We start from the raw sequence: 57,671 nt of genomic DNA on the forward strand, positions 1-57,671 counted from the left end.
ATTGTTCAGATTGACGAATACTTATTTCCATACACCCACACTTTTTAATAAAATGATCAGTTAATATTTTTCAACTGTTTCAGCAACTGAAATAATCCAATTACTGTTGTCGTCTATGTAAATCAAAAACTCTGTCTTGTTCAATAGCCAAGACCTACAAATGTGTAAATTACATTAAAAAAAGTCTAATTTTCATCAATATGAATTAAAAAAACAGCATTTTTAACATCATGAATTTTATTCAACAAACTACAGCAATTCTGAGCATTGGTGTAAACTTAAACCTTTCATTTTTTTGATGTGACTGAAAGACATGGCAACGGTTGATCTTTTTGCAATTGGCAATGCGCTAATTGACCAGGAATTTAAAGTTTCTGATGATTTTCTTATTCAGCAAAATTTGCAAAAAGGCACAATGCAACTGACTGATGGTGATACGCAAGCAATTTTGTACAGTAATTTACAAGCTAGCCAAGTCTATAAAGGTCAAGCTTCAGGTGGTTCAGCTGCCAATACAACGGTTGCCTTTAGCGCATTGGGTGCTTCTGCATTTTATGGTTGCCGTGTCGGCAACGATGATTTAGGCAAAATCTATTTAGATGGCCTAAATGAAGCAGGTATTCAAACAGCTAAACAATCAATCAGTGAAGGTGTAACAGGCACGTGCATGGTCTTGGTCAGCCCAGACTCTGAACGCACTATGCATACATTTTTAGGTATTACTGCTGAACTCACTGACCAACAAATTGATTTTGCACCACTAGCCTCAGCGAAATGGCTCTATATTGAAGGTTATTTATCGACCAGTGATTCTGCACGTGTTGCGGTAAAACAAGCGCGTGAAATTGCCAAAGCCAATAATGTTCAAATTGCATTAACTTTATCTGACCCTGCTATGGTTCAGTATGCGCGCCAAGGTTTAGATGAACTATTAGATGACGGTGTAGATTTATTATTTTGTAATGAACAAGAAGCCCTCATGTATTCGGGCGCATCCACTTTGGATGAAGCATTAGTTAAATTGCAATCACTAAGTAAACATATTGTCATTACATTAGGTGAAAAAGGCGCATTAATACACAACAATGAACACACTTTCACTGTATTAGGTCGTAAAGTTACCGCAGTCGATGCCAATGGCGCTGGTGATGCATTTGCAGGTGCATTTCTTTACGCATTAAATGCTGGCTTCAACTATAAGACGGCTGCCGAACTCGCAATTCTTATTTCAAGTGAAGTTGTTTCTCAATTTGGCCCACGTTTAGCCAATGCAGACTACGCTCTTTTGTTACAAAACTTTCAGAAGGAATGTGCCTAATGCATAAAATCTGTATGACTGAAGATGTACCAGAACGCGAAGCTCGTTCTTTTGAAACATCAGAAGGAAACGCTATATTTGTTACCCAACGCGATGGTGTATTTTACGCTTATCAAAACCTTTGTCCGCACCTACAAGTTGAATTAGAGTTTTTAGAAAATCAATTTTTAGACCGCGAACAAGAATATATTGAATGCTCTACACATGGCGCATTATTTTTAGTTGAAACTGGTGAGTGTATTTCTGGCCCATGTCAGGGACAAGCACTTGAAAAAATAGATATTAACGTGCATTCTGATGGCGGAATCTATCTTCTAAACGAATAATATTACGGATACTGCCATGCCTGAGTTTCTTACAAACTCCCATTTAGTTCCTTTTCATTTGAGCCTAATGGCAGTCGTTTTTCTTGGCGTGGCAGAAACCATTGGCTATTATTTAAACTTACGCCCCAGTGTACTCTTCAAGCGCTTTTCACCTAAGCGCTTAGATGACTTAGCCCTACTGAATGTTAAGTTTTCTAAAACCCTGATTATATTTTTTTTATTAATGAATTTCAGCTTTGCAGGCTACTTTCTACAATTCTGCATTTATGCACGTGAATTAACGTTTTCCCCTGCCTATTATTTAATACTTCCCGCACTCATTATCGCGATTTTTTTTACCGTGTTTATGATCCATTGCCTTGATCAAGTCATCCCTCCTAGAAAACATAAGCAACATGTTAATTTACTGGGTCGGTTAGCTACAATTTCAAGTGGTAATGCTCGACCAGGCTTTTCAGCCCAAGCCCGTGTACGCGATGAATTTGGTCAACTACATTATGTTCAAGTAGAACCTGAATTTGGCGAATTAGAATTCCAATCACAAATTATTTTAATTCGTTTGAAAAAATCTCATTATGTCGCCAAAGCTATTTGTGCATCAAACAGACTTTTTAATTTAGATTTAAATACCTGAATCAAAAAACCGCATAACTCAAGATTTAAGTAAATTATGCGGTTAAGATTTAAGGCTTAAGAAAGCCCGAAACCAAATTCATCACTTGCTGGATATCATTATTGGCTTCGGTTTTACTGGTCTGATCACCCTGTGGTGTCAATGAATCAATAATTTGAGGTAAAACTGTAGAAATTGCATTATAGATATCTTGTTTTGGTGCGTGAACTTCTTGTGCAACCTGTTCAATTTCGGCATCATCAAATAAATTCTGCACTTGTTCGGTATTTACCGAAGCATTATCGCCTGACTCTGTAGACACCCAATCATCCACTTGACTGCTAAAACCTTGTGCTCTGAGTTTATCTAATGCACCCTGTAAGCCACCTTGTTTCTGCACCCATGCCAAAACCAATGGTAGTACCGCAAGCAATATAGCTGATGTATTTGAACCGCCCGCTGTATTGGGTTGTGACTGCTGTTGTCCACCACCTAACTGTCCAAATACTGAACCCAAAATATCGCCCAAACCGCCTTGCGAATTTGCTGAAGATGTCGTGTTACTCCCCTTTCCTAATTGACCTAAAACTGAACCTAAAATACCACCTAAACCACCTTGTTGATTTTGTTGGTTGGAATTGCCTAAAGCTTGCTTTGCCAAAATTTCAACAATATTACTTAAATTTGTCATTATATTTTCCTTATAAAATCCCTGTTATAGCATACGTATAATCTACAAATTTGTGAAAAGTGCTTTGTTAAATTTTGCATCTTATGCATAGTCACTCAAGCATTTACCAGCGAAATTTATTCCAATTTTCAGGATTCGCCCAGAACTTGGCATTCAACCAATCAGGCACATGTTTATAAGTCAAAATATTAAATTGCCACAATGCAAAATCACAGCCGTGTGTTGTTTTATCAACCAGCTGTGTAAACCCTAATGCACGTAAGAGTTTTTCATCTTGCAAGCGACTGACCACAACTATACGTTTTGCCATCAAATCACGTAATTTCACCAATAACTGCGACTTATCTTGATCAGAAATATTCATCATTTCGGCTGTATTAAATAAAACAAACCCTAAGTCATAACGTCGGTTAAAAGGCAGATTTAAAAACTCAGATACGTTAAAATAGTGCCATTGAATTGATTGATTTTTGCCGTATTGCTCAAGATTTTGACCAATACACAATGCAGTAAAAATGGGCTGTTCATTCGATAAATCGTCTAGCATTGAAGTGATGACATTTTGTTCAGCCATAACTGCATCCTTAATATTTAAGAGAGTATTTCTTTATGGAACTACAAGGCATTTGCCATAAAATGCGTGCAGGCCTCACTGACCTTAGTGTAACTGATCAACAGGCTCACAAGGCCAATGTAGAATACAAATTCATATTAGACCGCTCAGAAATTAATCCACCATTTCGCCTTGGTGAAGAAATTGAAATTGAGGCGACTGGCAATATTCATTGTGTATCGTGTGGTGTTAAAACCCCAAAATCATACTCACAAGGTCATTGCTTTAAATGTTTTAAAACCAAAGCTGCCTGTGATATGTGCATCATGAAGCCAGAAACCTGTCATTACCATCTCGGGACATGCCGTGAAGATAGTTTTGCGCATGAAGTCTGCTTTCAACCTCACATTGTCTATTTAGCCAACTCTAGTGCATTAAAGGTCGGCATAACTCGTCTTGGACAAATGCCAACGCGCTGGTTAGATCAAGGTGCAACTCAAGCCCTGCCTATTATGCAAGTCGGTTCACGACGTTTATCAGGCCAACTTGAAATTATGTTTGGCTCACAGGTTGCGGATAAAACCGATTGGCGTAAGTTATTAAAAGGTGAAGCTGAGCCACTGAATCTAATTGAAATTCGTGAACGCCTTATTGAAGAGTTCGCACCTAAAATTCAAAGTATCCGCGATGAATTTAGTCAAAATTTAGAGTTTAATGAAACTATTGAACTTCTAGAGAATGAATTACCACGCGAGTTTGTTTATCCAGTCGATCAATATCCTGAAAAAATCAAATCACATAATCTAGATAAAACCCCAATTATTCGGGGCAAATTACAAGGCATTAAAGGTCAATATCTTATTTTAGATACTGGCGTGATTAACATTCGCAAATACACAGGTTATGAAATTAAAATTCGTACTTGATAATCTTTATCCCAATTTTAAATGGCGGGAACAAGATTTCCGCTTTTTCTTTATCGAAATCTCGCACTTTAAACAGCCAAAGCATTTAATTTGCCTTATAGCTTTACTTTCTTTAAAAAATTCAAGTAAGGTTGTACGGTCAATTACTCTACATCCAAGATTGGCATATATCCCACCCTCTCTAAAATGATAGGCAATTCTGAATTTTTTAATAAATTTTTCAATTCCTCTCTCACCTCAACATTCATAATCTAACCTTGCTTCCCCCAAATAATCAGCACGGGTGTATCGATAAATTTTGCCATTAAAGCAAAAAATCTGGCGTATAAGGCTGAGACTATTGTATGACTCAGCAATACACTCATTACAATACAAAGAAAAACCCATCAACACCCTAAAATTTTAATCAAGCATTTGCACAGATCCTCTTGATTTTATTTCATATGTAATCCTATTTACGGTTAAATACATTTTCCAACTTTATAAAGTTCAATGAAAAACTGACACAAAAAAACCAGCCCCTAAGGCTGGTCTTTAAAACTTCCAAGAATTACTTAATTTTTGCTTGCTCTTTCAAGTAACGAGTATAGTCATCAAACTCTTGCTGACCACGAAGCTGTTGATACAACTTAGAAAGTTCAGCCAACTGATCATCTGTTAATGCACTCGAAGTGGTTTTATTCACATTCGTTACAGCTACAACCACCAATTCATTTGGTAAGTTAGCTGTTGTAACAGACCAGAAACCTTCTTTGGGAGCAACCAAACTAAACGCAGCACGTTGAATTTCACGCTTAAGCATTCCATCTGCACGTGTGAATGTACCCGCTGCCACAAAGTTTAGCCCGGTTTTATTCACAGATGCTGCTGGCTTCGACTTAAATTCATTCAATGTATTTTGAATCTTGGCTTTCGCTACTTCAACTGCTTTTTGCTCAATCAGTTTAGCTGTCACCTTCGCTTTTGCTTCTGCTAAAGTTTGCACGCCTGCTGGATGATAATTTCGAACTTTCACCCAAATAACATCACCATTTGCCAATTGAATGTTACTTGAAACGTTACGTTCACCGTTCTTAACATCATCATTAAATAGTTTCACTTTAACATTCGCATCACTTAACACAGGGTGTATAAAGGATAATGTTAAACCACTTACAGACTGAATCTTAGCATCTTTGACTTCTTGGCTAATGACATCTAACGCATCACTACTCACAACCATGTCATTAATACGATTGATCGTATCAGAGAAAACATTGGCATTTTTAGTTTTTAATATTTCCTCAGCCAAACGCGCTTTTTCAGTTTCTAATGAAGGAACTTGAATAGCCGTAGAAGCTGTTTCAATCAAGTGATAACCATAATCTGTTTTCACCGGTGCAGAAACTTGCCCTGCTTTCAAGCTTGCAACAGTCTGATCAAATGCATCACCAAAAACACCTTTTTGATAAACTGCAATTTCACCACCTTTCGCTTTCGATGCTGGATCTTCAGAATATTGTGTAGCAGCATCAGCAAAAGAAGTACCTGCTTTAATTTTTGCAGCAACTTCTTCTACCAATTTTTTCGCTTCAGCCTCTGTGCGACCATCGACTGTAATTAAAATATGTTTAACAGTAGGTTGAGCAGCTTGTTGTTCCTTTTGCACAAACTCATTATAAGCCTGTTGAATTTCAGCATCCGAAACTTCAGTTGAAGTACCTTTTACATTGGCTGGAGAAAGCACAACATAATCGACATCAACACTTGTAACCTGTTTAAACATAGATGAATGCTTTTTATAATAAGCTGCAACCTCAGCATCAGTCACTTTAATGCCACGTTTGTAGTCATCCAACTTAATGCTCGCCAGTTGAAGCGTGCGTTGTTCAGTTTGTAAATCTGCAATTTGCTTAATATCCATTTTACTGACCAATGCATAGTCCATAAATGTAGATGAAAGCATTTTTAACGCATGATCTTTACGTAAGTTTTCAATAAAATCACGATTGGTCATGCCAATAGATTTTAAATAATTTGAAAATAACGCTTCAGAAAACTGACCATTTTGCTGAAAACTGGGCTGCTGTTGAATCATGTGAACCAATTGTTGATCACTTAAGCTAATGCCCAATTTATCGGCTTGTTGTAGCAACAGTTGACGAGAAATTAATGTATCTAAGGCTTTATTATTAATGAAATTCTGATTCAGTAAAGTTTCATCACCATTGGCATATGCCAGATACTGTTCTTTTAATGAGCTGGTCAGCTGTTCAACTTCTTTTTTCGAAATATCTGTACCATTTACTGTCGTCGCAGTATCTTTTGACCCACCACTAAAATATCCTTCAATACCTACAAGCGCTAAAGGGGTTAAAAACAAAATGAGTAATACTTTACCCAGCCATCCCTTAATAACTTTACGAAAAGATTCCATAAGTAACCCAATATTTTATTTGTGGAGGATTTTAACTGAAAACCTGCAACGAATGAATGTGTTAAATCACTAAATCACATTTATCAATAAAAAACGCGCCAAAGAGGCGCGTTTTAAGCTCAATTAAAATTAAGCTACAGAATCTTTTAAGCCTTTACCAGCTTTAAAGCTAGGAACTTTGCTTGCTTTGATTTCTAAAGTTGCACCAGTTTGTGGGTTACGGCCAGTACGCGCAGCACGCTCTTTCACACTAAAAGTACCAAAACCCACTAAAGTTACAGTATCACCAGCTTTCAAAGCTTCTGTTACAGAAGCAATTGTCGCATCTAAAGCTTTACCTGCGTCCGCCTTAGATAATCCCCCATTTTCTGCAATAGCATCAATTAATTCTGATTTATTCATGAAAATTAATTCCTCTTAATATCGTTTATTTAAGGTTCAAGAAGTTGTTTAAATTGCCCTAGCGCCTTTATAGCAATGCTTTAGGGGGAAACGCAATACTCTTGAACCCCTTTTTTTGAAAAAAAATGACGAAAAAAACCTTGAAAAATGAATATTGGTGCACAAAAACTTATTTTTTGGATAATTGTGCCTGTATCTTCAACTGTTCTTCCGCTAAAAGGTCAATTTTAGCGTGAAGTTGCAGAATCATTTTTTCAATATGTTGTAAATCTTTCGCAGTCACCAATCCTAAACGATTTAAAGAATGGTTTACACCATTGTCTAAAATTTTTTCAACTTTTTCTTTGGTATCAGTAACAGATTCCTTTGCTTTTTCAGACACTTTCTCGACTGTCTCATCGGCGATGTCGATCGTTTTAGATTCGAGTTCTTCACCCACTTTCACCAAAGAGTCAAAAAGTTTATTACCTTCTTCCTCTGCACGTGAAAATGCACCTAATCCTGCCAACCAAATTTGCTGGGTATATTTACGAAAATCCAATACAGATTTTCGATCGGATGGATGCCGAAGCTTGGATTTAATATGTTTTTCTGGCAGTTCCTGTTCAATTTCTTCTGACTCAGTTGTATTTATTTTATCCATACAATGCACCGCTCCTCGTGATTTTATCTGCAAACTTATATGTCAATCTACAAATTAGCACTATAATAACAAACTTAAGACTTGATAGATTTGTAAAACTGTTCTACAAAGCAAGTTAATTCATCTGTTTTTGGTTTAATCCTGAAATCGCCCACGAGCAGGAAGCTCATTTTTTCAGGTAAGGATTGGTTTTTATGAGTGACACGCAACAAAGACAAAATCAAACTCATTTGTTGCTCACAATGACACTCATTGTTTTGGAAACAATATTTACTTTCATTTTAAAACATGACCGTGTTGTGGCTCTACAAGCGAAAAAATTTGTAGATGAAAAAATAGCAATAAAAATAAATAGCTACTTACCTTATTTCGACTTCTACATTCAATTTACTGATCATGGTATTTTGTTTGATAACAAGGCTCCAGAAACAGCGGTTGATTTAGATGTTCGCACCACTTTAATGGATTTAATTAAAATCTTTGTCTTCGGCAATCGTCGTAGCATTAAAAGTATGCGTATTGATGGCGATCTTGTTCTTAAAGATGAATTTCGAGATTTATTGTCGTTATTTAGCCTTCCAAAAGTACTCGCTGACTGGAAACAATGGTTAACAGAGCCTGAAAATGATCAGGACATCATTGCTTCAAAAAAACGTATTGCCCCACTTTTAGAAAAAATTGACCAACAACGATCAAAAATCAATACCTTACAAGTTGAAGTAAAACAATATAAAAACCGCATTAAGCGTATTGAACGCCGTCAAAAACGGATTAATGTCATATTTACAATAATCTCGGTGCTTTTAATCGCGTTATTAGTGTATAATTTTTGGCTTGCTTAAATACATAATTTTACTAAACAAATAAAACAAAGAAACACCATTAAAAATACTTGACTATTTTAGTCAGGATTCTTAAAATCGGCACATCTAGTCTAATCATGTGTATCGAATCATGCGCTTAACAACTCGCGGTCGCTACGCAGTGACTGCTCTACTTGATTTAGCTTTGCAGCCAACTGAACAAACGATCACACTTGCAGAAATTGCAGCACGTCAAACAATTTCAGTGGCTTATCTTGAGCAGTTATTTGCGAAATTAAAGCGTCACGGCTTAGTTTCCAGTATTCGCGGTGCAAACGGTGGTTACCATTTGGCACGTAGCGCTGACGAAATCACAGTATTAGAAATTATTGAAGCTGTAAATGAAACAGTTGATGCTACGCGTTGCGACCATAAAGGCAACTGCCAAAATGGTGCAATGTGCTTGACTCATGATTTATGGCAAGAACTCTCCCACCACATTGCCGATTATCTAGCAAAGATCTCACTTGCTGACCTTGTTGCTCGTGACAACGTACAAACTGTTGCCATTCGCCAGAATTCACCAACTTTTGATTCAGCCCTTTTATCGGTTACAGGTATTTGACATGAAACGTCCTATTTATCTTGATTATGCAGCAACTACTCCTGTAGATCCTCAAGTTGCAGAACGTATGATGGAGTGCCTAACATTTGACGGTACTTTTGGTAATGCAGCATCACGTTCACATGCTTATGGTTGGCAGGCAGAAGAAAAAATAGAATATGCCCGTGAACAAGTCGCAAATTTAATTAAAGCTGATCCGCGTGAAATCGTATGGACTTCGGGTGCAACTGAATCTGACAACCTTGCACTAAAAGGTGTAGCTCAGTTTTACGCATCAAAAGGCAAACACATCATTACCTCTAAAATTGAACATAAAGCAATTTTAGACACGTGTCGTGAACTCGAAGAAGAAGGTTTCGAAATCACGTATATTGAGCCTCAAGAAAAAACAGGCTTAATTACAGCTGAAATGGTTGAAGCAGCCATTCGCCCAGATACAATTCTTGTTTCCCTCATGATGGTTAACAACGAAACTGGGACGATAACTGATGTCGCAGCAATTGGTGAAATCACACGTGCGAAGAAAATCTTCTTCCATGTGGATGCAGCACAAGCCGCAGGTAAAGTTGAAATTGATCTTTCTACAATGAAAATTGATTTAATGAGTTTCTCTGCGCACAAAATTTATGGCCCTAAAGGTATGGGCGCGTTATTTGTCCGCCGTTCTCCACGTGTTCGTGTTAAAGCACAAATGCATGGTGGCGGTCATGAACGTGGTATGCGCTCTGGTACACTTCCAACGCACCAAATTGTGGGCATGGGCGAAGCATTTGAGCTTGCTGGCAAAAATCTTGAATCTGAACAAACCCGTATTCGCGTACTTCGCGATAAATTATGGAATGGTTTACAAGGTCTTGAGCAAGTGTTCTTAAACGGCCACCCAACTTATAACGTTGCCAACTATCTCAATATCAGCTTCAATTTTGTTGAAGGTGAATCATTGATGATGGCATTGAAAGATGCTGCTGTATCTTCAGGTTCTGCATGTACATCTGCAACACTTGAACCATCTTATGTACTTCGTGCACTTGGCTTAACTGACGAGCTTGCACATAGTTCAATCCGCTTCAGTTTTGGCAAATATACCACTGAGCAAGATATCGACCACGTTCTTGAAATTACTAAAGCTGCTGTTGAGAAATTGCGTGACCTTTCTCCGCTTTGGGACATGTACAAAGATGGTATCGACCTTTCTTCTGTTGAATGGGCTGAACACTGATTCAGACCTCAGGGATAGCTTTAGATTAAAGCTATCTCATTGAAAAACGTAATTTCACCCCCATATTAATATCCTAGGCTGACCCCGAGGTTTGGAGAAGCGTCATGGCTTATAGCGAAAAAGTAATTGATCATTACGAAAACCCTCGTAATGTTGGTATTTTAGACAAAAATGCTGAAAATGTTGGTACTGGCATGGTCGGTGCTCCTGCGTGTGGCGATGTAATGCGCCTTCAGATTCAAGTCGATGACAATGGCATCATTGAAGAAGCACGTTTTAAAACTTATGGTTGCGGTTCTGCAATTGCATCTAGCTCACTTGTAACCGAGTGGCTCAAAGGTAAAACACTTGATCAAGCGCAAGCCATCAAAAATATTGATATTGCGACTGAACTTGCTCTACCTCCTGTAAAAGTACACTGTTCTGTACTTGCAGAAGATGCCATTAAAGCCGCTGTCGAAGACTATCGCAGCAAAAAAGCTAAAGCTTAATTGTTCCCAGTTTTTGAAGTAAAAATAACGGAGTTTTCATGATCCACTTAACTGAAAATGCAGCATCTCATATCAGCAATTACCTAAAAAATCGCGGTAAGGGTGAAGGCATTCGCGTTGGCGTGAAAACTTCAGGCTGTTCTGGTTTGGCTTATGTGCTCGAATTTGTTGATGAAATTGATGCACATGATCAAACCTTCGAGCAGTTTGGTGTTAAAGTTTTTGTTGACCCAAAAAGCTTGGTTTATCTTGATGAACTTGAGATGGACTACGTCAAAAATGGTTTGAACGAAGGCTTCGAGTTCAATAACCCCAATAAAAAAGGCGAATGTGGTTGTGGTGAGTCTTTCACTATTTAACAACCTCCTTCTCTCTGCTTTGCATTAAAACAGTGTAAAATACGCTGTTTTAATTGCATTTAGAGCATACTTTTGTACATCAATCGCGGATTAATTCTCCCATGAATCATTTTGAGCTGTTCAACCTTCCTGTAGCACTCGATATTGATTTAGTGGCTTTAAAAACTGAATTTCTTAAGCTACAGCAACAATATCATCCTGATAAAGCTAAAAACAAAGATCAAGCTTTAATCAAATCAAGCGAAATCAATCAAGCCTTTAAAGCTTTATCTAATGTAGATAGTCGCGCTGCCTATTTATTGGGTTTAAAAAAGCAAGATTATCATCTGGATCAATCCATTAATGATTTTGAATTTTTACAGTCGGCTTTAGAAATTCGTGAACAATTAGACGAAGCTCATTCAGCTGATGATCTCACTTCGTTAAAAAATGAAGTAGAACAATGGATTATAAGCTTAATCCGTGAATTCAAAATTGACTATACAGATGAAGATTGGGCTGAAGCGCGGGACACCGTACGCAAATTACGTTTTTTTGTTAAAGTCATGGCTGATATTAACAAAGCTGAAGATCGTTTCTTAGATGATGATAGCTTTGATTTAGATGATGATTTTTAATTTCACCTGTTTATACGTATTTAAGTTCTAAGGATGTAACACAATGGCTCTCTTGCAAATTGCAGAACCAGGTCAATCAAGTGCACCGCATGAACATCGCATTGCGATTGGTATCGATTTAGGCACCACCCACTCTTTGGTCGCCACGGTTCTTTCAGGTAAAGCCAAAGTGCTTCAAGATCAACAAGGCCGAGTGTTACTTCCGTCTGTTGTTCATTATGCTGAAAACCGTACTGAATATGGTGACGATGCCAAACCCTTTATTACCACAGACCCTAAAAACACGATTATTTCTGTAAAACGATTTATGGGTCGCTCTAAAGCGGATATTAAATTTCAACACCCTTATGTTTTAGTCGGTGAAGACAATCAAATGCCTGCATTTGAAACTGCACAAGGTCGTAAAACTCCAGTTGAAATATCTGCTGAAATTTTAAAGCAATTAAAAGATCGTGCAGAAGATAGTCTAAAAAACCCTATTAATGGCGCAGTCATCACTGTTCCGGCTTATTTTGATGAAGCGCAGCGCCAAGCAACGCGCGATGCCGCGCAACTGGCTGGTTTAAATGTTCTTCGCTTGCTCAATGAACCAACAGCAGCAGCTGTAGCTTATGGTTTAGATCAAGACAGTAATTTGGCACATGACCGTAATTACGTCATTTATGACCTAGGCGGTGGAACATTTGACGTATCAATTCTACGTTTTTCGCAAGGTGTTTTTGAAGTACTGGCAACTGGTGGTCACACTGCACTCGGTGGCGACGACTTAGACCGACTAATTGTCAAATGGGCTAAAAAACAACTCAATATTGATAGCTTAAATGATAATGAATTTGCACATTGGCTCGTTTCCGCACGCCAAGCCAAAGAAGCGCTATCAAATACTGACTCTACTGAATTAAAACTACTAGATCAAACACTGACTTTAGATCGCACCACATTTGAAGACATTATTAAAATTGCTTTAGATAAAACGATTAGTGTGTGTAAGCGCGTAATGCGCGATGCTAAACTTGATTTAAATGACATCCAGAATGTCGTTTTAGTCGGTGGCTCAACACGCTCTTATGCTGTACAAAAAGCAGTTCGTGACGTATTTAATCAAGAGCCGTTGTGCACAATTAATCCCGATGAAGTGGTTGCTATTGGCGCATCTATCACTGCCAATCAATTAATTGGCAACACCAACGATGGTGCATTACTGTTAGATGTCACACCACTCTCTCTTGGTTTAGAAACCATGGGTGGATTAGTTGAGCGTTTAATTTCTCGTAATACCGCTATTCCAGTTGCACGTCGTCAAGAGTTTACCACTTATCAAGATGGTCAAACTGCCATGCTGATTCATGTCGTTCAAGGCGAACGTGATTTGGTTGAACATTGTCGTAGTTTAGGCCGTTTTGTTTTACGTGGCATTCCACCAATGACTGCCGGTCAAGCGCGTATTGAAGTTACCTATCAAGTCGATGCAGATGGCTTACTAACTGTTGCTGCTAAAGAAACCACGTCTGGTGTGCATGCTCAAATTGACATAAAACCATCTTATGGTCTATCCGATTCAGATACAGAACGACTTTTATTAGATGGCTTTAAGTTTGCTGAAGAAGATAAGTCATTACGCCATTTGCAAGAAACCAAAGTGGAAGCAAAGCGCGAATTGGAAGCTTTAGAACAAGCCTTAAAAGTAGATGCACAGCTTCTGACCGCAACTCAGCTGTCTAAACTCAATCTTGCAAAAGCAAATCTTGAAGCTCAACTTGAAAGTGCTGAAATTAAAGCAATTGAAGATGCAGTAGAACAGCTTAAAATCCACAGCGATGCTTTTGCAGCAGCACGTATGAATCAACACATTGATGCCGCACTAAAAGGCACTAAGCTTGACGACTGGTCAAACTCAAACTAATTTATAGGTAACGACTATGCCACGTATTAAAGTATTGCCTCACGCAACGATTTGTCCAAATGGCGCTGAGTTTGAAGTTGAGAAAAACGCCAATTTATGTCAAAGCCTATTGGACAATGGCATTAAAATTGAACATGCTTGTGACATGTCTAAAGCATGTACGACCTGTCATGTCGTTGTGCGTAAAGGTTTTGATGGTTTAGATGAAATGGATGATGTTGAAGCCGATTTACTTGACCGTGCTTGGGGTTTAGAACCAGACTCACGCCTATCTTGCCAAGTTAAAATTGAAGATGAAGATTTGGAAGTTGAAATTCCCAAATACACAATTAATCATGCTTCAGAAAACCACTAAGCTTCATGCAAATTTTCATATAAAAAAGACCGCTTTAATAGCGGTCTTTTTTATATACTTCATTTTTAGAATAGATAATGAGCATTAATGAAGCGAGCTTAATCCTCTACAATAACTTCATCTTCAAGATTTAATTTAACAATACCTTCCGAGTTGGTCATTTTTTGCTGAGTTTGTAAGCGCTTAATCATTTTTTCAAGCACTAAAATTAATTCAGGATATTCAAAGTTCTGTACTTCATCCATATTCAACAAGAGGTGAAAACCTTTATATTCGTAATCAAACCAGCGCTGATAATCGGCTTTCTTCGATGTATACTTTTCCATCACTTGCCATGTACGCACTGGGCCTTTAATCCCTTTCAGGTAAATAGGCGCTTTAGGTGCACAAAGATAATCATTTTTTATCAACTGATGTGTATCGTCAGAAATTAAAATTTCATCAACTTCAGCTGCACTTTGTAGCCGAGCAGCCAAGTTGGCATCACGACCAACAATGGTATAAGCCATACGATGCGTTGCACCATAGTTACCCACGTGACAATAACCTGTTGAAATCCCCATGCGAATATGTAATGGAGGATAGCCCATTTTAATCCAGCGTTCACGCAAGAGCTTCATTTGTTGACGCATTACCATTGCCATTTCTAAGCAAATTTTGGCATCCTGTTCCACACCTTGGCTATGTGGGTCGCCAAAAAAGATAAGGATTGCATCTCCCATAAACTTATCAACAGTTGCTTCATACTGTTTAGCAATTTCGGTCATATGACTTAAATAATCATTAAGTAGAAATGCCAAGTCATCTGGAATCAAAGTTTCTGAAAGTTCGGTAAAACCTTGAATATCTGAAAAGAAAATGGTGAGTTTTTTACGTTTATATTCAATTTTAGCTTCTGACTCACCTTTCATAATGGACTGCCAAAGTTGCACTGGTGCATAGCGACTCAGTTGATTGGCGAATTCCATATAGCGGTTCATTTGATCAAAATAATGATCTTTTTTCTTCATTAAAGAATGTGTATGGTTACGCTGATAGAAGCTACCCACCCCAAAATAGGTAATCAAACAAATAAAACCCAATACAGTTAATTCACTGCTGGTTTGTTCGAAATATTCATGGAAACCAAAGATAAAAATGGTGCAAAAATAAAAGACTACAAGGCCAATTAGACAGGCCAATGACACCATAAGGAAGGAAATTTTGTTGCTAATTGCGGTATAAAGCAACACAAAAATAGCCAAAAAGGTCAGCACGAGATCTAAATGCATTGCCGACAACATAACAGCAATGACTATCAGATCACCCACGAACATGACGGTTCGCTTGGCTTTCGTATTAAAGCGGTAAATCAACCAATGCGACAGCTTGGGTGAAATTAGCAGTACAACAAGTAAAAATACAGGGATATAGATCTGATATTGTGTATCAGGTTGCGTGTAATGGTAAACAATGATTAACAAAGACAGCATGATATACCCCATCAATCGATGAAAGTATTCAAACTGCTTCGGTTCTTTATTAATCCAATCGTCTAATGGCACACACTCACTCCTTACAGACAATCACAGCCATATATCCCTCATATGGTCCGTTTAAGGATCAATCCATGCGCCAATCAAACGGCATATTCCCTTGACCACGAAGCGCCAACATTAGAGTTTGACGCATATGTGCAAGTACATCATTACTATAAGGAACAGCAGGTGTGCCCCAAACTGGTTTTGGCCAAGCTACATCATTTTGGTAACGTACAACATGATGGAAATGCAATTGAGGCACCATGTTGCCTAAAGCGGCAACATTCATTTTATCAGCGCGAAATACACGTGATAATTGGCTAGAAAGCCAGCTTGATTCACGTAGGAACTGTTCCTGATCGGCCTGACTTAATTCATATAATTCTGTAATGCCAGGCACACGAGGAATAAGAATAAGCCACGGAAACTGCATATCATTCATTAAACGACATGTTGACAGTGGAAAGTCGCCTACATAAAACGTATCTTGAGCAAGTTGTGGATGTAAACTAAACATATCTTTATTAATGATGTAAAATTAGAATGATGGCTAATACTACCACATACTAATGGGCGTGAATATTATCCACGCTGTGTTTGAACACAAATAACACCTATTTATATTGATCTACATCACAATTTAAATCTAATAAGATTAACCCAATAAATCAATTACTTATTTAAAAAATAATTCATCTCATATTCATCCTTATCAGAATAAGCTTATAAAACCTATGTCCTATGCAATTCCTTCAACAAACTATCTAACAAATCATTTAAAAATTGAATGCGTTTATCATAATCTTCCAACATCACCATGACTTTTAAACGCTGTCCACCTTCCATTCTGAAGAAAGTTGGATGTTGTTGCATCATCTGAATAATACTGATCGCCTGCACAGGGGTATCGGGTGAAAATTCAACATGTCCACCATTGCTATTGATGTCAATTTTAGTAATGCCCAATTGCTCTGCTTTTAAACGAACTTGATGAACTGCAAATAGTTGTTTGACTGGCTGAGGTGGGATACCAAAACGGTCTATTAGTTCCATTCGGATATTATCTAACTTTTCTGTGGTGTCTGTATTACTAATACGTTTATAGAAAAGTAGGCGTTGATGTACATCCCCTAAATAGTCATCGGGGATTAATGCAGGCATATGTAAAGTAATTTCTGCAGTCAATGAAAGTGGTGCATCAAAATTAGGGGCTTTGCCTTTTTGAATGGCTTTGGTGGCCTTTTCTAACATTTCCATATACAGGCTATAGCCAATGGTTTGCATAGAACCACTTTGCTGCTCACCCAATAGTTCGCCCGCACCACGAATTTCTAAGTCTTCGGTCGCTAACATAAAACCTGCACCTAAATTAGATGCACGTTGAATGGCGTCTAAACGCTTTTCTGCATCGCCTTTAAGACCTTTCATTGAGGGCACTAACAAATAAGCATAAGCCTGATGGTGTGAGCGTCCCACACGTCCACGCAGTTGATGTAACTGTGCCAAGCCTAATTTGTCGGCACGTTCAATTAAAATGGTATTGGCATTCGGTACATCAATCCCTGTTTCAATAATAGTCGAACACACCAATACGTTATATTCTTTATGATAAAACTGCTGCATGACCTGTTCTAATTCACGTTCACGCATTTGACCATGAGCCACTGCTACACGTGCTTCGGGAACAAGTTGGCGGAGATTTTCAGCCGTGCGTTCAATAGTATCAACTTCATTATGCAGAAAATACACCTGACCGCCACGAAGTAATTCACGTAAAATTGCTTCTTTAATCGAATCTTCGGTTTGCTCTTGCACAAAGGTTTTAACAGCTAAACGACGTGCTGGCGGTGTGGCAATAATAGATAAATCACGCATACCACTAAAAGCCATATTTAAGGTTCGTGGAATTGGCGTTGCGGTTAAGGTCAGCATATCGACATCTGCACGCATGGCCTTAATACGTTCTTTATCGCGCACACCAAAACGGTGTTCTTCATCTACAATCATCAAGCCCAAGTTTTTAAACTGTACATTTTCTTGTAGAATTTTATGGGTTCCAATCACAATATCAACTTTGGCATCAGCCAAATCTTCAATGGTTTTGGTATGTGCTTTAGATGAACCAAAACGAGAGAGCACTTCTATTCGTACAGGCCAATCCGCAAAACGGTCTTTGAAGGATTCATAATGTTGCTGTGCCAAAAGTGTCGTTGGTACAAGCACTGCTACCTGCTTATTGTTTTGCACCGCAACAAAAGCCGCGCGCATGGCAACTTCTGTTTTACCAAAGCCAACATCACCACAAACCAAACGATCCATCGGTTTGGCTTGTTGCATATCAGATAAAACAGCTTCAATGGCATTGGCTTGATCGAGGGTTTCTTCGTAGGCAAAACCACTAGAAAATTGCATATACAAACTGTGGTCTAGCTCAAAACCAAAACCCGGTTTTGCTTGACGGCGTGCCTGAAGATGCAACAATTCTGCTGCCACATCATGAATTTGTTCTAATGCTTTACGTTTAGCTTTATTCCATGCATCTGTGCCTAACTTATGCAAGGGTGCTAAATCAGGGTCGCCACCGCTATAACGACTAATTAAGTGCAAATTGGTGACGGGCACATAAACTTTAGCAGCATCGGCATAATCTAACTGCAAAAACTCATGGTCTTGATCATCAATGCTTAAGGTCACTAAACCTGCATAACGACCAACCCCATAGTCGATATGTACCACTGGCGCACCCAAATTCAGTTCGGTCAAACTGCGAATGAGAAACTCTTCAGAAACTTCCTGTTGGCGCTTACGACGACGTTGTACAACACGGTGTTCATACAACTGATTTTCAGAAATCACTGTAATCTTATTGTTCAGCAACAAACCACGTTCTAAAGGCGCATTGGTAATAGCAATAGCATGCAATGATTGAATAAATTCATCAAAACTAGCCACATAAGGAATATCACCCAATGATGGACGCAACGCATCTTTTAACGTTTCACGGCGTCCTGCACTTTCTGCAACCAATAAAACTGGATGATTAATCTGATCAATATAGTTTTTAACTTCAGTAAACGGTTTTTCGCGTTTAGGGTCTACAGGCAAACGCGGAGGCAATTCAGACTGAATATTCAAGACACCCGCTTTTTCTTCAAAGCGGTCTTGTGATGCAATAATTCGACCAAAATGATTCAGCTGTTCAAGGACTTGACTCGGTTGCATAAACAGCTGTTCGGGAGGCAAAATAGGCTGATCAATATTATGCCTGCGGTCTTCATATCTACGGACAGCTTCCTTCCAATACTGCGTCAAACCGTCATCCACCAGCTTATCTGTAATGACAATGCCATTCTTTGGTAAGTACGCCATTAGTGTGCTTTGGCTTTGCATTGCCTCTGCACTAAAGAATAACGGTAAATAAAACTCAATTCCTGGCGAAGCAATACCTTCTAAAACATCTTGATAGATTGGGTTTTTCTTCGGGTTTGCTGTAGGGAAAAAATCTGCGTAACGGTCACGAAAGACCGAACGTGCCTCTTTTAAAGGGAATTCTTTTGCAGGCAAAACCGTAAAATTTTGCAATGCTTCTGTTGTACGCTGTGTTTCTGGGTCGAAAAATTTTAGGCTATCAACCTCATCATCAAATAAATCAATACGGATAGGCGCCACTTGACCTGACGCATAAATATCCATAATGCTACCGCGGACGGCAAATTCACCATGATCATACACAGTGTCAACCAAATAATAGCCCGCTTGGATTAACCTGAGTTTTTGTTGTTCTAAGTCAATTTTTTGACTTACACGAATATCGAAATGTTCGCCCAATACCCAAGAGGCTGGCGCAATACGCTGTGCTAAAGTCGAGGCAGAAAGTAGGAGCACGCCCTGTGTGGGCATATTCGATAGAATAGCTAAACGTTCTGACACAATATCTTGATGTGGCGAAAGGCGGTCATAAGGTAAAATTTCCCAGTCGGGAAAAATTGTCGGTTTGATGCCGTAAAATTCCAGTTCGCTTTCCAACTGCCCCAAATGCTGACTATTACTCGCGACAATAATAAACAGTTGCTTACTTTGTGCGACTATTTCTTTAAATAGCAACCCTGTGGCTGAACCTTGCAGGTTGCCAATCCAGCGTTTTTCACCCGCTTTAAGTTGCTTTAAATTGAGTTGGGAAATTTCTTGTTGGAACATGTATATAGCTTTAGCATCTAAACAACATGCCAATCATTTTAGCACGTTGTTTTTGCCCCTTTTGCTATTTTTAGCAAGTAGATGAAGATTTACATAGATTTATATTCATCATGTCAAAATACAGTTATTTTCGTACACGCTGAAAATTTCGATAATAGTCTGTCAGTATTTTTATCAGTTGCTTGAATTCTAGTAAATTTTCTTCAGTATTACCTAAATGTGCAATAAAACGTTGATTCGCAATTTCTAAATCAATTTTTTCATTAATGATAATTGCAACGTCATATAACTTGCTTAAATCATTAAATGAGCTGAGACGTCTATTAGACAAATACTCTAAACGTGCAGACAATGCATCATTCAAGATTATTCCACCCACAATAAAACCTTGTTCATCGGTATATAGCATCTGATATTGCTCTTTATACAGATCTTCTGGTGTGGGTTTTTTACCTTTAAACAAGGCCGTAATTTTATTCAACATAATCGTCTAGCTTTTGAGGTACTGATGCTTATTCTAAAACAGATTGTTTATACCTGATAAATTCGATGGACAATAAAAATCTCAATCATCATTTTTTGTACAGAAACATCTTTTCCCAAAATGTTCCAAACGTTCAATCTGCTCATTGAATTTGGCTTTTTTATTTTCTTTAAAAAATCATCTTTTTTAAATCACCTAAAAACCAACTAAGCCACAGCCCCTACAATTTAAAGGCTTTTACCACAATAGTTTTAGGCATATCCACAATTTTTTGCTACCATCTGTTTTTTAAAATGATTGCGATTTTTACTGCATATGACTTCATCTTATCAACAACAACTTGATGCCAAAGTTGAACGTATTACAGCTCAATTTTCTGAATACAACATGCCAGCCCTCAATGTATTTGCATCGCCGGAAAACCATTTCCGTATGCGTGCAGAATTTCGTATTTGGCATACTGAAGATGATATGTTTTATGCAATGTTTGAACGTGATGAAAATCAGCAAAAACAAGTCATTCGTATCGATGAATTTCCAATTGCAGATCAAAGCATTAATACTTTAATGCCCAAACTATTGCACGCACTAAAAGCCAATCCAATTTTATCTACACGCTTATTTGAAGTGCATTTTCTAGCAACCTTAAAAGGTGAAATGCTTGTTTCACTGGTTTACCGTAATGCACTCACCGCAGAATGGGAAGTTGCGGCCAAAACGTTATCAGAACAGTTAGATATTAAAATATTTGGTCGTAGTCGTGGTCAAAAAGTCATTTTAACTGACGACTATGTTGTCGAAGAACTACAAGTATTTGACCGTACCTACCAGTACAAACAAATTGAAAGTAGTTTTACCCAACCCAATGCCCAAGTTTGCCAAAAAATGTTGGAATGGGCTTGTAATGTCGCGCAGCATTCAGATCAAGACTTACTTGAACTTTACTGTGGTAATGGCAATTTCACCTTACCTCTATCTACCCGTTTTAAGCGTGTTTTGGCAACCGAACTGGCCAAGTCTTCCGTTTATGCAGCACAATGGAATATTGAAAAAAATAATATTGATAATATTCAAGTGGCGCGCTTGTCTGCTGAAGAATTTACTCAAGCCTATAATGGCGAACGTGAATTCCGTCGCCTACAAGAAGCAGGTATTGATATTACGAGCTACAGTTTTGATACGGTATTTGTTGACCCACCACGTGCGGGTATTGACGATGAAACATTAAAACTTTTACAGCGCTTTGAACGTATTATTTATATTTCATGTAACCCAGATACTTTACATGACAACTTAAAAATATTGAGTAAAACGCATAAAATTACTCAATTCGCATTATTTGACCAATTCCCTTATACCCACCATGTTGAATCCGGTATTTTATTGGAAAAAATTTAAACAAATTGTTTCTTTTCATATGTTTAACATAAAAAGAGTTTCCCTAGAACTCTTTTTATATTCCCAATGAAATGAGCAACTTAAAACTTTACAATATCTATTTATCTAATTATTTCACTTATTATTCGCTATATAATCGGAAAAATTACAGTTTGATTGATGCTTTTATCTCTTAGGTAGGCTTGCTTTATTTATTAGTTTGGTTATATTTCATCCTATGTTAGGTTGCAGATGAAGGCTCTATGAGTTTTTGGCAAAAACTGTTTTCAAATGAACAGGAAAACGAGCATAAGAACCAAATTGCTTGTGTTGAAAATGACTACTCTTGTAAAACCAATGAGCAACTCCTTCAAGCGCTTGAGAAAGCAATAGATGAAGATGTGATTATTGGTATTAAAAAGGTTTTAGCATCTCGAGGTTATAGCCGCAAAGAGTTAAATGAACTTCAGCATCTACCATTTCAATAGTAGAATCTGATCTCTCTAAAAAAGGCATTTAGTGTACTAAGTGCCTTTTTTATTGTCTCAAAAAAGAAGTTTGACAACCTTTCTTTTCCCGTTTATTTGCTAGAGGAGAAAATTTCAATAGCAGAAGCAGGACAACTAAAACCTTAGCTTCATACGCTTATTGCTTACTATTTTCAGCTTAAATTCATGTAATGGTCGTTTACCCAAATAAGTCGATTAATTCACAGAAAAGAAGTACACTCATCTTTAAAATACATTTGTAACTTTATTGGTAAACGTAGACATGCAACAGCAGAGACCACGGATTCCTTTAGGGGCACATTTAATCATTAAGCATTTTGGTTATACCCACCATGGAATTTATGCAGGACGAGGCCGAGTAATTCACTACTCTGGATTTGCTCATCTTTTCAAAAAACACCCAATTGAAATCACCTCTTTAGAACGTTTTTGTCTGGGTAAAAAAGTTAAAATCCAACATTATTCTTCGCCTAAGTTTAGAGGGCGTAAAGTGGTTCGTCGTATGCGCTCACGTATGCATGAAAATAACTATCACTTAATTATTAACAATTGTGAACATTTATGTACATGGGCAATTACAGGCATTGAAAGTAGCCCACAGGTCGTGCGTATGATGAATCGACTGACCACCATTGGCTACGTCAGCTCAATCATGAGTTATATGAGTAGCATGATGTTGACGGTTACGACCACCTGCTTTGCTCTGGCGTTTTATATTAAAAAGAAACTTCGAGAAAAAGCGAAAATGAATTTACGAATCTATTCGTATGTCAAAGAACAAGAGCATAAAGACTCTTAAGCCATTTTATCAATCACCCAAAAAAGGGACTCTATAAAAGTCCCTTTTAAATAAGTGTAAATGACTTAAGTACAGTTCAGCATTACATCAAATTGCCTTTATGTGCACTAATTATAGGAGGTAATGTCATCCCTAAAGAACTGAGCATTTCTCGCTCAATATTGCGTACAATTGAGTCTAAAGCCAAGTCATTTTCCTGTACACCAAAAGGCTCTTCAAGTTCCGCACTTAAAGCATCTAGACCCAAAAACAAATACGCAATTAAGGCCACAATAACAGGTGTCCAAACACCCAAGCTAGATTCAAGGCTAAAAGGCAGAATCAAGCAAAATGAATACACGGCGCGATGTAACAGCACCGAATATGAAAATGGCAGTGGTGTCGACGAAATACGATCGCAACCCGCATGTATATTCCCCAATGCAACGGTATGCTTGGTTAAGGCACTGTAAATAATATCAGTCACTTCACCACGTTTATAAAGGCCTGCTAAATCCTTTTGTATTATTTCTAGCAGATATTGTGGCGGGTTCATATGACTATACAAAATAGCCCATTGCGGTTCTGTTAACTGTACATGAACCTGATAATCTTCAAAATCATAGGTTTTTTTACGTAAGCGATCTCGCAATAGATGGGTAAATAACATCACACGATACATCATCACTTGTCGTACCATGTCATCTAATACATGCGTATCACGTATGATATGGCGTGTATTGGCAATTAATGCGCCCCATAACTTACGCCCTTCCCACCAGCGGTCATAACATGCTGTGTTTCTAAAGCTTAGGAAGATAGATAAAATCACGCCAAAAATGGTAAATCCAATGGCTGGCACTTCTGGCATAGACACATAATGACGGGCAGCCATATAAACCAAGACCGCGGAAATAAACACCACAAACATTAAGGCAAGAAAAACTTTAGGCAAAATTGTACCGTGCCATGCAAACAGCAATTTAAAACTATTGGTTTTATCTCGAATAATCACAGTCATTCCTTTATTGATCTGCATAAAAAAGCCCAACCGAAGTTGAGCTTTTATGGCCTATTTCAGCATAACAATCTTGGTTTTACTTGCCAATGTTTTGCTGAATCGGATTGGCAATTATTTTCCAGGTTTAAAACTGTCTTTTAGATCTAAAATACGGTTAAACACAGGTTTGTCGCTGCTATGATCGTACTGATCTGCAATGAAATAACCTTCACGTTCAAACTGGAAACGATCTTCAGGTTTTGCTTGCGCCAAAGCAGGCTCAATCACCGCTTGAATCACTTTTAATGAATCTGGATTTAAATTTGCTAAGAAATCATCACCTACTTCTGGGTCTGATTCTGTAAATAGGCGGTCGTAAACACGCACTTCGGCAGGAATGCCTTTAGACGCAGAAACCCAATGTACCACCCCTTTCACCTTACGGCCTTCTGGGTTTTTACCTAAGGTTTCAGGGTCAATAGAACATTTCAGCTCAATCACTTCACCATTGGCATCTTTAATCACTTCATCACATTTAATGACATAAGCATGGCGTAAACGTACTTCACCTTCTGGAATTAAACGTTTAAAGCCTTTCGGTGCAACTTCTTCGAAATCTTTACGATCAATATAAATTTCTTTAGATAAAGGAATAACACGCTCGCCCATGTCCACATTTGGATGGCGTGAATGCGTTAAATCCATATCTTCAGGCAGATTGGTTAAGGTCACTTTAAGCGGGTTTAACACGGCCATACCACGTGCAGCAGCATTTTCCAGTGATTGACGAATACAGAACTCAAGCATTGCTACATCGACAATACCATCAGTTTTAGACACGCCTACACGTTTACAGAAATCACGTAGTCCTTCTGCAGTAAAACCACGACGACGCATACCCACAACAGTTGGCATACGTGGATCATCCCAACCATTGACATGATTGCCTTCAATTAGCTTACGAAGCTTACGTTTAGAAGTAATGGTGTAATCAATATTTAAACGGCTCGATTCGTACTGATGTGGAACGGCTTCAGATTTAACTTTTTCCACTACCCAATCATAGAATGGACGGTGATCTTGGAATTCAAGCGTACACAGTGAGTGAGTAATACCTTCAATCGCATCTGATAATGGATGAGCGTAGTCATACATTGGATACATTTTCCATGTATTGCCCGTTTGATGATGCTCAGAATGTAATACACGATACAAAATTGGGTCACGCATATGCACATTTGGAGAAGCCATATCAATTTTAGCGCGTAAAACAGCTTTGCCTTCACCCAATTCGCCATTATTCATTTGAGTAAAACGTGCAAGATTTTCTTCCACACTCACATCACGATAAGGCGAATTTTTCCCTAGTTCAACAAAATTACCACGGTTTAAACGAATTTCTTCAGACGATTGCAAATCGACATAAGCATCCCCTTGCTTGATCAATTGAATTGCCCACGTATGCAGTTGGTCAAAATAGCTTGATGCATAACGTGGTTCGCCATTCCAGTCAAAACCTAACCATTTTACATCGTTGGCAATCCCATCAACGTATTCTTGTTCTTCTGCATCGGGATTGGTATCGTCAAAACGTAAATTACATACACCATTAAATTCTTGTGCAATACCAAAGTTCAGACAAATGGCTTTGACATGACCAATATGTAAATAACCATTGGGTTCTGGTGGAAAACGCGTCACCACCTGCTTTGTACGACCTGCGGCTAAATCTTCAGTAATGACTTGGCGTACAAAGTCTAAGCCCGCCTGTTGTTCTTGCTGCGCAGCATCGACAGATTGAGTATGAGTTGTCGGGTTATTTGGCAGGGATGAAACAACATCATTCGGCTTCATAGTTGATAAATCACTTCTATAAGATAAAATAGGATAATTAAAACGCGATTCTCATTTTTTAACAAAGAAAGTCGCGTTTTTGCTTGCCTTGTAGTTTACAGTTTGCTTATGCTTCTCTCAACCAAAAACCCATGGCTTTTTTATCCATGATCAGGAGATTATAAAATGAGTTTTCCTCAAGTCGAATTAAACACCAATAAAGGACGTATTGTTCTTGAACTTAACTCAGAAAAAGCACCTATAACTGTTGCTAACTTCTTAGAATACGTTCGTGACGGTTTCTATGACGGCGTAATTTTCCACCGCGTGATTGATGGTTTCATGGTCCAAGGTGGCGGTATGGATGAAAACTTCAAAGAAAAAGCAACACGTGATGCAATTGAAAATGAAGCGGATAACGGCTTAACCAATGATATTGGTACAGTTGCAATGGCGCGTACTCAAGCACCTCACTCTGCATCTGCTCAATTTTTTATTAACGTGGGCAACAATGCATTCCTTAACCATTCTGGCAAAAATGCTCAAGGTTGGGGTTATGCAGTTTTCGGTAAAGTGACTGAAGGTCTTGACATCGTTAACGAAATTAAAGGCGTTCGTACTGGTAACCGTGGCTACCATGCAGATGTTCCACTAGAAAATGTTGTGATTGAATCTGCAAAAATTATTGCTGAATAATTTATAAATCCTCCCCAACCCTCCTTTTTCAAAGGAGGGAGTAAAAGCCCGAATGCAAATGGCTGATAAGTCCTTCTTTTATAAAAGGGACTTTCAACCGTTTCAATGGGGAAACTCCTCCCTTTATTAAAGGGAGGCTGGGAGGGATTTCTTAAAAAGGAAAAATAAGTGACCTATCTGTTTATCGCTGATTTACATTTGTCACCTGAACACCCTCGACTCGTTCGGGGGTTTTTAGCATTGCTAGAGTCTTACAAAAATAAAAATACCCAACTCTATATTTTGGGCGATTGGTTTAATGCTTGGATTGGTGATGACTACACTGCCCCATGGTTAGATGAAGTGATTAATGCTTTAAAACAGTTCAATCAAGCTGGCAATCAAGTTTATTTTCAAGTCGGTAATCGTGACTTTGCTTTAGGTAAGCGATTTTTAAACCAATTTAATGGTATTTTATTGCCTGATGTCGATACTTTAAAAATAGGCAACATTCAAATACGCCTTGAACATGGCGATTTACTCTGTACCGATGATGTGTCCTACCAAAAATTTCGTAAAATTATTCGTAATCCACTGCTTTTAGGCTTCCTTAAACGCCTGCCACTGAGCTTTCGCCAAAAGTTAGCCAATGGTTTTCGTAAAAAAAGTGCAGAGACCAAACAAGTAAAATCTTATGAGATTATGGATGTCAATCCACATGCCGTTGAACAATCCCTTCAATCGGTTGATTTACTGATTCATGGACATACCCATCGACCATACATTCATGATGTGCATGGTAAACCTAGAATAGTATTAGGTGATTGGCGCGAACATGAAGCTCAAATTTTAGAGATTGATCCTGAACATATAAATCAAACCTTTGAACTTAAAATATGGCAATATTGATCAACACAGGTTTCTATCATTACTTTTTTAAAACAGCTTTAGATTTAAAAAATGTAAGCTTATAACACTATATTTATGAAATTTTTCATATTTCCTCTTGATGAGCTTTTAGTTCTCAAGCGATTAAAAATCAAAAAAAATAGTACAATAATAGACAGCCAATTCGGCCCTGCTGTCTTATTATCAACATAGATAATAAGACAGCTAAAGTAAAAAAGAACATCACAAAAAATTTAGATCATGATATTAAGTAATTTATCTTCAGGTTGTTTCAATCTAAAGTCTAAGTTATATGAAAACTCTTCTAATTCATTCTTTCTTTGATTCAGGTAAGATAAACCAAATTGATTAAGCGAGAGCGCCAGTATGGATTTACTTAACGTTTCTAAAACACGTTACACCACTAAAGCTTATGATCAGGGTAAGACCATTCCTCAAGAACAATTTGATCGCTTGCTCGAAATTTTACGTTTAACACCATCTTCTATTAATATTCAGCCTTGGCATTTTTTTATTGCTGACAATCAACTGGCTAAAGAACGTATTGCAAAAGCATTGGTTGGAAAATATGCCTACAATGCCCCTAAAGTTTTAGACTCATCTCATACTATTTTATTCTGTACCAAAGCAGATATTAATGAAGATCACCTAGAAAACTTATTAAGCCGTGATGAAGCCAGTGGTCGTTTTAAAGACTCAGCAGCGAAACAAGGTCAAAAAGACAGTCGCTCAGGTTATGTCAATTTTTATCGTAATGAAAAAGGTGATGTTCAGCGCTGGGCCGAAAATCAAACCTTTATTGCGTTGGGTCAAATTTTATTGGCTGCAGGAATTGAAGGCATTGATGCAACGCCTATTGGTGGTTTTGATGAAGCCATTATTTCTGAAGAATTGGCTTTAGTTGAACAAGGTTTAGTACCCTCTGTACTGTTAACCTTGGGCTTTCGCAGTGAAAATGATTTCAATGCAAAATTACCCAAATCTCGTTTAGCCAAAGAAGAAATCTTTACAAAGCTATAATCTGTTTAAAAAAGCGATAAAAGGGGAATTTATTCCTCTTTTATCGCTTTTTTGTCATTTGGGGACTTATTTTTTAAACAAAAATCGAGTATATTTTGCGCAAAACATCATCGGTCAACTGTTATGCCTATTGCGCCAAAATTACCAATGAAATTTAACTGTACTTCTTGCAAAACTGTCTATATGCATAAGTACAATTCCGATGTTTTTCTAGCCTATCCAACCTGTCCTCAATGTCAGCATCAGGGGCAATTACAGGGCACCATTGAGACCCCAGATTTTTTTAAATACCCCGTTGCTGTGGCAAAAAGCTATCTTCAAAGCACAATGCAACGGTTTTCACGCTAAATAACGTCATAGAAACATCGCTACTTCTATATAAACCGCTTAAATTTTCATATTTAAGCGGTTTTTCATTTCTAAGCCATCTTTGTTTTAGCAGTTCATGACCTTTTGATATAACTAAATTTTGGCCTAACTTTTACTAGATTCATTGATACAAGTACTGAAGTTTAAATATCTCATATTCTTAATCTATCTATAGTGAGCTTACCCTTAAAATTTAAATATACTCAATCTAGCAGTAACTAGCGTAGTGATTGAGGTGTTGGATAAAAACCATCATCCAAAAAATTGATATGACTCAAACTGAGAGCGTTGTATGTCATTCTATTGGGTTATGATCAGGCTATTTCCGCTGACCTTAAATAAAATAGATCGACACACTTTATTATTCAATAAACCTCATTTTTTGTTTGGGCTTTGGTCTGTGCTTATTCATGCCTTTATTTTCAGCCCATAAGCATTACATGGCATAAGCCAAACATAACACACTTACAATACCCAAAACTAAACCTGTGGCAGAGACCAGTTTAAGCTTTTCTTTAAAAATAATCAGCCCACCCAATACACCCAATAGCACGACTAAAATATTCATACCTGCAAATACAATAGCAGGTGATTCTTTTAACAATATATGTGCTTTCACATACAACGCAATATTTGCAAAATTCAATACGCCCAATGCTAAACCAGCAAGTATATTCTGAGTTGTTCCAACTGTTTTTGTTTTTATAATGATATAAGCCAAAGACAATATAAATGCACAAATAAACATTAAGTTCAGTGCAACTGAAAACTGCAAACCTAAGCCTGTCGTATATTTTAATAATACATCTATTAATGCATAGCCTACCCAAACACTCGCTAAATAACCAACTGCATTCGGGTTTTCTGTGCTTATAGGCCCGACTCTATTTGATAATAAAATACACAGCACAGCGCCAATCCCTAACACAATACCGATTATTTTCAGTTGATTAAACTGTTCCTGAAAGACAAAGTATGCTGCGGTTAAAGACAAAACCACAGAAAGCCGCTGTGCAATTTCAGTTTTAAGAATACCTGCTGTTTGCAAGGACTTCGACAGACATAGAAAAATAGTGGGTAATAGAATGCCAAGTGTAATAATGAGCCACCAAGGCGTATCTTGGATTGAAACATGTTGTAAATCTGGCTTAAACCAGAAAAAACATAAAATACTCGCGACGGCATAATTCCATGTAATCATTTGCAAGGCATTAAAGCCTCGCTCTTTACAAATTTTCAATAAAATTGAGACTGCAACACTGCATAGCGCAGCTGCAAAAATCAGTTCCATAACACGCTCTTAAAATGATTCAAACTGTATTTAATTAATAAAAAAAGCCCACGCAGTGTGGGCTTTTTAAACTCAATAATCTATGGCAGATTATTTATAGCGTCCAACCATTTTCTCTAAAGAAATTGGGCGAATTTTATCTGCATGACCAGCTGTGCCAAATGCTTCATAACGATCAACACAAATTTGTTTCATTGCATCAACAGTTGCAGAGAAGAATTTACGCGGATCAAATTCACTTGGTTTTTCAGCCATCAGACGACGCATAGCGCCAGTAGAAGCTAAACGCAAATCTGTATCGATGTTAATTTTACGAACACCGTGTTTAATTGCATCAACCAATTGTTCTACAGGTACACCGTAAGTTTCTTTGATGTCGCCACCAAATTCATTAATTACAGCCAACCATTCTTGAGGAACAGAGCTAGAACCGTGCATAACAAGGTGTGTATTTGGCAAAGCCGCATGAATTTCTTTGATGCGGTCAATAGCTAAAATATCGCCTGTAGGTGGACGAGTGAACTTGTAAGCACCGTGTGAAGTACCCACTGCAATTGCTAAAGCATCAACATTTGTATCTGCTACAAACTGAGTTGCTTCTTCAACTGAAGTTAACAGTTGTGAATGGTCAAGAACGCCTTCAGCGCCGACACCATCTTCTTCACCCGCTAAACCAGTTTCAAGGCTACCTAAACAGCCAATCTCACCTTCTACAGAAACACCACAGGCATGCGCCATGGCAACTGTACGGCGTGTTACGTCAACATTATATTCATAAGTTGTTGGCGTTTTACCGTCTGCACCCAAAGAACCATCCATCATCACTGATGAAAAGCCCAACTGGATAGAACGCTGACATACGTCAGGGTCTGTACCATGGTCTTGGTGCATTACAACAGGAATATGTGGCCATTCTTCAATAGCAGCTAAAATAAGATGACGCAAGAACGGTGCACCTGCGTACTTACGTGCGCCTGCAGAGGCTTGCACAATCACAGGTGAATTGGTTGCATCTGCTGCAAGCATAATTGCGCGCATTTGTTCTAAATTGTTTACGTTAAACGCTGGTACGCCGTAAGCATGTTCGCCGGCGTGATCCAAGAGCTGGCGCAATGAAATAAGAGCCATAATGTCCTCCCAGGTAATGCGACATATTCTACATGTACAATGCTTTCAAATCAGCAGCAAAAACACCTTTTATAAAAAAAATCCCTGCTTATGCAGAGACTTTTAAAATAAAAGCAAGATTGTTAATGTGATGCAGGTGTTACTTGACCTTGTTCTGGGTCTGCTGTCGCTTCATCCGCAGGTGTATTTGCAATTTCTGCTGGCACATCTGTATTTTTTTCATCCAGCACAGGTTTGTCTAATGCATCAATGGCTGCTTGTTGTTCTGGTGTAGTTTTTGCATCAGCAACAGGTGCAGATGCTTCAGTTCCTACTTTTGGGGCTTCTTCTTTCTTAGAACATGCTGTTAATGCTAGTGGTGCGATTAAAAATGCAGCAAGTGCCAATTTAAATTTCATCACATTTTCCTACAGGTTGATGACTAATCTGTAGAAAATTTTATTGCACTTATATTTCATTTTCATGACTAAAAAATGAATCGTTCAATAAAAAAGGCTGAACAGATGTCAGCCTTTTCATTTACTTCATTTTAAAAATTAAGCGCGTTCTAACAAAACTGCAACAGCGGGTAAGGTTTTACCTTCAACAAACTCAAGGAATGCACCGCCACCTGTAGAAATGTAGCCAATTTTGTCTGCAACTTGGTATTTATCAATTGCAGCTAAAGTGTCACCACCACCCGCAATAGAGAAACCTTCCGATTCAGCAATGGCTAAAGACAATGCTTTTGTGCCTTCGCCAAATTGGTCAACTTCAAATACGCCAACTGGGCCATTCCAAAGAATGGTTTTAGAGGTTTTTAAAATTTCGGCAAACATTTTTGCAGTTTCTGGGCCAACATCTAAAATCATGTCATTGTCTGTAACGTCTTCTACTTTTTTCACAACTGCTTTTGCTGCAGCCAAAGAACCAAGGAAATCATCAAAGTTAATTTCTGAAGCATCAGCCACAACAACGTCTGTTGGTAATGGAATAGATACTTTTGCAGCAATGGCTTTTGCTGTATCAATTAAATCATGTTCGCACAATGATTTACCAACATTGAAGCCCGCAGCGGCGAGGAAAGTATTAGCAATACCACCACCCACAATAATTTGATCACACAAGTCTGAAAGTGACGTTAAAACATCTAATTTTGTCGACACTTTAGAACCAGCAACAATCGCAGCCATTGGTTTTTCAGGTGTTTTAAGCGCACGACCTAAAGCATCTAATTCTGTTGCCAACAATGGGCCAGCAGCGGCAATTTTTGCTAAACGCGCCACGCCTTCAGTTGACGCTTCTGCACGGTGTGCTGTGCCAAAAGCATCCATGACAAATACGTCGCAAAGCGCTGCATATTTAGCGGCAAGCTCTGGATTATTTTTCTTTTCACCTACATTAAAACGACAGTTCTCAAGTAGTACAACTTGACCTGCTTGAACTTCAACGCCATCTAAATATTCAGTCAATAATTTAACTTCTTGACCTAAGGCTTCGGTTAAATATGCAGCCACAGGTGCCAAAGATTGTTCAGCTTTCGGCTCACCTTCAACAGGACGACCAAGGTGAGAATAAACCATTACCGCTGCACCTTTTTCTAAAGCAGTTTTAATGGTTGGCAATGCCGCACGTAAACGCGCATCGCTAGTAATCACACCATTTTTAACAGGAACGTTTAAGTCCTCACGAATAAGAACACGCTTGCCTGCTAAATCTAGGTCAGTCATACGCTGAAAGTTCATCTATAGCTCTCTTTATTGATATCAAAACGCCAAGATTCTAAATGATTATGCAAAAAAACGTTAGCTTCTTTTGTATAAAAGGCATCAAAACCAAAAGTTTTGCTATCATAGTCAAAAGCCCCCTAAAGATTCAGCGCTTATGTCGATTCATCCTGATCCAAATCTTAATCGTTTAAACGTTTTAGGCGAACCTTTGGCGAGTTGTTGCTTTGACCCAATTACGGGATATTTTCGTAATGGTTTTTGTCATACTGCACCGACAGATTTGGGACAACATACAATGTGTGCCCAAATGACCTCAGAGTTTTTAAGTTATTCTCAAAAAACGGGGAATGATTTAACGACTCCTTTACCAGAAGTTGGTTTTAACGGCCTGCAACCCGGCGATTTTTGGTGTATTTGTGTGACTCGGTGGGTAGATGCATACCAAGCAGGTATTGCTCCGCCTATTAAAATACAAGCATGTCATCAAGCGGTTCTGTCTTATGTTCCGCTTAATGTATTAATGGAATATGCAGTGTAATGAGTACTCAAAAAATTATTTTGGCTTCAAGTAGCCAAACCCGTAAAGATTTAATGGATCGTTTACGCATTGATTACCTGTCTATTGTACCGAATATTGATGAATCACCCCGTGGCGAAAGCCATGCCGATGATTTAGCGAAACGTTTGGCTTTTGAAAAAGCGCGCTTTATTGCAGAGCAACATCCAGATTCTATTGTTATTGGTTCTGACCAAGTGGCTTGGCGTGAAGGTGCTCCAGATATATTTATTGGCAAGCCCATTAGTTCTGAAAAAGCAGTGAAACAGTTACAAGCCAATTCAGATAAAATTGTCTATTTCAGTACGGCGCTGAGTGTGCAACATTTAGCTTCTGGTTATGAGCAAACCTTGGTTGAACATTATAAAGTTAAATTTCGTAAACTGAGTTTGCCTGAAATTGAACGTTATATTGAGGTTGAACAACCTTTGTATTGTGCAGGTAGCTTTAAATGTGAAAGCTTAGGTATTAGCTTATTTGAAGAAATGATTGGTCATGACCAGACTACACTGATGGGTATGCCAATGATTAAATTATGTCATATTTTGCGTGAATTAAAGGTGTTAGTTCCTTAATTTATAAAAGTATTTTTAGCTTCTTTCTAATAAATCGAACAGCTTCAAATGGTGCTGTTCGTTTCATCAATTTTTCCGCAACCTTAAAAGAATTAATTGCACCGCATCTTGATTTAATTGCTGCCAATATGGCAGTAACTCGCTGTGAAAAAAGATCTCGATATCACTCGTATTAAAGCCATAATTGGGTTGATGCGTATTAAATTCACAATGTGTCGATCCACTTTTAAAATAAAGACATTCAATAACGAGACTTACCTCTTTACCTTTGACCTCCTGCCAATACACTTTTTTTGCAACACTGTCATCACTTTCTAATTCTATTTCATAGAGTTTCAAATCTGAATTAAAGGTTTTTGTTGCATGCATCCACTCTTCACTTACTTCTTTCCCACTCGAAAACATGCCTTTTCTTAAATGCCTTTTTAAAAGCTCCATGTAATTAAAGAAGTCTTTATTCCCCCACTCATCCTTCCAAACTGAGCGTTGGGTTAATGCTATTGTGATATCATTCTTATTTTCAGAATCTAATCTAAATCCTTCGCTAGAAGGTGTCATATCAGGCCATTTGACCTTTAAGTCAATACTTTTAATTTGATCATCACAACCTTTGGCATTGTGCTCTTCGCGGATATTTTTTCCCCAATAATTGACACCTTCGTAAGTCACTCTTGCAAAAAGCAGGTATTGCTTATCAATGAGCATGTGCTGATCACCAAATTTTCCACAAGCATATAAGCGAGCTTTGACTTTTTCAGGGGCATGCATACTGTCATAACCATAGATCAGCAATGAAGCGACAAAAACGACCAGTAGTGATAAAAATGTAATTAACAGTCGCTTTGCTGTGAATCGTTTGTTAAAAACATTAAAACTCATTATCCCCTTCCTTTTAATTTCAAATATCTATTATCTAAATTATTTATATTTCAAAATTTATTCTAAAAAAACTTACTTTATTCTTTAATATCACTAAAAATAAAACTGATTGATATAATCTAAATTGGTAGCCAGACTAACTCATCAATATATTTTATTGAATACTATTATGGAACATACTTTAAGGTTGATTTTACGCCGCATTATTATTTTTCTTATACCTAAATTCCAGACAAAAGAAACCAATTTTACTTAATGCAAAATAATTTAAAGACAATAAAAATAAGTGATACTTGCACATCTACCTTCGATCATAAGACAATAGCCATATTATTGTTTTAATTTACTCAGGCTATTTCCATGTCCCAACCTTTAGACATTCTTGGCGGCATTACCGCTGAACAATTTCTTGCTGAATATTGGCAAAAAAAACCACTCCTAGTACGTAATGCTTTACCTGAAATTGTGAGTCTGCTTGAGCCCAACGACGTCATGGAACTTGCACTAGAAGAAAATATCAGTGCCCGTTTAATTAAACAAAAAGACAAAGATCCTAATCAGTGGGCAGTGAAATCATCACCTTTAATTAAAGGCGATTTCCAAAAAATGCCAAAACTTTGGACATTATTGGTGCAAGCTGTTGATCATTATTCATTTGATCTGGCTGAAATGTGGAAGAAATTCTCATTTATTCCACAATGGCGCCGCGACGATATTATGGTGTCGTATGCGCAAAAAGGTGGCTCTGTTGGTAAGCACTTTGACTTTTACGATGTGTTTTTAGTACAAGGCTATGGGCACCGTCGTTGGCAACTAGGCCAAATGTGCGATGCTGATACCGATTATGTTGCAGGCCAACCACTCAAATTACTGCCAGAAATTGAAGTGAATTTTGATGAGATTCTTGCTCCTGGCGATTTACTGTATGTGCCACCGGGTTTAGCACATTACGGCGTTGCAGAAGACGACTGCCTAACTTACTCTTTTGGTTTCCGTATGCCAAATGTCACGGAAATGATGGATCGTATTAGTGATAAATTTTCAGATAATCAATTACTAAAAAACCCACTGACCGATGTTCTTCGCAATCAGCAAAATGCGATTGGACAAATCACGCAACATGAATTGGACTATCTGAAAGAAAAACTGTTGGCACAATTGCAAAATTCAACAGTCCTTGACGATGCCATTATGAGCCTCATGTCTGAGCCAAAATACCCAGACAATGTGCCAGAAGCCGAAGAAGTTGGTACGGGAGATTTAGAAGAAGCTTTGGAACAAGGCTATTTATTGATGCTAGAGCCTGCATCACGCTTACTTTATACATATGAAGACGGCGAATTATTGTTCTGGGCCAATGGTGAAGGTGTTGGTATTTCAGAACAATTTGCACCTGTACTTAAACAACTGGCCGATGGCGAGGTTGTTGCTTTAAATGAAGCATTATTTGATCAAGATATTTTGGAAGATATTGCGCAACTTTTAAATGATTCTGTAATCATGCTTATGCCTTCAGAAACAGATGAATAAGTCATTTTTATAAATAAAATCTAAATTTAGAAAAAAGAGGGTTATTGAACCCTCTTTTTTTATTTTAAATGGCAGAGTATCTTCATAATTACTGATTGGTTTACGCCTATTATTTATCGTAAATAAAAACTACCCATGGTAAATACCAATAGACTGATGCATTCAATAATTTCAATACTCGCGCCAACTGTATCCCCTGTAATTCCGCCAATCCGCTGAATAAATTTACGGCGTAAGTACCAAAGTCCGATAAGCATACTCATACAAGCGATTAACCCAAGCCATGAAAAGTAAAATGATCCACATACAATGACCATAACCAATAACCACGCACTTTTACGTGGCATCGTGCTGGCAATTGAACTGCCTAAGCCTTTGGCTCGTACATAATTTGTGGTCAAAAATAAAATGAGAGGTGCGACACGACCCAGTACAGGAAACAATAATAAGGCGATATACATTTGCTTTTGTAATAACAAATAAATGGCTGACCATTTCAATATACAAATAATAATTAAACTAAGAACACCAATCGACCCACATGCAGGGTCTTTCATAATTTTGAGTGTACGTTCAGCATCACCCAAACCGCCCACCCACGCATCTGCTGTATCGGCTAAACCATCTAGATGTAACCCACCTGTTAGCCAAATCCAAATAACCAAAAGAATACTGGACAATAAAACAATAGGAACGGCATGTAGTACGCTGGCTATAGCAAATAGAATTACACCAATCATGAGTCCGACCACTGGATAAAACAGCAAAGACTGTCCATTTTGTTGTGGCGTGGGCATGGCTTTTAATTGCACAGGGAATGTGGTTAAAAACTGTAATGCTATCCAAAATGCTGTCATTGTTGTTGCTCTAGCAATTGAATCTGATCTGTAGTACTAAATGCAAAATGGTTTAACTGCCCCAATTCTGCACTCATTTTTAACAAATCATCCAACGGTTGTTTTAAGGCTTTGCATTTTAATAATTTAATAACCCCACCATGGGTAATGACCAAAGCCCGTTGATAGCCCTTTTGTGCCATCATATTTTGTATATGATCTAGCCCATTGATTACTCGCTGTTCAAATGCCAATAAACTTTCAGCATTCGGTGGCGTAAATGTGCTTGGTTTTAACCAAAACTGTTCGAGTGCTTCAGGCACAGTTTCATAAAGGTGTTGCGTAGAAATGGCTTCCCAATCACCAAAATGCATTTCTTGCATTAAAGGTGTCAAAATGAGTTCCAAATTCAGCGTCTTTGCCGTATGAACAGCAAAACTATAACAGCGTTGCAAAGGCGAACTGAAAATCACATCCCACTGAATTTGCTTTGCCAAAGATTGCATCAACGTCTGTTGCATTTGTTGCCAACCTTCTGGCGTTAAAGCATCATCGGTAGACCCACGTAGCGTATGGCTCAATTCTGTTTTACCGTGCCGAAGCAGATCAATTTGCAACATGTGATTTTCAAATATCCTAAAATATGACTTAAATTTTATCGCCAATAACAGCAGCTTCAGCAAAAGTCGCCATGTTGTTATGCAGACTACACGCTAGTTTAATGATGCCCAATGCAGCACCAGCCCCGCTACCTTCACCCAAACGTAAGTTGAGTTTAAGCAATGGTGCAGCACTTAATTCATTCAACAAACGGCGGTGACCATATTCTGCAGATTGATGTCCAAATAGCATCCAATCACGCACAGCTGGGTTTAAATGCACAGCAACCAATGCAGATACAGTACTAATAAAGCCATCAACAACGATAGGTAAGCCAATTTGCGCGCAACGAATATACGCCCCTGTCATGGCAGCAATTTCCAACCCACCCACAGCACATAGGGCTTTAAAAGTATCTGTTCCCACATAATTTTTATGCAATGCCAAAGCTTGATCAATCACATTTTTTTTATGCGCCAATTGTTCTGCACGAATGCCCGTACCAACACCTGTTAACTGTTCTGCGGGTTCATTTAACAAAAAGCATGCAACTGCTGAAGCAGAACAAGTGTTCCCAATACCCATTTCACCAGCAATATAAATTGAAGCGCCATTTTCTAGCGCTTTTTCAGCACTCAAAAGCCCCAATTGCATGGCTTGCCTGCACTGCTCTTCAGTCATTGCCACTTGTTTTGCAAAATTGGCCGTACCCGAAATAATACAATGGCGCTCTACCCCAACATATTCATAAGGTTCTCCCACAGAACCGCAATCAATGACTTGTAAAGCCGCGTTATATTCTTTGGCAATAACGCTAATACATGCCCCACCAGAAGTGAAATTTTGTAGCATTTGACGCGTCACCGCTTGAGGATAGGCCGAAATATTTTCTTCCATCACCCCATGATCGCCCGCAAAAATAGTGATCCATGGTGAATTCACATTGGGTTTTGCCGAATTTTGTAAAGATGCTAAGGTGACCGCAGTACGTTCAAGCTCAGACAATGAACCTGTTGGCTTGGTCAATTGAAGCTGACGTGCTTCAGCTTGTAGTCGGGCTTCTTCATTCGGTATTTGACATGCTTCTAACCACCAATTCACACTTTATCTCCTTTTAAAATCATGGGAAAACCTGCAACACAAAATATCACTTTGTCAGAAATTTGACCGAGTTGCTGATGTAAACGCCCCGACTCATCGACAAATTTACGGCTAATTTGTCCCATTGGAACAACGCCCAAACCCGTTTCATTGCTGACCAAAAGAATATCAGATTGTAAATGCGGTAATATGTCGAGCAATTTTTTGCATTCATCTTGTTGAAGCTGTGCATTGTCATGCATCAATACATTGCTCATCCAGAGCGTCAAACAATCGACCAATATGACCTGTTCAGGCTGATCTATCTTCTTCAAACAATCTGCTAAATAAAGGGGTTCTTCAACAAGATTCCACGTTGCTGGACGTTGGGCTTGATGATGAGTAATACGCTCTTGCATTTCATCATCCCATGCTTGGGCTGTTGCAATATAAGTGACTGGCAGTGTAGATAAAATGGCGGTTTGTTCGGCCAATCGGCTTTTCCCAGAACGCGCACCGCCTAAAATAAGCTGAATCATAAGTCCCCCAAATTGAATTGCTGATACACAGATAACGGCCCTTGTAGCTCTTGTGCCACATACGTCCCAAAAGTCAGCTGTTTCACATCAAATTCAAAGCTATGTTGTTGTATTTTCTTAATCCGCTCAAAAACCTCATCACTATTCAAATGATCAGCATATAAACCAAGGGTAATATGCGGACAATAATTTAATGGCGCAATTTCGTTAGCACTTTGCTTGAGTTGCTGACGAATTAAATTTAGTGTTTGAGATGAGTCTTCAACTTCAATAAACAAAGCACTTTCAAAACTATTCATTTTGCCTATTTTTAATCTGAACGGTTTTATATTAAACAACTGCAATTGCTGTAATTGTTGATTGAATTTGGCTACAGAAAAATCATCATTATAAATCTGTCGCTGATTTAAAAACCCACACACAAATAACGTAATATGAAATTGGCGCGTGTTTGGTGTAAATAATAAGTCCGAAAAAGAACAACGCAACTGTTCCAAATAGTCTAATAATTCAGGTTGATGGATTTCTACATACCATAAGCTAAATTGTGAGCGACCTTTATGCCAATCGGGATAATCCTGAGCAATTGTCGGTACAACAGGCATAGCGGGCAAAAGAAACACGCAAAATTCACAATAAAATAAGATCGGCTATTTAATCATGAATTTTGCATACAAGGCACATCTGTTTATTGAACAATTTTCATCGTTCAACTCAATACGATTCATGCCACTCTTTCACGGTTTTAGAACACCACTAGAACCCAATACCCGATCTTATTCAGTGATTATTCAATATTCAGACTCAAACATTTGCCCCATCATTCGGTGCAATACAACTCAATTATTCATCAATAACATCAACAAAATTTGCACCCAATACTTTGGCTAAATCCTGCGGTTTTAAACCAATATCTAAACCACGTTTTCCACCACTCACATACATTTTCGCTAAATTTTCTGCGGATGCATCAATGACTGTTTTTAACCGTTTCTTTTGACCTACAGGGCTAATACCACCCACCAAATAGCCCGTTAAACGTTCTGCATCTTTCGGGTCTGCCATTTTTAATTTTTTACAACCAAAGGCAGAAGCAACTTTCTTTAAACTTAACTGATAACTTACGGGCAATACCGCCACAAAAAAGTTTTTTTCATCTGTAACCATTAAGGTTTTAAAAACTTCTTCAACATTTAAGCCCAATTTTTCTGCAGCTTCTAAACCAAAGCTTTTCGCATCTGGGTCATGGTTATATTCATGAATAGAAAATTCAATTTTATTCGATTTTAAAAGTTTGCAAGCTGGTGTCATTTCGTTTCAAAATTTACTAAAAACAATGCTGTCATTATATTCTTTTTCAAATTACTTGGAATCAATTGATTCAATAGCAATAAAAAAAGGCACATCAAGCACCTTTTCTCTTTACATCAATGAAAACTTTAGGCGTCCGTTAATCCAAATTTTTTGAATATACGACCACGGCGCTTTGCAGATATATTGGCCTTACTTAAATCGCCGTCATAATGCTCAAAAACGCGCTTGTCCATCATTTTAAACCAAAGCCTTGGAATTAAAGCAGGAATAAGCATAGTTGCATAACCACTTGGAAGCTCTGGCGCTTCATCAAAATGGCGCAAAGCTTGGAATGGCCGTGTCGGATAAGCATGATGATCTGAATGACGTTGTAACTGGTATAAAAATAAATTGGTCACAATATTATTATTATTCCAACTGTGTTCAGGCATGGTTCGCGCATAACTGCCATCGGCTTTTTGCTCGCGTTTTAAACCATAATGTTCAATATAATTAATTACCTCAAACAAACTCACACCATAAAAAGCTTGCGTCAACAAATATGGTGTGACTTTTTTGCCAAATAGCGACACCATCCCTGCATGAAATCCTGCACTCATGGCCCAACCATGAAATAACTCATTTTCTTTGCTAAAAAAAGACAAACCTTTACGTTTTAAGCGTTTTTCTTCAATTTCAATTGCCGATTTTAAACCACCAAATACGGTGCGTGGCCAAAACTCATAGAAGCTTTCCCCCATTTTAGACGATGCTGGGTCTTCTGGTGTTGCTGCCCGTTTGTGATGGCCATAAGGATGCTCAATACGGAAATGGTTATAAGCCAAAGGCATTAAGGTCGCATGTGACCAATAATGATCTGTTTTATTTGGACGATGGCTCAATTCATGTGCAGTGTTTACCCCCACACCATTAATTGCTCCCATCGAAATGCCTAATAAAATCTGATCTAAAAAAGAAACTTCTTTACGGGTAACGACATATCCTGCAAATACATTGGCCGCCATTTGTAACGGAATGAAGAGTTTGACAATACGGTCATAATACGGATCATTCACTAAGACTTTAATATCGTCATCAGTCGGATTGTTATCGTCTGCACCAACCAAGGCATCGACTGTTGGAATAATGATATGGAGTAGCAACGGGCCACCCAGTGCAAATACTTTTTTAGTCAGTTTGGGGCCAAAATGGTAGCCTGCCAAAATTCCTATGCCAATAGCAGGCAATGCGGGACTTAACAACCAACCATAACGTTTCTTATCTATTTGATGGCCAAAAACATGGCGATCTCGTTGTTCTGGACTCAGCTTTACGGGTGCATTCATGTGCAGGACTTTCCTATTTCTTTTTCTCTTCTTATATTTGTAGAAATAGACATTAAATAACAGTCTTAACCGTCCAAAAAAACTATGTGAAAGTCTTTGGCTTTTTCTGATATAACTTGACCTATAAACACATCAATGGCTATGTTTCCCTATTAAACTGGCCCGTACACAATGAAATATAGAATGATAAAACATGGATGCTTTAAGTAAAATTTTTGACGATATTCATTTAAACCAATCTGAATATATCTATTTGAAAGCTAAAAATAATTGGGCTTTTCAGTATCATGACCAAGGCGCCATTATTGCCTACGTTATTATGCAGGGCCAATGCATTTTACATTTAGATCAAAAGACTATTGCACTTGAAGCTGGCGACTTAATCTTAATCCCATCGGGACAAAAACATCTTTGTACCGCCTCAAAAAATCAGGTTTTTAACGATGCGCTGAATATCACCTCACTCTTTAATGAAAAACGCCATAAAACCATTGAATTACAGTCAGATGAAAAGCCACAACATCAGGAATGCTTAATTTTAGCCATACGCGGTCATATTGATAGCATTATGGCAAAACCCCTGTTTAATGCCCTACCTCAATATATGCATATTCAACATATTCTGAGTAGTACCGCGCCTGAATGGCTCCAAATTGGCCTACAATTTTTAGCTGTTGAAGCCCATCAAATTCGTCCTGGGCGTGACAAAATATTAGATCATCTGGTGAGTATTTTATTTATTGAATGTGTCCGTGATTATATTGCCCAATTGAGGGACTCAAAAAACTGGCTAAATGCGCTCTCTCATCCTGAATTATCAAATGCTTTAGCCGTCATTCATGGCCAACCAGAACAAGTATGGACAGTTGAAAGCCTTGCCGAACAATGTTGTATGTCTCGCTCAAAATTTGCCAATTTATTTACCCAAATGATTGGTGAAACCCCATTGGCTTATCTACAACAACATCGTCTACGTTTAGCCTCACAACACTTAAGACAAGGGCAATTTTCTATTCAACAAATTGCCCATAAAGTCGGTTATTCTTCGGAAACAGCCTTTAGTCAGACCTTTAAACGAACTTTTGACCTTACGCCAAGCCAGTATCGACAACAGTTTCAGTCCAAACTTAAAATCCAATAAATGACTAAAATTGCTTTATCTCTATTTATCTAAGATTCAAGCAGATTTAAAATCGCCTGAACAGGGTCTTCACTATTTCCTGCAAGCAATTGTTTATGCATTGTAATATGTTGCATTGCTTGAATTTGTGCGGTTTCTACATTCATCAGTTTTTCAATTTCAATAGCTAAGTTTTCAGGGGTTGCTTCTTTTTGAATCAGTTCCCGAATCACTTTTTTACCTGCAATAATATTGGGCAAAGAATAATAAGGAATCTTAATAAGAAATTTAACCACTTGATAAGTCAGCCAATTCAATTTATAAAAAGTCACCATCGGACGGTGTAATAACATTGCTTCTAAAGTTGCCGTACCCGATGCCAACGCGACAATATTTGACGCATTCATCACCTGACGACCAATTTTAGATTCAGTTTCTGTATTTTCCATTAACTGTACTTGTGCTTTGAATGCAGCAGGATAACTATTCAGTAAGGCTTCTATTTGCTGTTTCCGCGCATCATTAATTGCTGGAATCAAATAAATATATTCAGGATGTTTTTGCATCACAATCTGAGCTGCATCTAATACCAATGGGCCAAGCCGTTCTACTTCACCACGTCGACTCCCTGGTAAAAGTGCGATATGTTTTTGCTCTACATTTAAACTTAATTCGGCTTTGGCCTCTGCAATTGGGTTCTGTAACGGCAATTGACTGGCCAAAGGATGCCCCACAAAAGCCGCAGGCACATCCCATTTTTTGAAAAAGGTTTTTTCAAAAGGAAATAAACACAAAACTAAATCAATAGATGCCTTAATGCCATGTACACGCCCTTGACGCCATGCCCAAACCGAAGGACTCACATATTGCACGGTCTTAATAGGCAACTGTTTTTGTTTCAAACTTTTGGATAGACGTAAGTTGAAATCTGGCGCATCAATACCAACGAACACATCGACAGGATTTTTTGACCATGTGTCGACTAGACCATCACGGACTGCAAATAACTTTTTAATATCTTTCAGTACTTCAACAATACCCATGACCGACAAAATATCCATCGGATAATAACTTTTAAAGCCTTCAGCGATCATTTGCGGACCGCCAATACCTTCAAATTCGGCATCTATGCCCTGCTCACGAAAACGACGAATCAACTTTGCACCTAAGGTATCACCCGATACTTCACCCACTACGATGCCAATTTTAAGTTTCCGATTTTGCAAGTTTTAATCCTCATCAGGCTGTTCTATTTAAAGCTGCCACATTTTAGCATAGTCCTATATTTTTATATCTTAAGCATTAGGCTCAGTAAAATAACGATTTTTAAAAACCCTATTTGATGAATTAAAAGGCACAATGGTTACATCAAAAAACTTTATAAATTTTAAAGGTTGTAGATCCTGCTCTATTGGATTTAGCTAGGTCTGCTCGTTCCTAGAATTTAAACATCAGCTTATAAAAGTATACTTTTGGCTAGCTTTATCATTTTTTAGCATAAGTTAATCAACAATCAAGACAACATCTTATAAAAAACAATCATAACATATCCATGTTTTTTGATATTTGGCATATGTCCATGTTTGGTCCTTTAGAGTTTATTATAGCGGGTGTATTGGTGGGTTTCTGCGTTGGCATTACAGGTGTCGGCGGCGGTTCTCTCATGACGCCCATTTTAATTAGTCTTTTTAGAATTGAACCTCATATCGCTATTGGTACAGATTTACTTTATGCCGCAATCTCTAAATTTTGCGGTTCTTTGGTGCATGCAAAAAAATTAAATATTGTTTGGCCAATTGTTATTTGGTTGGCTATTGGCAGTCTTCCTGCGTCTTTTGCAACGCACTGGGTTTTAGACAACTATTTAAGCCAATCAACAAGTTATAAAGCAGTATTAACGACAGTTTTAGGTTTTATGCTGACCTTAACAGGCCTGTCCATTATGTTCCGTGGACATATTGAAAAATTCTTTAATAAATTTCGAAATGCCAACGTCATGGATGATATGACTGCCGATCTAGAGCATGTGAATTTTCAAGCAAAGAACAAGCGCGTTTATATTATTATTATGGGCATCATTTTAGGTGTTTTCGTGACCTTGTCTTCGGTCGGTGCAGGCGCTTTTGGCATTATGGCCTTAGTTTTGATGTTTCCAAATCTACCCATGATTCGAATTATTGGTTCAGACGTGGTACATGCCGTGCTCTTAACCTTCGTTGCAGGTATGGGGCATATGACCTCAGGCAATGTAGACTTCCATCTTCTCGGGTGGCTTCTCTGTGGTTCTATTCCTGCCATTATCATTGGCACACTCATCAGTTCACGTTTGCCTGAAAAACTGATTCGTAAAATTTTAGGAATTACTCTTTTTGCTTTGGGTATTAATTTTATTCTTCACCCTGTAAAATCTAAACCAGTAGAAAAACCAACGGCTACTTTTAGTGTGCCAAGTCATGCTATAAATACTGATAAAAACGTGAATGTTTAAATTATCTTTACGATTCATCACTTTTTTTAAACCAACTCATTGATCTTTTTTATAACAATGCCATGCACCATTCATGTTATATTCAGCTCATGAAACAACCTTTTGTATGAACAACCAGTGACGGCAATGAATACACAACAGTCAAACTCAATTACTCAATCAGATATCAATGACGTGAATGTAAAAAGCATTCAGCCCCTTGTGACACCAGCGGAACTCAAAAAAGAAGTACCTTTGACTGAAACTGCCTATCAGACCGTTGTAAAAGGTCGCGAGACTGTCCGAAATATTTTAGACGGCAATGATAAGCGTTTATTTATCGTGATCGGCCCATGCTCTATTCACGACACAGTGGCAGCTCACGAATATGCAGACCGCTTAAAGGTACTTAGCGACAAAATTAAAGATACTATTTATGTGGTAATGCGGGTTTATTTTGAAAAACCACGTACTACAGTCGGTTGGAAAGGTCTGATTAATGACCCAGATATGAACGACTCTTTCAATATTGAAAAAGGTCTTCGTATTGGTCGTCAATTACTTCGTGAATTGAACGAAAAAGGCTTACCTTGTGCAACTGAAGCACTTGATCCAAACTCGCCACAATACTATCAAGACTTAATTTCTTGGTCTGCTATTGGTGCACGTACAACAGAAAGCCAAACTCACCGTGAAATGTCTTCAGGTTTATCTTCACCTGTTGGCTTTAAAAATGGTACAGACGGCGGTTTAACAGTTGCAACCAATGCAATGCAATCTGTAAAACATGGCCATAGCTTCCTCGGTTTAAACGATCAAGGGCAAGTTTCGGTTATTCATACTAGCGGTAATCCGTATGCACACGTGGTATTACGTGGTGGTAACGGTAAACCTAACTACGACGCAGGCTCTGTTGCAGAAGCAGAAACCGCCTTAGCAAAAGCAAAAGTCAGCAATAAAATAATGATTGATGCCAGTCATGCTAATTCGAATAAAGACCCGTACTTACAACCACTGGTGCTTAAAAATATTACAGAGCAAATCTTAGATGGCAATAAATCAATTGTTGGTTTAATGGTTGAAAGTCATTTAAAAGGTGGTCGTCAGGACATCCCTAGCGATTTAAACGCTTTAGAATATGGTAAATCAGTTACTGATGGCTGTATCGATTGGGAAACCACCGAGAAAGCCTTGCTTGAGATGCATGAAGCACTCAAAGACGTTTTACCAAAACGTTAAGAACAGTAAAAACGCCATCGTCAAGATGGCGTTTTTACTTTATAGTTGCCTCATGACATGAAAGCATAAATAATTTTATGAATGAAATTGAAAATGGTTTAAGCCAAATAGAAAGCTTCCAGTTTATTCATGAGCACTTGTTTACATCTGGACAGCCTACTGCTGAACAACTTAGGCTAATTAAAGAATACGGCGTTACTACAGTTGTAAATTTAGCCTTAACAGATGACAGTAATCATTTGGAAAATGAAGATCGTATTTGTCTTGAATTAGGTCTGAACTATATTCAACTGCCTATTTTATGGGATACACCTTCTGACGAGCAGTGTTTATTGGTTTTAGACATGATCGATCATTTGATTCAAGAACAAATCATTTGGGTACACTGCACTCAAAATTTTCGTGTCTCTAGTTTAATCTACTTGTATCGTCAATATTTTATGGATATAGAGATGCCTGTGGCGCAAGACTTGATGCATCAGGTCTGGGAACCCAATGCAACATGGACTGGTCTAATTCATGCAGTCGCACTACAACTCCAAGGCCGTAAAGCGACCAAAGAATTGCAGCATTCACTGATTCACCCAGATCATTTTGCGTGAGAAATCAGCACCGTTGCCATAGCAAGAATACCTTCTTGACGACCAGTGAACCCTAATTGTTCAGTGGTCGTTGCTTTTATGCTCACTTGAGTCACATCTACATTTAACACATCAGCAATGCTTTGACGCATTTCTAAATTATGTTTAGCCAATTTTGGGCGCTCACACGCTACAGTGATATCCGCGTTATTGAGTAGATAGCCACGGTCTAAAATAAGTTGATAGACATGTTTAAGTAAAACTTTACTGTCAGCATCTTTAAAATTCGGGTCGGTGTCTGGGAAATGCTGTCCAATATCGCCAAGAGCCAATGCGCCCAAGAGTGCATCACAAAGTGCATGTAAAACCACATCACCATCGGAATGTGCTTTCAAACCGTGCGTGTGTGGTATTTGCACACCTGCTAGCGTTACAAAATTACCTTCTTCAAAAGCATGTACATCAAGTCCTTGACCGATTCTAATTTGTGCAGCCACGACATTTTCCTTTAGAAATAAATGATTGAAATCTTGTATTCACACTTTCAATTTCGCTATAGTGAGTACAAGCGCAACATAGTGAAAGTATAAGCGATCATGCTGTTGAAAACTGATATAAATATCATCAAAACCACCCTACTTGGCCTTGGCTTTTTTTATTCCCATGCCATTTTTGCCACCCCAATCGATTGCTCTGCATCTGGTCAGAATGCAAATCATAAAATTTGCTCAGTCGCTTTGCATGAACAACGTGAACATTTAGATAATCTCTATCTCACCGCATTATTAGTGACAGATGCACCCATTCGTATTGTGCAAGACACACACAAAATGTGGCTTCAGCGCTTACAGCAATGTAAAAGTATGACTTGCCTTAAACAGCAAATAGATTTACGAGCAGATGACTTAAATATTTTTGTGTCACTGAATCAAAGCTTAACTCAACATTATTTAAAATTTGAAAATGGTCATTTTGCCAAACAGCAAGTGCATTTGAAGGTGCATCAGCTCAGTAAAGACCGTATTAAGGTGGAAGGAATTGCCTATCGTAGTCCGAATAACCGTCTTGATACGCAAACAGTGTCCTTTTTAGCTTATACCACGCCCGAGCAAAAGAGTGCTATCACTGACAATGAACATGACTGTCAATATCAGTTTAATTACAGTAAAGCCTTATTATCTGTAAAAACTAGTCAAAAAGGCTGTGAACGCTTTGCAGGTGTTTACCGCTTATATGATTAATTGCATATTAGACATGGTCAATTTAGGCTAAACCTTTCCAACATCAACTAATTCAAATAAAACTCTAGAGATTTATTCATTACAATTAGGGTCTAAATTACTGTTATATGGGATGACTCTGCGCAATTTGCTGACTGATCATGACTGCTGTTGCGGCCGACAGCGTCCAACCCAAATGACCATGTCCTGTATTATAAAAAACACGCTCCCGTTTCCCTCTATTCACAATCGGCATCATCGGTCTTAGTCCCGCCCAAGGAATGGCAAACTCAGTTGATAAGTCAAAATTTCGATGTAGCCAATCAATTAAAGGCTGTATACGATCAGAACGAATATCACGATTATAACCATTAAACTCAGCCGTTCCTGCAACTCTTAAACGATCTATACCTAATCGAGAGCTCACAATCTTGGCGCTTTCATCCAATAAACTAACCCACGGCGCATGCTGTTGACTTGTGCTATCTTTCAGCTCGACTGTAATTGAATAGCCTTTAACTGGGTAAATATTAACTCGATCTCCTAACATTTCTGCTAAATGATAGCTCCCTACACCACCACAAATGACCAGTGCATCTGCATTGAGTATTTCAATGGTATTTGCTGGCTTTTCCATATTTTCATCACTGGGTTTAAGTAGAACTCTAACCCCTTGTTCATTAAGATGTATCGCTGAAGCATCCATACCAAATAAATACTTTACACCTAATCGTTGTGTAGTCTCAGCCAAACCCATCGTAAACTTATGAATATCTCCTGTTGCATCACCTGGGCAATAAAAACCGCCATAATAACTCCCCCTCAAACTGGGTTCTATCGATTGCATTTCTTGGTTTGTCACGGCATAACGTTCTAGACCACCTTCACATAACATCTCATTCACTTTTATTGCCGTGTCATATTCCACTTTGTTATGATAAAAATGTAAAATGCCACGTTTTTCTAAGTTAAATTCAATCTTTTCTTTTTCTGCTATTTCAAATAATCGTTGCCGTGCCAACAATGCCATTCTGACTGTTTCTTGGCTATTGGCTTTATAGTGTTTAATATTGCCCATAAATTCGAGTAGCCATGCATATTTATGCATACTAAAACTAGGATTCAAAAGCAAAGGTGCAGACTTTTGTGACATCCATTTTATACCGTTGAGCACGGTGGCTTTTTGATTCCATACTTCCGCATTACAGGCAGACAATTGACCACCATTGGCAAATGACGTTTCCATCGCTGGATATAAATGTTTATCAACCACGGTGACTTGATAACCCAAAAGGCTCAGTTCATAAGCCGTTGTAACGCCCGTTATTCCAGCGCCAATGACAATAATGTGACACATAAGCACTCCTTAAAATGTACACACACTTTAAATTTTAAATAATGATGTACCTCATCTGTCATCGTTACCTAGAAGCTTCGATTAAAATCAGAAAGCTCTCTGACTCATCTTCTCTCTTTGCTGAGTATTTTTTGTAGATATTTCTCTTTAGAATGTTGTCATTATTACAATTTTTGGCCTGAGACTTTGCTCCTTCGGCGAACGTATTCTACGCGCCTCTCCTACAAATAACTCCTACTTATAACTCCTACTTATAATATGGGTAGTTTTTATACTAATGCCTAGCATTATTTTGATTTTATGATCTTTTTACTCCTTCTTAATTTATTCAACCCTGTACCTTAATGAACTAATAAAAAACCATAAATGATTTATAATTCTAATCTGACTTTATTCATATTCATTTATGCGCACTTATCATTTAACTGATTTTTCTGAAATTATCCAAAAGCACTCTTTATATGAACTCACAGAAACTGAATTATTGAAAATTGGTCAATATGGGAACTTAAGCAGTTTTTATGCACCATTTGAAAGCATGAATACCGAAGCCAAAGTTGTTTTAGTTGGAATCTGTCCCGGTCAAATTCAATGGCACAACGCACTACGCGAAGCCCAAGCGGGTTTAAAACAAAATCTGCCACTGGATACCATTTTAAAGCGCACAAAATCAACAGGAGCTTTTAGTGGCCCAATGCGTGCCAATTTAGTCAAAATACTAGACCACATTGGCCTACATACCAAACTTGGAATTCATAGTACTCAAGTATTATTTCATGAAAATCAATCTATAGCACATATGACCTCCTTACTAAAACACTGCATTCTAATCAATGGAAAAAATTATGCAGGATCATCACCCAATATGCTGAAAAATGTGTTTTTAAAACAGCATATCGATGCTTACTTTTTACCTGAGATCTCTCAAATGAATAGTAATGTGGTCTATATCCCTTTAGGTAAAAGTGTGAGCGAAGTCCTGTATTTTTTATCTAGCTTAGGCTATTTAAAAGAACAACAAATTTTAGATGGTTTCCCACATCCATCTGGCGCCAATGCAGAACGTATCAAATACTTTTTAGAAGAAAAACTAGCATCTAATTTATCAAATGCGACGAACCCCACACTGATCGACGAAGCGAAATTAAAACTTTTACACAAAATTGAAGCGCTACATTTTCAATAAAATTTAAATCTAAGAGTTTATTTTTAACTGATTTTTTCTTTGAACTTATTATACAAACTATGCCCTTAAATATTGAACATACTTTTTCTATTCAATATTACCAACCCATTTACCTAAAAAAAATTCACTTGAATAATTTCAGAAAAAATGTGCTTAAATTTACTTTTTATATCTTCTATGTGATTATAGCTCCCAAAAATAAGCAACAATTCATAAAAATAAATCTTTAGGCTGCATTAATAATGAAAAATAACACTATATTCACCAGTATGGTTTCACTTCTTTCAGGTTGTATTATTGTTCCGTCAAACTCAAATCCGTCCTCAGATTCGGAACCCAAAGCGTAAAAAACTCTAAATCTGTTACACGAACCACGACACATGGGCCATTACTCTGTGAAACAAGTCAAATTTGCCCTGAATTAGCAATTGACTGGATAAAGCAACAAATTGAACACCATATTTCCGCATATATTTATAATGTTCAAAAAATTGATTTAAATATTTCTCTACAAAAACTAAGAATTGCCTTCCTAAACCTGTATTTTGTAATTGAGGATCTATACAAAATGTCTCTATTTCTACAGATATACTTTAGGGCAATTAAAGGATGGTTTAACACAGTCAAAATTTGAATTTTGGGTAATGAGTACGTTACCTAACGTACAAATTTAAAGATGTATTGGGCTTACACTAAAGAGTAATTTGCTGGCGACTCACAAAACGTTTTAAAACCAAAGATAAATAAAAGCCAGACATTTAGTCTGGCTTTTATTTATTCAAAATCAATTTATCGTATTATTTAGGTTCAATCGGTGCAAAGGGTGCAACCACATCTGCATTTTGTGCACGATGACGCATAAAATGATCCATCAATACAATCGCGAGCATTGCTTCTGCAATTGGTGTTGCACGTACACCTACACATGGGTCATGACGCCCCTTAGTCAGTACATCCGTATTTTCACAATCAATATTAATGGTTTTACCTGATGTGGTAATCGATGCCGTCGGTTTTAAAGCAATTGCCACACGAATAGTCTGACCGCTCGAAATACCGCCTAAAATACCCCCTGCATGATTTGCAAGGAAACCTTCGGTCGTCATTTCATCACGTGTTTCATGACCAAACTGCGCTGCGACAGCAAAACCATCACCAATTTCAACACCTTTGACGGCATTAATTGACATCATGGCATGGGCAATATCTGCATCTAAACGGTCAAATACAGGCTCGCCCCATCCGACAGGTACTTTTTCCGCCAAGATTTCTAGCTTTGCGCCACAGCTGGTGCCTTGTTCACGCAATGACGTCACTAGGGCTTCAAAACGCGGAACAGCTTCAACATCGCCACAAAAAAATGGATTATTTGGAACTTCATTCCAATCTAATTTTTGAGCTTTTTCAGTGCCAATTTGTGTCACATGACCACGAACATTTATACCAAATTTTTCAAATAAGAATTTTTTGGCAATTGCACCTGCAGCAACACGCATCGCTGTTTCACGTGCACTAGAACGGCCACCACCACGGTAATCACGAAAACCGTACTTTTGTGTATAGGTATAGTCTGCATGGCCTGGGCGGAAACTTTGCGCAATATTACCGTAGTCTTTAGATTTTTGATCTGTATTACGAATCAAAAGGCCAATCGGTGTACCTGTGGTTTTACCTTCAAATACGCCTGAAATAATTTCAACTTCATCAGGTTCTTTACGTTGTGTCGCAAATTTAGAGGTACCCGGTTTACGACGGTCTAAATCTTTTTGTAAATCGTCTGCTGTTAGTTCAAGACCAGGCGGAACACCGTCCACAATAGCCATGAGACCTACACCATGAGATTCGCCACAAGTCGTTACACGGAAGAGTTGCCCTATACTATTACCTGCCATGTTAGCGACTCCTTATGCTTGAATAGATTGGACGAATAAATCGCGGTATTTACGACATTGTTCTGCGGTTAATGCAAAAATCCCTGTACCGCCTTTTTGGAATTGTAACCAATAAAAATCAATGGTATTAAAATTCTGCTTCATCGCCCATTCAGAATTACCCACTTCAATGACAATTAGACCATCTTCAGTCAAGTAATCTGCCGCTTGAGCCAACATTTTACGTACCAAATCTAAACCATCTTGCCCTGCAGCAAGCGCCATTTCAGGTTCGTGATGGAATTCATCGGGTAAATCAGCCATGTCTTCTGCATCGACATAAGGCGGATTAGACACGATTAAATCATATTGATTTTCAGCAGGAATTTTATCGAACAGGTCAGATTCAAGCAATGCCACTTGGAATTGTTGATTATGATGTTCACAGTTAATTTGAGCCACTTCCAAAGCATCTTTAGATAAATCTGTTGCATCAATTTCTGCTTCTGGGAAAGCATATGCCAAAGCAATAGCGATACAACCCGAACCTGTACACATATCCAAAATACGACGTGGCATTTTAGGGTTTAGGTTTTCAGGAAGATTGTTTACGCCTTCACGTGGCTGATGATTTTCATCTAAACAATATGGTGCAAAACGGTTTTGAATTAATTCTGCAATTGGTGAACGTGGAATAAGCACACGCTCATCGACATAATATGGTTTGCCATCAAAATATGCCAAATTCAACAAATATGATGTTGGCATACGTTCATTGATGCGACGTTCTAACAATGCTAAAAATTCAGCTTTTTCACTCGGTAAAAGTTTTGCATCAATAATTTCTGCATTTGCCTGCCATTCTAAAGACATGCTTTGCAAAACTAAGGCTGAACTTTCAGCAAAAAAATCTTCTGTGCCTTGACCTAAATGTGCATCGTGTTGACGTAATGCTGTAACACCAAAACGGATAAAATCACGAATAGTAGTTAAATTTTCAGCGGCTTCCTGTAAATATTCAGGGCTAATAGTCAGTCGATCCACTTAAGGCTTCTCCAAGGTCGATATTTTAAAAAAACGCCTTATGATACCTTAGTTTTACTGGATTTTTTTGAAAAATATTACTTCAAAACTTTATTACCCGAACGTACTTCTAACATATCGGCATGTGACAAAGTCATTTGAAGCGCACAACTTGAATGATTCACTGTATAGTTTCTGGGTTTCTTATCCGTTAAATTGCAAGCACGCTCACGTTGCTGATACCATTTGCTCTGCATCTGTTCAACTAAAGACTTTTCTATTGGATTTGCATTTTTAAACGTATATTTATATAGCTTTTTGACTCGTTTATTTTGTATTTTTAATTCTTTAATCTGACACTTTTTAATGCCCTCTGTCTGATTTGAAACTGAGCGCATACAAACTTCAAATTTTTTTGAATAGCCCAATGCAAAACTTTGCATAGATAGCCCTGCACAGCACAAAACAATACCCTGAATAAAAAGTTTCATTGTTGAATTCCCCAAAACAGCAAATATTTATAAAATTTATGAAACGTTTATATCATTTTTCAAAAGGCTTTCAAAAGTCCAATTGAAAATAAAAAAATAAACGTCATATATCGTTATATTTCTATTATCACTTAAGGCAGATATGAGCTATAAACATAATAATCTAATGGCCATGCGCCAGAATTATTGGGATGACGAACAAACACCCGTTGTCATTCAAGAAAAAATATTCTTTCAGCAACTACTGGTCGAAAAAGATATTTTTCAAACAGCAACCCTTGAAGATGCAAAACATTTATTTTTCAGTTTTCCAAGCATTATTATTGTGAAAGGCTATGCGCATGGTTTTATGCATGAATCGGTATTGTGTTTAATTGATCAGCATATTCAAAGCAATAAACAACTTTTGCAACAAAAAACAGCGATGAAAATTAAATTTACCTTGTAGTTCTACGTGTAGCACCCTTTTTAGCCCTATTTATACGCTAACAATGTATAACTTTAACTGCTTATTCAGCATGTTGAACTTTTTTAATACGTGCAGACACGGTAAGATTCGCTACAATAAATTATTCTGCTATTTGCTGGTTAAAGGATGTAGTTTACATGTCAGATCACAAAGACAAGCTTAAACAATTGAAAACTTCCTCTATGGATCGGCGTTTATCGATTGCCAAGGCATCTTTACTTGCAGGAACTCGCTGGGCGGCTTCAAATGCTACATCTATGTTTTCTAGCGAAGAAGACAAAGAGCGTAAACGCAAAAAGGCGATGCGAGAGCAAGCAGATTATTTAGTTGCTGAAATTGGCAAACTAAAAGGCTCAATTGTAAAAATTGGCCAAATGATGGCTTTGTATGGCGAACATTTTTTACCAGAAGAAATTACGCAAGCTTTAAATACACTCAACAACCAAACTGTTGCCTTGGCATGGCCTGCAATTAAAGACCAGCTTCAGTCGCAACTTGGTTCAAAACTGAATGATCTAACCATTGACCACGAACCTTTAGGTACAGCCTCTTTGGCCCAAGTGCATCGTGCAATTCGTAAATCTGATGGCTTAGAAATTGTCTTAAAAATCCAATATCCAGGTGTTGCAGACGCGATAGATTCTGACATGAATCTCTTTAGAAACATGCTGAAACTTACGCGGATTGTGCCTCAAACACGCGAATTTGATCAATGGTTCGATGAAGTCCGTGAGATGATGCATCGCGAAGTAAATTATAAAATTGAAGCCGAGACTACACGCCGTTTTGCATCTCGTTTAAAAGAAGACCCACGCTATGTCGTGCCTCAAATTATTGATGAATACAGTACCAACCAAGTATTGTGTATGACCTTCGAACGTGGCGTACCAATTAACAGCCCCGTGATGTTGTCTTTACCACAAGAACGTCGTAATGCATTAGGTGAAACATCTCTGGAAATTGCTGTACGCGAACTCTTTGAATGGGATGAAATGCAAACTGATCCCAATTTTGGTAACTATTTAGTGCGTTTAGGCAATGGGGCCGATGTTCCAGACAAAATTGTATTATTAGATTTTGGTGCAATTCGACAGTTTGACCAACACCTATTAACTGTTGCACGTAACTTAATTTTTGCAGGTTATAACCATAGTTCGAGTGAAATGGTTACAGCAATGACAGGCTACGAGTTCTTTGATGGCATTCCACAAAGTATCAAACCTGATATGGCAAAAGTATTTTTACTGGCCACTGAAGCATTTAGCAGTTTAGATAACAACCCAGATCTTCCTACGGGTGTTATGGATGAATTCAATCACTATGACTGGAAAAAAAGCCTATTACATAGCCGTGTAATGCAGCAAACATCTAAATCTATGGCATCACGTTATTTTAGTGTGCCACCAAAAGAATTTATGTTTATTAGCCGAAAATTTATTGGGGCTTATACCTTCATGACCGTCATTGAAGCAAAAACCAATGTACGTAAAATGATTCAGAAGTATCGTTAGCCTAACCAACCTGAATGACTTCTTGTCATTCAGGTCAATTTTCACTTTTCATTGTATAAAAAAAATAAAAATATAATTATCACAATCAGTTACTTATAAATATTTAAACCCTCTCAACTACCGTTCATCATTGTCAATGAACTATGTCAGTTATGACATGGATTTTTCATGTTTCACATGTCAGCATAAAAAATATAAGCATATACCAACGGAAAAACAACAATGACCAATATGGTAAACAAGGCACAAGGGTTTGGGCTATCTCTACTGACCAAAATTGCAGGTAGCGATGTACTTGATCAACTCAGACTGCGAAAATTTGTCGAAAAATCACTGTATCAAAGTTCAAAAGCTGGTTTTAAAACCTTAAACCGCACCCAAAAAACCTTTAAATCGAATAAAAATGTCCACAAACAACGTCTGCCAAATCAATCTAAGTCACTTTTTGATTTAAGTTTAAGTGAAGAGCAACAAATGACTTGTGATGCAATGGGACAATTTGCATCTGAAGTGCTCTACCCTTTGGCACATTTAGCGGATCAAAATGAAAAATTTCCAACTGAACTTTGGCGCTACAGCACAGACTTAGGCTTAAATTTTTATGCACTTCCTGAAGCATTAGGTGGTGTGGCATCTGAAAAAAATATCGTCAGTAATATCTTAATTGCAGAACAGTTATCAGGTGGTGATTTTAGTTTAACTGCGGGTTTACTCTCTACATTTAGCGTTATCAATGCCATCACTCAATGGGGATCAGAATCAATTCAATCGAAATATTTAACGAGTTTCGCAGAAGATTCTGAAATTCAAGCCAGCTTTGCTGTCCAAGAAGCAACAGCTGCA

Annotated in this window: 60 protein-coding genes (2 of these 60 cut by a window edge); 30 read left to right on the plus strand and 30 right to left on the minus strand. The window is 38.0% G+C overall.

What is annotated here, in order from left to right; translation table 11 throughout:
• Window positions 1-31, minus strand: partial view of a GNAT family N-acetyltransferase gene (locus tag BBP83_RS13685; protein WP_068889496.1) — the 5' portion only. 422 nt of this gene lie to the left of the window's left edge; 31 of the gene's 453 nt are visible here — the first part of the coding sequence; it begins with the start codon at window positions 29-31; its stop codon lies beyond the left edge, outside the window.
• Between the two features lie 282 nt (window positions 32-313).
• On the opposite strand from BBP83_RS13685, the gene BBP83_RS13690 reads away from it, so the two are divergent.
• Genes BBP83_RS13690 through BBP83_RS13700 form a run of 3 tightly spaced genes read left to right on the plus strand, consistent with a single transcriptional unit; the run spans window position 314 to window position 2,278 of the window.
• Window positions 314-1,318, plus strand: a complete 1,005-nt coding sequence (locus tag BBP83_RS13690) for an adenosine kinase (RefSeq protein WP_068889498.1) — start codon at window positions 314-316, stop codon at window positions 1,316-1,318.
• Window positions 1,319-1,332: 14 nt separating this feature from the next.
• Complete coding sequence (locus BBP83_RS13695; RefSeq protein ID WP_171258115.1) at window positions 1,333-1,644, plus strand: Rieske (2Fe-2S) protein; 312 nt, start codon at window positions 1,333-1,335, stop codon at window positions 1,642-1,644.
• A gap of 16 nt (window positions 1,645-1,660) precedes the next feature.
• Complete coding sequence (locus BBP83_RS13700; RefSeq protein WP_068889502.1) at window positions 1,661-2,278, plus strand: OB-fold-containig protein; 618 nt, start codon at window positions 1,661-1,663, stop codon at window positions 2,276-2,278.
• A 49-nt stretch (window positions 2,279-2,327) separates the two neighbouring features.
• On the opposite strand, the gene BBP83_RS13705 is transcribed toward BBP83_RS13700, so the two are convergent.
• Entirely contained in the window at window positions 2,328-2,948 is a 621-nt protein-coding gene (locus BBP83_RS13705; RefSeq protein ID WP_068889503.1) for a YidB family protein, read from the minus strand.
• A 103-nt stretch (window positions 2,949-3,051) separates the two neighbouring features.
• Window positions 3,052-3,522, minus strand: coding sequence for a DUF6231 family protein (locus BBP83_RS13710; protein ID WP_068889504.1), 471 nt, complete (start codon window positions 3,520-3,522; stop codon window positions 3,052-3,054).
• Between the two features lie 35 nt (window positions 3,523-3,557).
• Between BBP83_RS13710 and BBP83_RS13715 the strand changes: the two genes are divergently transcribed.
• Window positions 3,558-4,427: a DUF2797 domain-containing protein gene (locus tag BBP83_RS13715; RefSeq protein ID WP_068889505.1), complete on the plus strand. Its 870-nt coding sequence runs from the start codon at window positions 3,558-3,560 to the stop codon at window positions 4,425-4,427.
• 550 nt (window positions 4,428-4,977) lie between these two features.
• On the opposite strand, the gene BBP83_RS13720 is transcribed toward BBP83_RS13715, so the two are convergent.
• The 3 genes from BBP83_RS13720 to BBP83_RS13730 all read right to left on the minus strand — a co-directional run bounded on the left by BBP83_RS13720 (window position 4,978) and on the right by BBP83_RS13730 (window position 7,888).
• Window positions 4,978-6,843, minus strand: coding sequence for a SurA N-terminal domain-containing protein (locus BBP83_RS13720; RefSeq protein WP_068889506.1), 1,866 nt, complete (start codon window positions 6,841-6,843; stop codon window positions 4,978-4,980).
• Between the two features lie 129 nt (window positions 6,844-6,972).
• A complete protein-coding gene (locus BBP83_RS13725) occupies window positions 6,973-7,245 on the minus strand; it encodes an HU family DNA-binding protein (protein ID WP_068889507.1) in 273 nt (90 codons plus the stop codon).
• Window positions 7,246-7,414: 169 nt separating this feature from the next.
• The gene (locus BBP83_RS13730; RefSeq protein WP_068889508.1) at window positions 7,415-7,888 is read right to left on the minus strand and encodes a phasin family protein; all 474 of its coding nucleotides are present in this window, start codon (window positions 7,886-7,888) and stop codon (window positions 7,415-7,417) included.
• Between the two features lie 194 nt (window positions 7,889-8,082).
• On the opposite strand from BBP83_RS13730, the gene BBP83_RS13735 reads away from it, so the two are divergent.
• From BBP83_RS13735 to fdx, 8 genes are all read left to right on the plus strand, one after another.
• Window positions 8,083-8,730: a hypothetical protein gene (locus BBP83_RS13735; RefSeq protein ID WP_068889509.1), complete on the plus strand. Its 648-nt coding sequence runs from the start codon at window positions 8,083-8,085 to the stop codon at window positions 8,728-8,730.
• Between the two features lie 112 nt (window positions 8,731-8,842).
• Window positions 8,843-9,316, plus strand: a complete 474-nt coding sequence (locus tag BBP83_RS13740) for an Rrf2 family transcriptional regulator (RefSeq protein WP_068889511.1) — start codon at window positions 8,843-8,845, stop codon at window positions 9,314-9,316.
• Window position 9,317: 1 nt separating this feature from the next.
• Window positions 9,318-10,535, plus strand: coding sequence for an IscS subfamily cysteine desulfurase (locus BBP83_RS13745; RefSeq protein ID WP_068889513.1), 1,218 nt, complete (start codon window positions 9,318-9,320; stop codon window positions 10,533-10,535).
• Between the two features lie 104 nt (window positions 10,536-10,639).
• Window positions 10,640-11,026, plus strand: coding sequence for a Fe-S cluster assembly scaffold IscU (iscU, locus tag BBP83_RS13750; RefSeq protein ID WP_068889516.1), 387 nt, complete (start codon window positions 10,640-10,642; stop codon window positions 11,024-11,026).
• A 38-nt stretch (window positions 11,027-11,064) separates the two neighbouring features.
• Window positions 11,065-11,385: an iron-sulfur cluster assembly protein IscA gene (iscA, locus tag BBP83_RS13755; protein ID WP_068889518.1), complete on the plus strand. Its 321-nt coding sequence runs from the start codon at window positions 11,065-11,067 to the stop codon at window positions 11,383-11,385.
• Between the two features lie 101 nt (window positions 11,386-11,486).
• Window positions 11,487-12,002, plus strand: coding sequence for a Fe-S protein assembly co-chaperone HscB (gene hscB, locus BBP83_RS13760; protein WP_068889520.1), 516 nt, complete (start codon window positions 11,487-11,489; stop codon window positions 12,000-12,002).
• Window positions 12,003-12,045: 43 nt separating this feature from the next.
• Window positions 12,046-13,905 carry a Fe-S protein assembly chaperone HscA gene (hscA, locus tag BBP83_RS13765; RefSeq protein ID WP_068889521.1) on the plus strand — a complete coding sequence of 620 codons (1,860 nt, stop codon included), beginning with the start codon at window positions 12,046-12,048 and terminating at the stop codon, window positions 13,903-13,905.
• A 16-nt stretch (window positions 13,906-13,921) separates the two neighbouring features.
• On the plus strand, window positions 13,922-14,260 hold the full coding sequence (gene fdx / locus BBP83_RS13770; RefSeq protein ID WP_068889523.1) for an ISC system 2Fe-2S type ferredoxin: 339 nt from the start codon (window positions 13,922-13,924) through the stop codon (window positions 14,258-14,260).
• 98 nt (window positions 14,261-14,358) lie between these two features.
• Here the strand turns inward: fdx and BBP83_RS13775 are convergent, their stop codons facing one another.
• The 4 genes from BBP83_RS13775 to BBP83_RS13790 all read right to left on the minus strand — a co-directional run bounded on the left by BBP83_RS13775 (window position 14,359) and on the right by BBP83_RS13790 (window position 20,461).
• The gene (locus BBP83_RS13775; RefSeq protein WP_068889525.1) at window positions 14,359-15,804 is read right to left on the minus strand and encodes an adenylate/guanylate cyclase domain-containing protein; all 1,446 of its coding nucleotides are present in this window, start codon (window positions 15,802-15,804) and stop codon (window positions 14,359-14,361) included.
• 58 nt (window positions 15,805-15,862) lie between these two features.
• Window positions 15,863-16,297: an HIT domain-containing protein gene (locus tag BBP83_RS13780; protein WP_068889527.1), complete on the minus strand. Its 435-nt coding sequence runs from the start codon at window positions 16,295-16,297 to the stop codon at window positions 15,863-15,865.
• A gap of 215 nt (window positions 16,298-16,512) precedes the next feature.
• Window positions 16,513-19,977 carry a transcription-repair coupling factor gene (mfd, locus tag BBP83_RS13785; protein WP_068889529.1) on the minus strand — a complete coding sequence of 1,155 codons (3,465 nt, stop codon included), beginning with the start codon at window positions 19,975-19,977 and terminating at the stop codon, window positions 16,513-16,515.
• Window positions 19,978-20,101: 124 nt separating this feature from the next.
• Window positions 20,102-20,461, minus strand: coding sequence for a hypothetical protein (locus BBP83_RS13790; RefSeq protein ID WP_068889531.1), 360 nt, complete (start codon window positions 20,459-20,461; stop codon window positions 20,102-20,104).
• A 315-nt stretch (window positions 20,462-20,776) separates the two neighbouring features.
• Between BBP83_RS13790 and trmA the strand changes: the two genes are divergently transcribed.
• The 3 genes from trmA to BBP83_RS13805 all read left to right on the plus strand — a co-directional run bounded on the left by trmA (window position 20,777) and on the right by BBP83_RS13805 (window position 23,146).
• Entirely contained in the window at window positions 20,777-21,859 is a 1,083-nt protein-coding gene (gene trmA, locus BBP83_RS13795; protein ID WP_068889533.1) for a tRNA (uridine(54)-C5)-methyltransferase TrmA, read from the plus strand.
• Window positions 21,860-22,101: 242 nt separating this feature from the next.
• The gene (locus BBP83_RS13800; protein ID WP_068889535.1) at window positions 22,102-22,326 is read left to right on the plus strand and encodes a hypothetical protein; all 225 of its coding nucleotides are present in this window, start codon (window positions 22,102-22,104) and stop codon (window positions 22,324-22,326) included.
• Window positions 22,327-22,609: 283 nt separating this feature from the next.
• A complete protein-coding gene (locus BBP83_RS13805; RefSeq protein ID WP_068889537.1) occupies window positions 22,610-23,146 on the plus strand; it encodes a lecithin retinol acyltransferase family protein in 537 nt (178 codons plus the stop codon).
• 82 nt (window positions 23,147-23,228) lie between these two features.
• On the opposite strand, the gene BBP83_RS13810 is transcribed toward BBP83_RS13805, so the two are convergent.
• Together BBP83_RS13810 and BBP83_RS13815 are read right to left on the minus strand one after the other, a co-directional pair.
• A complete protein-coding gene (locus BBP83_RS13810; RefSeq protein ID WP_068889607.1) occupies window positions 23,229-24,140 on the minus strand; it encodes a bestrophin family protein in 912 nt (303 codons plus the stop codon).
• Between the two features lie 117 nt (window positions 24,141-24,257).
• Window positions 24,258-25,979 carry a glutamine--tRNA ligase/YqeY domain fusion protein gene (locus BBP83_RS13815; protein WP_068889539.1) on the minus strand — a complete coding sequence of 574 codons (1,722 nt, stop codon included), beginning with the start codon at window positions 25,977-25,979 and terminating at the stop codon, window positions 24,258-24,260.
• Window positions 25,980-26,144: 165 nt separating this feature from the next.
• Between BBP83_RS13815 and BBP83_RS13820 the strand changes: the two genes are divergently transcribed.
• The 3 genes from BBP83_RS13820 (at window position 26,145) to nfsB (ending at window position 28,562) form a co-directional block, all read left to right on the plus strand.
• Window positions 26,145-26,654 carry a peptidylprolyl isomerase gene (locus BBP83_RS13820; protein ID WP_068889540.1) on the plus strand — a complete coding sequence of 170 codons (510 nt, stop codon included), beginning with the start codon at window positions 26,145-26,147 and terminating at the stop codon, window positions 26,652-26,654.
• Between the two features lie 168 nt (window positions 26,655-26,822).
• Window positions 26,823-27,542, plus strand: a complete 720-nt coding sequence (locus BBP83_RS13825) for a UDP-2,3-diacylglucosamine diphosphatase (RefSeq protein ID WP_068889542.1) — start codon at window positions 26,823-26,825, stop codon at window positions 27,540-27,542.
• A 366-nt stretch (window positions 27,543-27,908) separates the two neighbouring features.
• Complete coding sequence (nfsB, locus tag BBP83_RS13830) at window positions 27,909-28,562, plus strand: oxygen-insensitive NAD(P)H nitroreductase (RefSeq protein ID WP_068889544.1); 654 nt, start codon at window positions 27,909-27,911, stop codon at window positions 28,560-28,562.
• 805 nt (window positions 28,563-29,367) lie between these two features.
• Here nfsB and BBP83_RS13835 read toward each other — a convergent pair.
• From BBP83_RS13835 to BBP83_RS13850, 4 genes are all read right to left on the minus strand, one after another.
• Window positions 29,368-30,222, minus strand: a complete 855-nt coding sequence (locus BBP83_RS13835) for a DMT family transporter (protein WP_068889546.1) — start codon at window positions 30,220-30,222, stop codon at window positions 29,368-29,370.
• A gap of 90 nt (window positions 30,223-30,312) precedes the next feature.
• Window positions 30,313-31,350 (minus strand): class II fructose-bisphosphate aldolase, encoded by a 1,038-nt coding sequence (fba, locus tag BBP83_RS13840; RefSeq protein WP_068889548.1) that lies wholly within the window; start codon window positions 31,348-31,350, stop codon window positions 30,313-30,315.
• 122 nt (window positions 31,351-31,472) lie between these two features.
• Entirely contained in the window at window positions 31,473-31,748 is a 276-nt protein-coding gene (locus BBP83_RS13845; RefSeq protein WP_068889550.1) for a hypothetical protein, read from the minus strand.
• A 138-nt stretch (window positions 31,749-31,886) separates the two neighbouring features.
• Window positions 31,887-33,074 (minus strand): phosphoglycerate kinase, encoded by a 1,188-nt coding sequence (locus BBP83_RS13850; RefSeq protein ID WP_068889552.1) that lies wholly within the window; start codon window positions 33,072-33,074, stop codon window positions 31,887-31,889.
• Between the two features lie 139 nt (window positions 33,075-33,213).
• Here BBP83_RS13850 and BBP83_RS13855 point away from each other — a divergent pair, with 139 nt between their 5' ends.
• Both BBP83_RS13855 and BBP83_RS13860 read left to right on the plus strand, forming a co-directional pair.
• Entirely contained in the window at window positions 33,214-33,597 is a 384-nt protein-coding gene (locus BBP83_RS13855) for a DUF2237 family protein (RefSeq protein ID WP_068889554.1), read from the plus strand.
• A complete protein-coding gene (locus BBP83_RS13860; protein WP_068889556.1) occupies window positions 33,597-34,190 on the plus strand; it encodes a Maf family protein in 594 nt (197 codons plus the stop codon). The genes BBP83_RS13855 and BBP83_RS13860 overlap by 1 nt, the downstream gene beginning before the upstream one ends.
• Window positions 34,191-34,256: 66 nt before the next feature.
• Here the strand turns inward: BBP83_RS13860 and BBP83_RS13865 are convergent, their stop codons facing one another.
• Entirely contained in the window at window positions 34,257-35,069 is an 813-nt protein-coding gene (locus tag BBP83_RS13865; RefSeq protein WP_245669763.1) for a hypothetical protein, read from the minus strand.
• 360 nt (window positions 35,070-35,429) lie between these two features.
• Here BBP83_RS13865 and BBP83_RS13870 point away from each other — a divergent pair, with 360 nt between their 5' ends.
• Window positions 35,430-36,599, plus strand: a complete 1,170-nt coding sequence (locus BBP83_RS13870; protein ID WP_068889557.1) for a ribosomal protein uL16 3-hydroxylase — start codon at window positions 35,430-35,432, stop codon at window positions 36,597-36,599.
• A gap of 113 nt (window positions 36,600-36,712) precedes the next feature.
• On the opposite strand, the gene BBP83_RS13875 is transcribed toward BBP83_RS13870, so the two are convergent.
• The 7 genes from BBP83_RS13875 to BBP83_RS13905 form a co-directional block, all read right to left on the minus strand.
• Window positions 36,713-37,456, minus strand: a complete 744-nt coding sequence (locus tag BBP83_RS13875; protein WP_068889559.1) for an adenosylcobinamide-GDP ribazoletransferase — start codon at window positions 37,454-37,456, stop codon at window positions 36,713-36,715.
• Window positions 37,453-38,055 (minus strand): histidine phosphatase family protein, encoded by a 603-nt coding sequence (locus tag BBP83_RS13880; protein ID WP_068889561.1) that lies wholly within the window; start codon window positions 38,053-38,055, stop codon window positions 37,453-37,455. Before BBP83_RS13880 ends, BBP83_RS13875 begins: the two co-directional genes overlap by 4 nt.
• A gap of 28 nt (window positions 38,056-38,083) precedes the next feature.
• Window positions 38,084-39,136 carry a nicotinate-nucleotide--dimethylbenzimidazole phosphoribosyltransferase gene (gene cobT, locus BBP83_RS13885; protein WP_068889563.1) on the minus strand — a complete coding sequence of 351 codons (1,053 nt, stop codon included), beginning with the start codon at window positions 39,134-39,136 and terminating at the stop codon, window positions 38,084-38,086.
• Window positions 39,133-39,654, minus strand: a complete 522-nt coding sequence (gene cobU, locus BBP83_RS13890) for a bifunctional adenosylcobinamide kinase/adenosylcobinamide-phosphate guanylyltransferase (protein WP_068889565.1) — start codon at window positions 39,652-39,654, stop codon at window positions 39,133-39,135. Before cobU ends, cobT begins: the two co-directional genes overlap by 4 nt.
• A complete protein-coding gene (locus BBP83_RS13895) occupies window positions 39,651-40,277 on the minus strand; it encodes a 2'-5' RNA ligase family protein (protein WP_245669764.1) in 627 nt (208 codons plus the stop codon). Before BBP83_RS13895 ends, cobU begins: the two co-directional genes overlap by 4 nt.
• A gap of 220 nt (window positions 40,278-40,497) precedes the next feature.
• Window positions 40,498-40,965 carry a Cys-tRNA(Pro) deacylase gene (gene ybaK, locus BBP83_RS13900; RefSeq protein ID WP_068889568.1) on the minus strand — a complete coding sequence of 156 codons (468 nt, stop codon included), beginning with the start codon at window positions 40,963-40,965 and terminating at the stop codon, window positions 40,498-40,500.
• A 128-nt stretch (window positions 40,966-41,093) separates the two neighbouring features.
• Entirely contained in the window at window positions 41,094-42,293 is a 1,200-nt protein-coding gene (locus tag BBP83_RS13905; RefSeq protein WP_068889570.1) for an alkane 1-monooxygenase, read from the minus strand.
• A gap of 193 nt (window positions 42,294-42,486) precedes the next feature.
• Between BBP83_RS13905 and BBP83_RS13910 the strand changes: the two genes are divergently transcribed.
• Entirely contained in the window at window positions 42,487-43,434 is a 948-nt protein-coding gene (locus BBP83_RS13910; protein ID WP_068889571.1) for an AraC family transcriptional regulator, read from the plus strand.
• Window positions 43,435-43,463: 29 nt separating this feature from the next.
• Here BBP83_RS13910 and lpxB read toward each other — a convergent pair whose 3' ends face one another.
• The gene (lpxB, locus tag BBP83_RS13915; RefSeq protein WP_068889573.1) at window positions 43,464-44,639 is read right to left on the minus strand and encodes a lipid-A-disaccharide synthase; all 1,176 of its coding nucleotides are present in this window, start codon (window positions 44,637-44,639) and stop codon (window positions 43,464-43,466) included.
• A gap of 353 nt (window positions 44,640-44,992) precedes the next feature.
• Here lpxB and BBP83_RS13920 point away from each other — a divergent pair, with 353 nt between their 5' ends.
• From BBP83_RS13920 to BBP83_RS13930, 3 genes are all read left to right on the plus strand, one after another.
• Window positions 44,993-45,901, plus strand: a complete 909-nt coding sequence (locus BBP83_RS13920) for a sulfite exporter TauE/SafE family protein (protein ID WP_068889575.1) — start codon at window positions 44,993-44,995, stop codon at window positions 45,899-45,901.
• Window positions 45,902-46,027: 126 nt separating this feature from the next.
• The gene (locus tag BBP83_RS13925; RefSeq protein WP_068889610.1) at window positions 46,028-47,119 is read left to right on the plus strand and encodes a 3-deoxy-7-phosphoheptulonate synthase; all 1,092 of its coding nucleotides are present in this window, start codon (window positions 46,028-46,030) and stop codon (window positions 47,117-47,119) included.
• A 77-nt stretch (window positions 47,120-47,196) separates the two neighbouring features.
• The gene (locus BBP83_RS13930; protein WP_068889577.1) at window positions 47,197-47,721 is read left to right on the plus strand and encodes a protein tyrosine phosphatase family protein; all 525 of its coding nucleotides are present in this window, start codon (window positions 47,197-47,199) and stop codon (window positions 47,719-47,721) included.
• On the opposite strand, the gene ispF is transcribed toward BBP83_RS13930, so the two are convergent.
• Complete coding sequence (ispF, locus tag BBP83_RS13935; RefSeq protein ID WP_068889579.1) at window positions 47,709-48,197, minus strand: 2-C-methyl-D-erythritol 2,4-cyclodiphosphate synthase; 489 nt, start codon at window positions 48,195-48,197, stop codon at window positions 47,709-47,711. The two genes, BBP83_RS13930 and ispF, sit on opposite strands and share 13 nt — an antisense overlap.
• Window positions 48,198-48,296: 99 nt before the next feature.
• Between ispF and BBP83_RS13940 the strand changes: the two genes are divergently transcribed.
• Window positions 48,297-48,941, plus strand: a complete 645-nt coding sequence (locus BBP83_RS13940) for an A1S_1983 family putative colistin resistance protein (RefSeq protein ID WP_068889581.1) — start codon at window positions 48,297-48,299, stop codon at window positions 48,939-48,941.
• A gap of 103 nt (window positions 48,942-49,044) precedes the next feature.
• Here the strand turns inward: BBP83_RS13940 and BBP83_RS13945 are convergent, their stop codons facing one another.
• A complete protein-coding gene (locus BBP83_RS13945) occupies window positions 49,045-50,277 on the minus strand; it encodes a D-amino acid dehydrogenase (protein WP_068889583.1) in 1,233 nt (410 codons plus the stop codon).
• Window positions 50,278-50,683: 406 nt separating this feature from the next.
• Between BBP83_RS13945 and BBP83_RS13950 the strand changes: the two genes are divergently transcribed.
• Window positions 50,684-51,463: a hypothetical protein gene (locus BBP83_RS13950; protein WP_068889584.1), complete on the plus strand. Its 780-nt coding sequence runs from the start codon at window positions 50,684-50,686 to the stop codon at window positions 51,461-51,463.
• A gap of 797 nt (window positions 51,464-52,260) precedes the next feature.
• Here the strand turns inward: BBP83_RS13950 and aroC are convergent.
• The 3 genes from aroC to BBP83_RS13965 all read right to left on the minus strand — a co-directional run bounded on the left by aroC (window position 52,261) and on the right by BBP83_RS13965 (window position 54,848).
• Entirely contained in the window at window positions 52,261-53,355 is a 1,095-nt protein-coding gene (gene aroC, locus BBP83_RS13955) for a chorismate synthase (protein WP_068889586.1), read from the minus strand.
• A gap of 12 nt (window positions 53,356-53,367) precedes the next feature.
• A complete protein-coding gene (gene prmB / locus BBP83_RS13960; protein ID WP_068889588.1) occupies window positions 53,368-54,378 on the minus strand; it encodes a 50S ribosomal protein L3 N(5)-glutamine methyltransferase in 1,011 nt (336 codons plus the stop codon).
• Window positions 54,379-54,455: 77 nt separating this feature from the next.
• On the minus strand, window positions 54,456-54,848 hold the full coding sequence (locus BBP83_RS13965; RefSeq protein ID WP_068889590.1) for a lysozyme inhibitor LprI family protein: 393 nt from the start codon (window positions 54,846-54,848) through the stop codon (window positions 54,456-54,458).
• Window positions 54,849-54,990: 142 nt separating this feature from the next.
• Here BBP83_RS13965 and BBP83_RS13970 point away from each other — a divergent pair, with 142 nt between their 5' ends.
• The 3 genes from BBP83_RS13970 to BBP83_RS13980 all read left to right on the plus strand — a co-directional run.
• Complete coding sequence (locus BBP83_RS13970) at window positions 54,991-55,296, plus strand: hypothetical protein (RefSeq protein WP_068889592.1); 306 nt, start codon at window positions 54,991-54,993, stop codon at window positions 55,294-55,296.
• 158 nt (window positions 55,297-55,454) lie between these two features.
• The gene (locus BBP83_RS13975; RefSeq protein ID WP_068889594.1) at window positions 55,455-56,828 is read left to right on the plus strand and encodes an ABC1 kinase family protein; all 1,374 of its coding nucleotides are present in this window, start codon (window positions 55,455-55,457) and stop codon (window positions 56,826-56,828) included.
• 231 nt (window positions 56,829-57,059) lie between these two features.
• Window positions 57,060-57,671 carry the beginning of an acyl-CoA dehydrogenase family protein gene (locus BBP83_RS13980; RefSeq protein ID WP_171258116.1) on the plus strand. Its footprint extends 675 nt past the window's final position, so 612 of the gene's 1,287 nt are visible here — the first part of the coding sequence; its start codon is at window positions 57,060-57,062; the stop codon falls past the right edge of the window.

The sequence above is a fragment of the Acinetobacter celticus genome (assembly GCF_001707755.1).
Lineage (GTDB): Bacteria > Pseudomonadota > Gammaproteobacteria > Pseudomonadales > Moraxellaceae > Acinetobacter > Acinetobacter celticus.

Excerpts from the sequence above, each read along its gene's own strand:
- BBP83_RS13735 (WP_068889509.1), top strand. The coding sequence starts at position 8,083 with ATGAGTGACACGCAACAAAGACAAAATCAAACTCATTTGTTGCTCACA.
- BBP83_RS13940 (WP_068889581.1), top strand. The coding sequence starts at position 48,297 with ATGCTGTTGAAAACTGATATAAATATCATCAAAACCACCCTACTTGGC.
- fdx (WP_068889523.1), top strand. The coding sequence starts at position 13,922 with ATGCCACGTATTAAAGTATTGCCTCACGCAACGATTTGTCCAAATGGC.
- hscA (WP_068889521.1), top strand. The coding sequence starts at position 12,046 with ATGGCTCTCTTGCAAATTGCAGAACCAGGTCAATCAAGTGCACCGCAT.
- BBP83_RS13965 (WP_068889590.1), bottom strand. The coding sequence starts at position 54,848 with ATGAAACTTTTTATTCAGGGTATTGTTTTGTGCTGTGCAGGGCTATCT.
- iscU (WP_068889516.1), top strand. The coding sequence starts at position 10,640 with ATGGCTTATAGCGAAAAAGTAATTGATCATTACGAAAACCCTCGTAAT.
- BBP83_RS13720 (WP_068889506.1), bottom strand. The coding sequence starts at position 6,843 with ATGGAATCTTTTCGTAAAGTTATTAAGGGATGGCTGGGTAAAGTATTA.
- BBP83_RS13695 (WP_171258115.1), top strand. The coding sequence starts at position 1,333 with ATGACTGAAGATGTACCAGAACGCGAAGCTCGTTCTTTTGAAACATCA.
- BBP83_RS13970 (WP_068889592.1), top strand. The coding sequence starts at position 54,991 with ATGAGCTATAAACATAATAATCTAATGGCCATGCGCCAGAATTATTGG.
- BBP83_RS13815 (WP_068889539.1), bottom strand. The coding sequence starts at position 25,979 with ATGAAGCCGAATGATGTTGTTTCATCCCTGCCAAATAACCCGACAACT.
- hscB (WP_068889520.1), top strand. The coding sequence starts at position 11,487 with ATGAATCATTTTGAGCTGTTCAACCTTCCTGTAGCACTCGATATTGAT.
- BBP83_RS13910 (WP_068889571.1), top strand. The coding sequence starts at position 42,487 with ATGGATGCTTTAAGTAAAATTTTTGACGATATTCATTTAAACCAATCT.
- cobU (WP_068889565.1), bottom strand. The coding sequence starts at position 39,654 with ATGATTCAGCTTATTTTAGGCGGTGCGCGTTCTGGGAAAAGCCGATTG.
- BBP83_RS13805 (WP_068889537.1), top strand. The coding sequence starts at position 22,610 with ATGCAACAGCAGAGACCACGGATTCCTTTAGGGGCACATTTAATCATT.
- BBP83_RS13740 (WP_068889511.1), top strand. The coding sequence starts at position 8,843 with ATGCGCTTAACAACTCGCGGTCGCTACGCAGTGACTGCTCTACTTGAT.
- BBP83_RS13745 (WP_068889513.1), top strand. The coding sequence starts at position 9,318 with ATGAAACGTCCTATTTATCTTGATTATGCAGCAACTACTCCTGTAGAT.
- fba (WP_068889548.1), bottom strand. The coding sequence starts at position 31,350 with ATGGCTCTTATTTCATTGCGCCAGCTCTTGGATCACGCCGGCGAACAT.
- BBP83_RS13880 (WP_068889561.1), bottom strand. The coding sequence starts at position 38,055 with ATGTTGCAAATTGATCTGCTTCGGCACGGTAAAACAGAATTGAGCCAT.
- BBP83_RS13850 (WP_068889552.1), bottom strand. The coding sequence starts at position 33,074 with ATGAACTTTCAGCGTATGACTGACCTAGATTTAGCAGGCAAGCGTGTT.
- BBP83_RS13705 (WP_068889503.1), bottom strand. The coding sequence starts at position 2,948 with ATGACAAATTTAAGTAATATTGTTGAAATTTTGGCAAAGCAAGCTTTA.
- BBP83_RS13835 (WP_068889546.1), bottom strand. The coding sequence starts at position 30,222 with ATGGAACTGATTTTTGCAGCTGCGCTATGCAGTGTTGCAGTCTCAATT.
- BBP83_RS13920 (WP_068889575.1), top strand. The coding sequence starts at position 44,993 with ATGTTTGGTCCTTTAGAGTTTATTATAGCGGGTGTATTGGTGGGTTTC.
- BBP83_RS13715 (WP_068889505.1), top strand. The coding sequence starts at position 3,558 with ATGGAACTACAAGGCATTTGCCATAAAATGCGTGCAGGCCTCACTGAC.
- BBP83_RS13930 (WP_068889577.1), top strand. The coding sequence starts at position 47,197 with ATGAATGAAATTGAAAATGGTTTAAGCCAAATAGAAAGCTTCCAGTTT.
- BBP83_RS13875 (WP_068889559.1), bottom strand. The coding sequence starts at position 37,456 with ATGACAGCATTTTGGATAGCATTACAGTTTTTAACCACATTCCCTGTG.
- BBP83_RS13845 (WP_068889550.1), bottom strand. The coding sequence starts at position 31,748 with ATGAAATTTAAATTGGCACTTGCTGCATTTTTAATCGCACCACTAGCA.
- iscA (WP_068889518.1), top strand. The coding sequence starts at position 11,065 with ATGATCCACTTAACTGAAAATGCAGCATCTCATATCAGCAATTACCTA.
- BBP83_RS13820 (WP_068889540.1), top strand. The coding sequence starts at position 26,145 with ATGAGTTTTCCTCAAGTCGAATTAAACACCAATAAAGGACGTATTGTT.
- BBP83_RS13870 (WP_068889557.1), top strand. The coding sequence starts at position 35,430 with ATGTCCCAACCTTTAGACATTCTTGGCGGCATTACCGCTGAACAATTT.
- nfsB (WP_068889544.1), top strand. The coding sequence starts at position 27,909 with ATGGATTTACTTAACGTTTCTAAAACACGTTACACCACTAAAGCTTAT.
- BBP83_RS13925 (WP_068889610.1), top strand. The coding sequence starts at position 46,028 with ATGAATACACAACAGTCAAACTCAATTACTCAATCAGATATCAATGAC.
- BBP83_RS13855 (WP_068889554.1), top strand. The coding sequence starts at position 33,214 with ATGTCGATTCATCCTGATCCAAATCTTAATCGTTTAAACGTTTTAGGC.
- BBP83_RS13865 (WP_245669763.1), bottom strand. The coding sequence starts at position 35,069 with ATGAGTTTTAATGTTTTTAACAAACGATTCACAGCAAAGCGACTGTTA.
- mfd (WP_068889529.1), bottom strand. The coding sequence starts at position 19,977 with ATGTTCCAACAAGAAATTTCCCAACTCAATTTAAAGCAACTTAAAGCG.
- BBP83_RS13905 (WP_068889570.1), bottom strand. The coding sequence starts at position 42,293 with ATGAATGCACCCGTAAAGCTGAGTCCAGAACAACGAGATCGCCATGTT.
- BBP83_RS13950 (WP_068889584.1), top strand. The coding sequence starts at position 50,684 with ATGCGCACTTATCATTTAACTGATTTTTCTGAAATTATCCAAAAGCAC.
- BBP83_RS13945 (WP_068889583.1), bottom strand. The coding sequence starts at position 50,277 with ATGTGTCACATTATTGTCATTGGCGCTGGAATAACGGGCGTTACAACG.
- ybaK (WP_068889568.1), bottom strand. The coding sequence starts at position 40,965 with ATGACACCAGCTTGCAAACTTTTAAAATCGAATAAAATTGAATTTTCT.
- BBP83_RS13975 (WP_068889594.1), top strand. The coding sequence starts at position 55,455 with ATGTCAGATCACAAAGACAAGCTTAAACAATTGAAAACTTCCTCTATG.
- BBP83_RS13780 (WP_068889527.1), bottom strand. The coding sequence starts at position 16,297 with ATGTTTAGTTTACATCCACAACTTGCTCAAGATACGTTTTATGTAGGC.
- trmA (WP_068889533.1), top strand. The coding sequence starts at position 20,777 with ATGACTTCATCTTATCAACAACAACTTGATGCCAAAGTTGAACGTATT.
- BBP83_RS13800 (WP_068889535.1), top strand. The coding sequence starts at position 22,102 with ATGAGTTTTTGGCAAAAACTGTTTTCAAATGAACAGGAAAACGAGCAT.
- aroC (WP_068889586.1), bottom strand. The coding sequence starts at position 53,355 with ATGGCAGGTAATAGTATAGGGCAACTCTTCCGTGTAACGACTTGTGGC.
- BBP83_RS13860 (WP_068889556.1), top strand. The coding sequence starts at position 33,597 with ATGAGTACTCAAAAAATTATTTTGGCTTCAAGTAGCCAAACCCGTAAA.
- BBP83_RS13710 (WP_068889504.1), bottom strand. The coding sequence starts at position 3,522 with ATGGCTGAACAAAATGTCATCACTTCAATGCTAGACGATTTATCGAAT.
- BBP83_RS13700 (WP_068889502.1), top strand. The coding sequence starts at position 1,661 with ATGCCTGAGTTTCTTACAAACTCCCATTTAGTTCCTTTTCATTTGAGC.
- BBP83_RS13730 (WP_068889508.1), bottom strand. The coding sequence starts at position 7,888 with ATGGATAAAATAAATACAACTGAGTCAGAAGAAATTGAACAGGAACTG.
- BBP83_RS13690 (WP_068889498.1), top strand. The coding sequence starts at position 314 with ATGGCAACGGTTGATCTTTTTGCAATTGGCAATGCGCTAATTGACCAG.
- BBP83_RS13790 (WP_068889531.1), bottom strand. The coding sequence starts at position 20,461 with ATGTTGAATAAAATTACGGCCTTGTTTAAAGGTAAAAAACCCACACCA.
- BBP83_RS13725 (WP_068889507.1), bottom strand. The coding sequence starts at position 7,245 with ATGAATAAATCAGAATTAATTGATGCTATTGCAGAAAATGGGGGATTA.